Genomic DNA, 54,849 nt, shown 5'->3' on the forward strand with positions numbered 1-54,849 from the left:
TCCGGAGCAGGCCAAGGAGAGAGCAGCTACTTTACGCGCCGGTTTTATTGGGCTTTTTGACGGCGGTCAAATCAAGCTCCCCGGTGACGCAAAATTTCCTTCCGGAGATCGATATCCGGCATTTTTTTTGACACATTCCGCACGCTACATTGTGGGATAGACGGTGCGGCGCGCCAGAACTATCAAAGCGCATTGCGCTTTAAACCCATTATCCTGCATGTCGTTATCGGAAAACCGGTTTCCACTTTTCCGCGACGTGCTCAAATTGCGACAATCGTGTCGAATCGGTCAGGCGACAACCCAACCCGAGGCACAACCAAAGGAACGGAAAGTCATGCATTATCTGGTCGGATTAATTCTCATCGTTGCTTCGCTGTTCTCGACGGTGGCGATGGCGGACGATGCCGAAGGCAAGATCACCGGTATCAACAAGGACAGCGAAACCATAACGCTGGATGACGGCCAGACATACAAGCTGCCTGGCGAGTTCGATTACAGCGCGATCAACAAGGGCATGAAGGTCCTCATCATCTATGATGTGGTCGACAGCACGCGCTTCATCACCGACATTCAGGAAGCGCCGTAAGCCCGAAACCGTCCCCTTTAGAAAAATGAGCGGCTCATAAGCCGCTCTTTTCTTTTGGGCTGGAACCAGCCGCTTCTGACAACACGCGCCCATTCGGCACGACGGTTGTTCTCCGCCATCTGGACCATCCGTACCGTATCGTAGGGAACATTGCGCAGGGTTATCTGCCAGCCAGAGCCGGTCTGCTCGATGACAGCATAGGACGCATTGGGGTTCCCAGTCTGGACAATATGTGGAACCGGGTGATCGTCGTCGTAACCGGGACAACCCACGCTTCCCGGATTGACCAGCATTCGCCCGTCCCCAAGACGAACAACCCGCGGCGTGTGCGTATGGCCGCAAAGGATGATAGAGGCCGCTATGTTATCGGCCTCTGCCTCAATATCCTCTCGGCTCCGCAGAACGACATCGCCATTGGCGGTAACGTTCTCCATCCAGTAGGTGGTATCGCTCGATGGGGTTCCGTGGCAGATGAATATGCGTCCATCGGCCAGAGAGCGCGATGCAGGCATTGCGCGCAGCCATTCGATGTGCCGGTCATCAAGCTGTTCGCGTGCTACCCGATCCGAGGGGCCCATCTCCGCGAGCGACTTTTCCACAAGCCAGCGATCGTGATTGCCGCGAATGCAGATCATTTCTCGCGCCATCAGCATATCTGCTGTCTCACGCGCGGCTAAGGGACCGCTCAGATGATCGCCGAGATTGATGATCGTCTCGATTTGCAAAGCATCGATATCGGCCTGCACCGCAGCCAGCGCATCGCTGTTACCGTGAATATCCGATATGACCGCGAAACGTTCGAAGGGCATGAAACGCCTCCATCGCTGGCAAAATTCTGTTCGCGCACTATAGACTGATTTGCGGGATCAAACCCACTCGAGGTTGCCGTTTTCGAACTTCAGTATCTTGTCCTGTGGGATGGATAGATTTGCCGCAGCGTGGCCATCCATGTCGCCGTAAAGGTAAAACAGCGTGCGGATGCAGCCGCCATGCGTCACGCAGACGGTTGGCCACTCCACCGCCTCCACCCATCGCCCGATACGCCGCGAGAGACCCATATAGCTTTCAGCGGTTGCGCCGGGTGGCACAAAATTCCACTTGTCGCGGGCGCGCGCCTCCAGAAGATCTTCACGCTCCTTGGCAATGTCCTCCATCATGAAGCCCTGCCAGTCGCCGAAATTGACTTCCATCAGTTGAGGGTCGGTGCGGTAATCATAAGGGTCGAGCCCCATGCGCAACCGGATGCGTTCCATCGTCTCGCGGGTGCGACGCAGAGGACTTGCCACGAAGTCGAAGCCCGCGCCGTCGCCGATCAGCGACTTCAGCATATCGCCATTGCGATCCGCCTGTGTGCGGCCATGCGCGTTGATATCGATGTCGAGCTGTCCCTGAATGCGCTGCGAAACATTCCAGTCTGTCTCGCCGTGACGTGAAAAGTAGATGATTTCCCGAGCCACAGCTCCACCCCAATATGCCGTCAGTCAATGTCTGGATAGCTTTCCCGCACCGGGAAAGAAAAAGAAAAATCCCGAGAAGCGGTCAACATTTCGGGATTTCGTATTCGCTGCTTCAGTCTTTCACGACCGAAATGTCCGGAGCGTCAACCGCCTTCATGCCGATGACATGATAGCCGCTGTCCGCGTGGTGGACTTCGCCCGTCACCGAACGTGACAGGTCGGAAAGGAAATAAAGGCCGACATCGCCCACTTCCTCGATGGTGACGGTACGGCGCAGCGGCGCGTTGTACTCGTTCCACTTGAGGATATAACGGAAGTCGCCGATGCCTGAAGCGGCAAGCGTCTTGATCGGACCGGCCGAAATCGCATTGACGCGAATGTTCTGCGGTCCGAGATCAACCGCCAGATACTTGACGCTTGCTTCGAGAGCAGCCTTGGCCACGCCCATGACGTTATAGTTCGGCATGACCTTTTCGGCGCCGTAATAGGTCAGCGTCAGGATCGAACCGCCATCGGCCATCAGTTTTTCCGCCCGGCGCGAAATCGCCGTCAGGGAATAGACCGAAATCAGCATCGTATTGGTAAAATTGGCTTCCGACGTATCGACATAGCGGCCCGTCAGCTCATCCTTGTCGGAAAAGCCGATGGCGTGCACGACGAAGTCGAGCTTGCCCCACTTCTTTTCAAGCGTCTCGAAAACAGCGTCGATGCTGGCAGCATCCGCCACATCGCAATGTCCGGCAACGAATGCGCCAAGCTCTTCAGCCAGAGGCTCGACACGCTTCTTCAATGCATCGCCCTGATAGGTGAATGCGAGCTCTGCGCCTGCATCACGAGCGGCCTTCGCAATACCCCATGCGATGGAGCGGTTGTTGGCGACGCCCAGAATCAATCCACGCTTGCCCTGCAACAAACCTGACTGTGCGGTCATTAGGGGTCCTCATTGAAAACAATTAACTAGTTGCCCTATCGCACAGCCTCGGCTCTCCTTCAAGCAATTGCAGTGAAAAAGCCGGGCATTGTCACTTTACTGCCGCAAAGAGACAACACCCGGCTTCAAACGATTGAAGACCTGTTCAGGCTTGTTTGCGTTTTTGCAGGAATTCTTCGAGTTCCCTGTCGCCACCTTCCGGCAGCATGATCCGCACATGCACGTAAAGATCGCCACGTCCGGCTGCTTTGAGCGGAAGGCCCTTTTCCTTCAGGCGCAGAACGCGGTCCGAACTCGACCATGCCGGTATTTTCACCGCAATCCGGCCGTCGAGGGTCTCCACTTCCTGCTTGCCGCCAAGAACGGCATCGGAAAGCTCGACCGGGAGATCCACGTGCACGTCACGCCCCTCCAGGCGAAACCGGGGATGCACCTTGAAGTGAATCGTTACCAGCGCATCGCCAGCCGTTCCGCCCACCAATGCCTCGCCCTGCCCTTTCAGGCGAATGGTCTGACCGTCCTCGACATATTTCGGCAGCTTGATCTTGAGATGCTTGCCGTTCGGGAAAACCGCCTCGACCTTTTCAGCACCGGCGGCCTGTTCCAGCGTGATATCGATGGATGCCGAAAGATCGGCTCCCTTCGCGGGGCCGCGCTGCCGTGCGCCGCCTGCGCGGGCACCGCCACCGAAAGCTCCGCCGAAAAGATCGTTCAGGATATCTTCTGCACCACCGAAGCCGCCGCCCTGCTGAAAGCCGCCGGGACCGGAGCGAAATTCAAAATGGCTGTTGCCGCCGCCCTGCCGGAAGCCGGCGAACGGGTCGCCATGGGCGCCGCCGAAGCCCTGCCCGCCTGTAAAGCCCTGGAAAGCGGGCTTGCCCTCGGCATCGATCTCGCCGCGGTCGAATTGCCCGCGCTTGTCCTTGTCGCCCAGAATTTCGTAGGCCTGATTCAGTTCTGCAAAACGCTCCTGCGCCTTCGGATCATCCTTGTTCTGATCCGGGTGGTGCTTTTTGGCCAGTTTGCGAAAAGCCGATTTTATTTCTTCGGGCTTCGCCGTTTTGGCGACGCCCAGCACGCTATAGGGATCGCGCATATAGTTCCTCTTTCAGGAAATAATTGTGAGATAAACAAGATTCGTTGCCCACAATATGCGCATCTGACCGGCAAAGTTCCAGTCAGGGCAGGCTTTTCTTTTCAGATCGGCGCGAAAGAAGTTACCGTCCATTGACCGCCGCGCTCCATGCAGGTTTCACCGCGATAAATAGAAACACCGTCAAAAGCTTCACGCGATGTTTCGAACTCGCGGCAGAGCTGATTGTTCTTGTTGTTCTCGGCAATCGTGGTGATGGTGCCCTGGCTGCCCGTATCGGGATTGGCCCACGGAACGGGCTTCTTTCCCCATTGCGTGAAGTTGAGCGCGGAAACGACGTTCTTTATGGCGGATTGATCGGAAAGCTTGCCGGTATCGGTCTCGACCGGCTGCGATTGCTTCACGGATCCGGTGATCGTGGAAGAATCAGGAACAGCCTTTTCGATGCTCACCCCACCCATGGCGCAACCGGCAAGCGAGAAGAGGCATAGGCCGATCGCAGCCTCGCGCAGCACCTTGGCGCCACGGCACGGACTCCAGAAATTTACTTTATGGCGAAGCGTATCGACGGCCAACGCTATTCCCTTGTTCTACACGCTAAAGATGCAGGGATTATGGGTGAACTTGAGTTAACAAGCGGTGTGCCGGAAAGGTAAACAAATCGGAATCGGAGCACAACGCCCAACTCCATACTTTATGCGGCCGGCAAATGATGCCCCCAATTCTCTGCGTCCTTCAGGCCAGCTATCGCTCATCCAACAGCCAGCGACCTTCCGGAGAAAGAAGAACGCGGTGCGTTCACCGTCGTTGTACGGGTAGCATAACCGTTCCGGCCTCCCTGCTTTACCTTGTAGAGCGCAAGATCGGCCCGCGCAAAAACGTCAAGGTCACTCCTCTCATCACGCGGTTCTTCGCTCGCAATGCCGATGCTGACCGTCAAGATGAGTTTCCGCCCGTTGAAAACAAGCGGCGTATGGTTGACTGCGCCGACGATTTCACGGGCGATTTCCGTCGCCTCATGCTCATGCATCCCGGGCAGCAGAATCGAGAACTCATCGCCTCCAAAGCGCGCCAGCACACCGCGGCGATTGAGGATGTCGACCCCGACATCGGCGAAATGCACAAGCGCCTGATCGCCCAGCGCATGGCCATATGTGTCGTTCCAATGCTTGAAATTGTCGATATCGATCAGCATGACGGTATAGGCGACCCCGTCTTCACTGAATGCGAATTCGGCTCTCGCCAGCCTTTTCATGAAATGGCGGCGGTTCGGGAGCCCGGTGAGTTCGTCGGTCTCCGCGACCTTTGCCATATCGCCGTGCAGACGATTCATCGCCATGACGATGAAACCGAAGTTCCAGATCATGCCGCTATAGATCACGCAGACCAGCGCATAACTTTCGATGGAAAAATAAAGCGACTGGTCGAACTCTCCCGCCCATGCGGCGATGTTCAGCGACGTCTCGATGGCATGCCCGATGATACCCAGCAAAAAGGCGATGATGGCGATCCGGCCGCCGAGACCGAGGCTCTTTTGCCGCGCCAGATAGAATACCGTCATCGCCATGGGCACCGACTGGCCCACCGCATAGGCGATGTTCCGCCCCTGCCAGCTCGCATGAAACGCGGCCATGACGGCGAAACTTGCGAGCGATATTCCCACCGCCATCCGCCAGCCGCCTTTCTGGCCGTAGAAGTAGCGGGCGCCGATAAAGGCCAGGCAGAAGCCATAGATGATGATGGTGTTGCCGATAACGGCGGGCCAGAACGCACCTTCATTGCCTTGCAGCGAAAGAACAAAGCCTCCAACCAGCAGGAGCGTCGTCGAAAGCAGCCAGAGCCTGGCCGGTCTGAATTTGCGGTAAGAGAAGGCGATGGCGGTCCAGATGATGCAGACCGTCAGCGAATTTAAGAAAATTACGATGTAAAGCGTCAGGAAATCGAGTTTTGGCATAGCCCGACCTTGAACGGGCGCCCTACTAGAAGTTCCCCCTCAAGTAAAGCGCCCCTGCGACGACGCATCCCGGCAAGGCCATGGACAAAGAGGCGGTTATCGAAGAAGCTCCGTCCCGACCCGCACCATTGGGGTGTCTCCGGCGGGGATTCTCTTGCAGGATGATCCGCGCATTTCCGACAGGCTGTTGAAAATCCAAAATGACAAACGCAAGCGACGACTTCACCGAATCCTCCCAGCCGTTCAAGCTCTTTGCCGACTGGCTGGCCGACGCCAAACAAAGCGAACCGAACGATCCCAATGCGGTGGCGCTGGCGACGGTTGACCCGGATGGCCTGCCCAATGTGCGCATGGTGCTGCTGAAGGATTTTGACGAGCAGGGTTTCGTCTTCTACACCAATTATGAAAGCACCAAGGGCAAGGAAATCCTGTCGGCGGAAAAAGCCGCCATGTGCTTCCATTGGAAGACGTTGCGCCGTCAGGTGCGCGTGCGTGGGCCGGTGGAGAAAGTCAGCGACGCCGAAGCCGATGCCTATTACGCCTCGCGCCCGCGCGGCAGCCGCATCGGCGCATGGGCATCCAAGCAGTCACGTCCGCTGGAAAGCCGTTTCGCGCTGGAAAAGGCGGTTGCGGAATATACGGCGAAATATGCCATCGGCGATATTCCTCGCCCCTCCTACTGGTCGGGTTTCCGTATCCGCCCCGTCTCGATTGAATTCTGGCATGACCGTGCCTTCCGCCTGCATGACCGCGTGCTTTTCACACGGCCCTCGCCGGAGGGCGACTGGAACAAGGATCGACTCTATCCGTAACCTGATAACAAGAAGGCCACTGAAAACAGTGGCCTTTCTTGTTATACCAGCGGCTTGACCGCCACCCAGAGGCTTCCGAGAACAAGCCCCAGGAAAATCAGCCAGCCGACGATATTGTTGGACTTGAACAGTTTCAGGCATTGGTCGGGATTGTCGATATCGAGCACGATGATCTGGCGATAGAGATGCACGCCCGCAGCAAGCAATCCGGCAAGAGCTGGCATCGGCACCTGCGCTACGGCGAAAGCCGCCGCAAAGAAGCCGATCGCACCACCATAGAGCACCATCAGCGCCGTCTTGGTATGCTTGCCAAAAAGACGCGCCGTGGAACGCACGCCCACCAGCGCGTCATCTTCCTTGTCCTGATGCGCGTAGATCGTGTCATAGCCGATCGTCCACAGGATGGCGCCGATATAGAGCAGCACCGGTGCAAGGCTCAGCGAGCCTTCGACCGCAGCCCAGCCCATGAGCGCGCCCCATGAGAAAGCAAGACCGAGCACGAATTGCGGCCAGTCGGTGATGCGCTTCATGAAGGGATAGGCAGCGACGATCAGAAGCGAGAAAATACCAAGCCCGATGGAAAACCAGTTGAACTGCATAACGACCACGAGGCCGACGAGCGCCTGCAAAACCAGAAACAGCTTGGCCTGACCGCGTGTTACCTGTCCCGAGGGCAGAGGACGCGAGCGAGTACGGTCCACCTTGTCATCAATATCCTGATCGACCAGATCGTTATAAGTGCAGCCGGAACCGCGCATCGCGATGGCGCCGACCAGAAACAGAAACAGATGCCAGAACGACGGCAACACGGCCCATGCACCATCGCCGGGCTTGGCGCCCGCCCCTGCCACGAGCGCAGCCGACCACCAGCAGGGCCAGAGAAGGAGCTGCCAGCCGATGGGACGGTCCCAGCGGGCAAGCTGCGCGTAGGGCCACAGCCAATGCGGCAGGACACGATATACCCAATGGCCGGAAGGAGCATCCTTCACCCGTCCGCGCGCATCGCGGGACTGGATGCCAGAATTGACCTGTGGGTTAGTTTGCGGATGCTGCATGGTCGTCTGCTTTCTCGAAACTGAACGACTCTACCCGCTTTTTCTGGAAAAATCGCGAGCCTGCCCTTGCCCGCGTGTGCGATGGGCAATAGAGAGCCGGGTAGTTAAGTGTTTACTTACCTCAAGCGCAGGGAGCAAGGCATGAAAGTTCTGTTGATCGGTTCCGGTGGACGCGAGCACGCCCTGGCATGGAAACTTGCCGCCTCTCCACTGCTCGAAAAGCTCTATTGCGCACCCGGCAATCCGGGCATTGCGACAGTTGCGGAACTGGTCGACATCAGCGCCGATGACCACAAGGCGCTGATCGCCTTCGCCAAGGACAAGAAGATCGATCTCGTCGTCGTCGGGCCGGAAGCGCCGCTCGTGGCTGGCCTTTCCGACGAAATGCGCAGTGAGGGTATCCGCGTGTTCGGCCCCTCCAAGGCTGCGGCACAGCTTGAGGGCTCGAAGGGCTTCACCAAGGATCTCTGCGCGCGCTTCGATATTCCAACAGGCGCCTATGGTCGCTTCAACAATGCGCCCAAGGCCAAGGCCTATATCCGCCAGCAGGGTGCGCCGATCGTTGTGAAGGCCGACGGGCTTGCCGCGGGCAAGGGCGTGGTTGTAGCAATGACGCTCGATGAAGCGCTCGACGCGGTGGACGCGTGCTTCGAGGGCGCATTCGGCTCCGCCGGTGCCGAAGTGGTGGTCGAGGAATTTCTGGACGGCGAAGAAGCAAGCTTCTTCTGCATCTGCGATGGCAAGACGGCATTGCCGCTTGGCTCGGCGCAGGATCACAAGCGCGTCGGCGACGGTGACACCGGTCCGAATACAGGCGGCATGGGTGCCTATGCACCTGCCCCGGTCATGACCCCGGAAATCGTTGAACGCACGATGCGTGAACTGATCGAACCGACCATGCGCGGCATGGCGGAAATCGGCGCGCCTTTCTCCGGCATCCTGTTCCTCGGCCTTATGATCGGCAAGGACGGCCCAAAGCTGATCGAGTACAATACCCGTTTCGGTGATCCGGAATGCCAGGTACTGATGATGCGCCTCAACAGCGACCTTCTCGCGCTCATCAATGCTGCCGTGGACGGCAAGCTGGATGAAGTTTCGCTCGACTGGAAGGATCAGCCAGCGCTGACGGTGGTGATGGCTGCGGAAGGCTATCCCTCCAATGTGAAGAAGGGCAGCGTCATCCGTGATCTCGACAAGCTCGAAGGCATCGATGGCGTCAAGGTTTTCCATGCTGGAACGGCGCAGAAGGACGGCAACATTATTGCCAATGGCGGGCGCGTGCTGAATGTCACGGCCATCGCCGACACGGTCGCAGAAGCGCAAGCACGCGCATATGAAGCCGTGAAGCGCATCGACTGGCCGGAGGGCTTCTACCGCTCCGATATCGGCTGGCGTGCCGTGGAGCGTGAGAAGCGGTCCTGACGTCACCGACAGCCTGCAATTGACGCGCAGTAATTCTTCTTTTTTAAGCGCCTTCGTCGTCGCGACGGAGGGCTGTTGCCCGTGAATGGCCATCTGCTGTCCCATCACGATGACGTGCATCGAAAACATTGACGTTTACGTAATAAGCCGATAGCTCTTATGTCGGATGGTCGTTTTGGCGCCTGCCGGAATGCGAACAGCGCCGATGCAGGAGGCTTCTGAGGAGAAGCTAGTGGTCTGATTCCAACATTTGCATCCCTCGGTTCAAGCGCCGAGCAAATGTTGGAATCAAAAGGACCACTAGTAACTTTATGTATCTAGTGGATTTTTCGAATTCGACGTTTGAGACAACCTGTGTGTCAGTCGGGATTCAAACGTCGAATTCAATCCACTGGTAAATCATATTTGGAGGAAAGATGTATCGCGCGCCGGTTTCTGAAATTTCCCATACGCTGATGAAGGTTGCAGGGCTGGAAAAAGCCCTCGATGACAACCGCTTCCCTGAATTTTCCGCCGATCTTGCCGCCGCCATTCTGGAGGAAGCCGGCAAGTTTGCCGCAGAGCGCGTCGAACCTCTGCGCATCACCGGCGACAAGCACGGCGCGACCGTCAAGGACGGTGTTGTCACGACCGCGCCGGGCTGGAAAGAGCTTTACCGCGACTGGATCGAAGGCGGCTGGAACTCGCTGACCGGCACGCCGGAATATGGCGGCCAGGGCCTGCCGATGACGATGTCGGTGGCTGTCAGCGAAATGTGGAACTCCGGCACGCTGGCCTTCGCCATCGCCCCGACGCTGACCATGGGCGCGGTCGAAGCGCTCGAAAAGCATGCCTCGAAGGAATTGAAGGACGTCTATCTCGAAAAGCTCATCAGCGGCGAGTGGATGGGCACGATGAACCTGACCGAGCCGCAGGCTGGTTCCGATCTCGGCGCACTTCGCACCCGTGCCGAACGCGCCGGCGATGGCACTTACCGCATTTTCGGCCAGAAGATTTTCATCACCTATGGCGAGCATGACCTGACCGACAATATCGTGCATCTGGTGCTGGCGCGCCTGCCCGATGCCCCGGCTGGAACCAAGGGCATTTCGCTTTTCCTCGTGCCGAAATTCCTCGTCAACGCAGACGGTTCGCTCGGACGCCGCAACGATCTGTTCTGCTCCGGCCTTGAGCACAAGATGGGCATCCATGCCTCCCCAACCTGCACCATGATCTATGGCGATGGTTTCGTTAAAGGTGAGGAACAGGGTGCCGTCGGCTATCTGATCGGCGAGGAAAATCGCGGACTGGCGTGCATGTTCACTATGATGAACAATGCCCGCCTTCTGGTTGGCATTCAGGGCGTCGGCGTTGCCGAAGCGGCTTACCAGCAGGCGCTCAGCTATGCCAAGGAGCGCAAACAGGGCCGCGCCATCGGTGCTGATCCGAAGCAAGGCATGAGCCCGATCATCGAGCATCCCGATGTGAGCCGCATGTTGCTCACCATGAAGGCGCTGACGCAGATTGCCCGCTCCATCACCTATTCCTGCGCCCATGCCATCGACATGAGCCATGCGACGGATGGCGCAGACCAGCAGTTCTGGTCAGACCGCGCCGGGCTGCTGACGCCGCTCGCCAAGAGTTTTGCCACCGATGCAGGTGTGGATGTCGCTTCGCTGGGCGTGCAAATTCATGGCGGCATGGGCTTCATCGAAGAGACGGGCGCAGCACAGTTGCTGCGCGATGCCCGCATCACGCCGATCTATGAAGGCACCAACGGCATACAGGCCATCGACCTTGTGGTGCGCAAGCTGCCGCTTGGGCAAGGTGAACATATCAAGGGCTTCCTTGAAGAATTGCAGGCAGATGCCGACAAGGCCAGCGCATCCAATCGCCCGGAACTGGGCGAAACCGGCGCACGTCTTTCCACGGCGATCGCCCAGGCCCGCGAAGCCACCGAATGGCTGCAAAAGACAGTAGCGGACGGCCAGCTTGAGGCAGCCCTTGCCGGGGCCACGCCTTACCAGCGCCTCTTGTCGCTCGTTTCAGGCGGTGCCTATCTGGCGCGCGCGGCGCTTGCCGGTGACGACAGCGGACGTGCGGTCCTGAGCCGCTTCTTCGCGGAAAACATGCTCGCCGAAGTTTCCTCCCTGAAGGATACCGTCATAACCGGCGCCGCCAGCCTTGCCGCCGCCAAATCTGCGCTGGAGGCGTAAGCATGAGCGAACATATCCTGATCGAGCGCACAGGCGCGATCCAGATCATCCGTCTCAACCGGGCCGACAAGAAGAACGCCATCACGCGCGCCATGTATGCGACCATGGCAAAAGCGCTCAAGGATGGCGACGCCGATGACGCGGTGCGTGTGCATGTGTTTCTTGGCGTGCCGGGTGCGTTCTCGTCCGGCAACGACATGCAGGATTTCATGGTTGCGGCATCGGGCGGCGACCTTGGCAACGAGGTTTTGGATTTTCTGAACGCTCTTGCCAGCGCGAAAAAGCCAATCGTTTCCGGCGTCGACGGACTTGCCATCGGCATCGGCACGACCATCCACCTGCATTGTGACCTGACATTTGCAACACCGCACGCCTTGTTCCGCACGCCATTCGTCGATCTCGGCCTTGTGCCGGAAGCTGCGTCCAGCCTGCTCGCCCCGCCGCTGATGGGACACCAGAAGGCTTTTGCGTTGTTGGCGCTTGGCCATGGTTTCACCGCGGAAGCCGCACAGGAAGCCGGTATCGTCTATCGGGTCGTAGCCGATGATGCGCTGGAAGCGGAAGTGATGAAGGCGGCGGAAGAAATAGCCGCCAAGCCTCCGCAGGCCATGCAGATTGCCCGCGCGCTGATACGCATGCCCGCCGAAAAAGTTTCCGAGCGCATCGCGCGGGAGGCCAGACATTTTGCCGAACGGCTTACCTCGGATGAGGCCCGCGAGGCTGTCATGGCATTTCTGAGCCGGAAAAAATAAACCCGGATGTTTCTTTTACGGGCGCATCTTTTCGGAATGCGCCCCAAGAACATCCGGGGGCTTTTTGGAGGTCAGCCAAAGTTATTAGCTTGCCGCATTTGCCTCACGCAAAACCGCTTCGCACTTTTGCTGGAAATGCTCTGGCTTGCCGCATTTGCCTCACGCAAAACCGCTTCACACTTTTGCTGGAAATGCTCTATTTCAGTTCCGCGCAATGATTTCCTTGCCCGAGATCACCAGACGGACGCCAAGCGTGCCCGTCTTGCGGCGAGCGAGAAAACGCGGGCGGCGACGGCGCGGCTCCTGTCCCTGGCGGCGCGCCTGCGGCTGGCCGGTGCGAACAGCGCCGGTGCTTTCATAAAGCGGGCGGGCAACACCGTCTTCCTCAACCAGCATCATCGGCAGATTGAAGCTTGCGGCCCATGCGCGCCAGTCGGCGGCAACGTCGGTCAGGTCATGCGCGACAAGCAGGGGAACGGAAAGCTGCGGATCTTCGTGCATCAGCTCCAGCGTCACCGTGATTTCGCCGAACTCATCTTCCACCGCGCGGGCGGCGACGCCCAGAAATGCGTTGGCAGGAAGCGCGATCGACATCGGCAGGCCGCTTGAAGGCAGAACCTGCCGGATCACCGCGCCGCGCTCGTTGATGGTGAAGGTAACGTCGCTGCTGCCGTCGCGGGTCGCATAGGTCACGACCTGCGGAAAATGAAACGGATCGAGCCGCAATTCCCGTCCTGCCCAATCGGGCTTCAGTCCCTTGCTCATCATTTTCGACGCCTCTGTCTCTCTGTCTCATGTCCGGTTTCCCGGTTGGGCTTTTGCCCTTGTTGAGACAGAGAATAGGCGCGGTTTATTACCGACGGGCTTAATGAGTTAAGTTAACTTTTCCTTGGCTTCGGCTTTGGTTATCAGAATGCAACCATGTGTAAGAATTCGGAAATTCTTCTGAATAAGCGTTTACTAAAAGAAACGGGCGGTAAACACCGCCCGTCTTGTTTCCGTAATAATGCGGACCTTACAGAACCTTGCCGGGGTTCATGATGCCTGCCGGATCGAAGGCCGCCTTGATGCGGCGCATGAGGTCGAGCGCGACATCCTGCTTGAAGAAGGCGAGTTCCTCACGCTTGAGCTGGCCGATGCCGTGTTCCGCCGAGATCGACCCCGTATAGCTCGCAACAATCGTGTGAATACGATGATTCAGCTCGTGCCAGCGCGCCAGGAAGGCTTCCTTGTCGGCACCCACCGGCTGCGAAACATTGTAGTGCAAATTGCCATCACCGATATGGCCGAAACAGACGATGCGCGCGCCGGGGATCATTTCCAGCGTCGCGGCATTGGCCTCTTGGATGAAGGCGGGGATGGAAGCGACCGGCACGGAAATATCGTGCTTGATCGAGCCGCCCTCCGGCTTCTGCGCCCAGGACATTTCCTCGCGCATCTTCCAGAAGGATTGCGCCTGCGCCACGCTTTCACCGATGGCGGCATCCTGAATGATGTCGTTCTCGAAAGCTTCGGTGAGGATCGTTTCCAGCGTCGCACGCGCATCCTCTTCCGAGCGGGAAGAAGAAATATCGATCAGCACATACCAGTCATGCGGGCTTTCAAGCGGATCGCGCACGCCATCGACGTGACGCACGGTAAACTCCACGCCGACGCGCGGCATCAGTTCAAAACCGGTCAGCGATGGGCCAGCGTGTTCGGTGGCAAGCTGGAACAGTCGCAGCACGTCTTCCGGACTGCGCAGGCCCGCATAAGCCACGCCCTTGCCCTTCGGCTGGGGGAAGATTTTCAAAACCGCCGCCGTGATGACGCCAAGCGTGCCTTCCGAGCCCACGAATAGGTCTTTCAGGTCGTAGCCGGTATTGTCCTTCTTGACGTAGCGGAGATCATTCAAAACCTCGCCGGTCGGCAGCACGACTTCGAGGCCGAGGCAAAGCTCGCGCATATTGCCGTAGGCAAGCACTGCCGTGCCGCCAGCATTGGAGCCAAGATTGCCGCCAATCTGGCACGAGCCTTCCGCACCCAAGGACAGCGGAAACAGGCGACCGGCTTTTTCCACGGCGTCCTGAAGGTTTTTCAGAATCACGCCCGCTTCCAGCGTTACCAGATTGCCAACCGTATCAAGATTGCGGATGCGGTTCATGCGGCCCAGCGAAAGAATGATGGCCGTGCCGCTTTCATCGGGCTGCTGCCCGCCGACGAGACCGGTATTGCCGCCCTGCGGCACCACCGGTGTCTTCGTTTCGCTGGCAAGCTTCATGATGGCTGCGACTTCTTCCGTCGAGCCCGGACGGAGAACAAGCGGCGTGCGGCCATGATAGAGATCGCGCTGCTCGATGAGATAAGCGGCGAGATCTTCCGGCGCGGTCAGCGCATTCTTTTCGCCCACGATGGCGGAGAAACGTTCGATCAGAGCGGTGTCCAGCATAGTCTGTCTCTTGAATTCAAGGGAGGATTAACGCGGGGCCGCCGCGCGTTTCAAACGGTCGTTGATGGCCTCGCCGAGACCGTCAAAAGGGATGGGTTCGACAGCGATGGTGGCGGCACCTGTCGCGTCCAGCCTGCGCATGAAATCGAACAGATTGGCCGCTGCCTCACGCAAATTGCCATTGGCGCTCAGGTTCAAGATCGTTGCCGCGCCTTCTGCACCAGCCACGCGCTGCGGGCCGAAGGCAAGCAGCGCCTCACCCGGCCGCACCGAACCAACATCGAGCCGCATCGCCGCGTCAGGCGCATAATGCGATGCCATCATGCCCGGTGCCTGAATTGCGGAAGTGTGGTCGGCACGCACCAGCTTTTCGCCAATCACAGCCTCGATTTCTTCCGCAGCCAGCCCGCCCGGACGCAGCAGATGCACCCTGTTGCCGTCAACCTTGACGATGGTGGATTCAACCCCGACGCCACAAGGGCCTGCATCAAGGATCAGGTCCAGCCTGTTGCCGAGATCGCCCGCGACTGCGCTCGCGCTCGTCGGGCTGATGCGGCCTGAGGTGTTGGCGCTTGGCGCAGCCACCGGGCTGTCGAGCCCCTCGATGATATCGCGCACGCGGCCAAGCGGCATACGGATGGCGAGGGTTTGCAGCCCTGCGGTCACGAGAGGATGAATTGGCCGACCCGTATCCTGCCGGTCTTTCAGGGGCAGCACGATGGTGAGCGGCCCCGGCCAGAACATTTCGGCAAGCTTGCGTGACAGAGCGTCGAAAGTGACATAGCGCTCGGCCATGGCAATGCCGCTTACATGGGCAATCAGCGGATTGAACTGCGGGCGTCCCTTGGCCGCGAAGATACCGGCCACGCCCTCGCCGTTGGACGCATCTGCGGCAAGGCCATAGACTGTCTCGGTCGGAATGGCGACGAGACCGCCGCGCCGCAGCACTTCCACTGCGCGCAGGACCGCCTCATCATCGAATTTGACTATATCGGACACTGGTTTTCCGCCTCTCGGGCGTCCCAAGTTAAGCCTGTTCTGCCTACACAAGCTGAGGCCCCTGCGCAAGCAAGCTCGGCCTCCGTCCGGGCACAATCACGGGAAGACGATCATGATTGCGCATGAAAAATTGCGTTTTGTTAGGTTTTTCAGGGCATGGTGCGTTTATTCATGCGTGAGGTGAATAATGTTATCGCGATTTATCGCTATTTCGCTAATGGCCATCGGACTGCCCGCAATTGCGTTCGCCAACGGAAGTGAAGGCGCGCCGTCGACTTATCAGGTCGGCTCCATCGACTATATCGGCTATGACAGGATCGGGGCCAACGGCCTGCCAGTCTGTGGTCCCTGCGCGGAAAAGCAGGCCGCCGAACTCGACGCACAGAAGGCAATCGAGGCACGCCGCAAGCGCGCCCGCGCCTATATGGCCCGCATGCAAGGCCAGCCCGTCCCGGATGATCTGCTAGAGCCCGCCGCCACGCCAGCGGAGGATTTCGACCCCGCCAAACCGGTGCGGGTGGTTGGCGACGCCTGGGCAGCGGCATCGGGCGAAACCGATCTGGGTTCCCTCGAACTCAGACCCAGCCTGAAATAGACAAAAATGGTGCCAGCCCCTCGTCCCTCATCCTGATGAGGCTCGCAGGGCCGTCTCGAAGGATCGAGCGACGAAGCGCAAAATCGAAGGGCGCGACAGACGCTGTGCGTTTCCCTCGAACCCTTCGAGACGCCTCCCTTCGACAAGCTCAGGGAGGCTCCTCAGGATGAGGGAAAATGGAGCCGCACGTGGCTGATTATCAGCCAGCGATTTTCGAGAAATCCGCCACCTTGCCGGTAGCCGCACGAATCTGGTCGAGCAATGCCAGACGATTGGCGCGGACATTTTCGTCCTCGTCGTTCACCAGCACCTTTTCAAAGAATGTATCGACAGGACCGCGTAGCTTGGCAAGCGCCAGCATCGCGCCGTTGAAATCTTCACGGGAAATGGCAGCTTCGGCATCCTTCGAAGCCAGAGTGACGGCTTCAAACAGTGCCTTTTCTTCCGCCTCACGCAACAAAGCCGGGTCAACGTGGTCGGCGACCTTCGTACCCTTCTTTTCCTCGGCAGCGAGAATGTTGGCGGCGCGCTTGGTGCCTGCCAGCAGGTTCTTGCCGTCTTCCTCGTTGATGAAGACGATCAGCGCTTCCAGACGGCGGGCGACCAGCAGCAGATTGTCGGCTTCCGGCGACAGCACCGCGTCGATGGCGTCGTAACGCGCGCCTTCTTCCTTCAGATGCACCTTGAAACGGTCGTGGAAGAAGGAGAGAAGATCGGCCAGCACTGGTTCGGAAGATGCTTCCGCCTCGGCACGAGCCTGCTTTTCATAGCTGGCCAAGGCATTGTCCACATCCTGCTCGCCGTCAACATCGCCGGAATTTTCCGCAGCAAGCCTGGCTTCAAATTCGCGCAGCTTGCGCTGCACCTGACCCTCTTTCAGCGCGGCAAAGGCAGAACGGAAAAGCGGTAGCAGCGGGAATTTCCATTCCTGCGACAGCAGGAGACGGATCACGCCCAGTGCTGCACGGCGAAGCGCGTAAGGGTCCTTCGAACCCGTCGGCTTTTCATCGATGGCCCAGAAGCCAACCAGCGTGTCGAGCTTGTCGGCAAGCGCGACGGCAACCGAAACCGGGTTCTTCGGCACCACATCAGACGGGCCTTGCGGCTTGTAATGTTCTTCAATGGCTGCGGCGACGGCGTCACTTTCGCCCTGAAGCAACGCATATTTGCGGCCCATCGCGCCCTGAAGCTCAGGGAACTCGCCGACAACTTCCGTCTGGAGGTCGGCCTTGGCGAGCACGGCTGCACGAGTGGCAAGCTTTGGATCGGCACCAACCAGCGGCGCGATCTGGGCAGCGAGTTCGCGAATGCGTTCGACGCGTTGCCCTTGCGTGCCAAGCTTGGCATGGAAGGTCACATTCAGTGCATCCAGACGCGCCATGCGCTGATCGAGCGGCTTCTTCAGGTCGAGATCGAACTTCTGTGCCGAAGCGGCCAGCTTGTCGAGGTCGGGCAAATCGTGCTGGTCGGTGTGCCAGAAATAGAGCGCATCCGACAGGCGCGCGCGCACCACCTTGCCGTTGCCATAGGCGATTTCCGTGCCGCCGTCGCGGGCTGCGATGTTCGACACCAGAATGAATTTGTTGGAAAGGGCTTCCGTTTCGCCCTGCTTGCGGGTGACGAAGCATTTCTGGTTGGCGCGGATGGTCAGGCGGATGACTTCCGGCGGGATGGCCAGAAATTCTTCCTCGAACTCGCCCATCAGCACGACCGGCCATTCGACGAGACCAGACACCTCTTCCAGAAGTCCCTCGTCCTCGACCAGCTCAAGGCCGGAAGCGAAGGCGAGATTATGCGCGTCTTGCGAAATGATTTCCTTGCGGCGTTCGGCGTCGAGAACCACGAAAGCCTTTTCGAGCTTTTCGACATAATCCTCAAAACGGCGCACCTTGATTGCCTGACCGTCGCTCAGGAAACGATGACCGTAGGTCACATTGCCCGACTTGATGCCGTCGACATCGAAATCGATGACCACGGTTTCCTCTGTTTCAGGGCCGAAAGTGCAGAGGATCGACTGCAGCGGACGCACCCAACGAAGCGAACCCGGCTTGGCAGAAGCCGCACCCCAGCGCATGGATTTCGGCCATGGGAAATTGCGGATCGTATGCGGCACCAGCTCGGCGACAATTTCTTCCGCAGCGCGGCCCGGCTTCGTCAGATGGGCGACGTAGAAATCGCCCTTCTTCGGGTCGGAATGCACGTGCGCCTGCGATACATCCGTCAGGCCTGCCTTGCGCAGAAAGCCCTGAATGGCCTGCTCGGGTGCTGTGACCGACGGGCCCTTGATGTCCTCGTGCACGTCCTTGGAACGCACGGTAAGGCCACGAATATCAAGCGCCAGACGGCGCGGCGTCCAGTAGGCGGTCGCCGCTTCGTAAGTTAAACCAGCTTCCACCAGACCATCGGTAATCATCTTTTTCAGATCACCGGCAGCCTTGCGCTGCATGCGGGCGGGAATTTCCTCGGAAAAGAGTTCGAGCAGTAGATCAGGCATCACAGAGCCTCATTCTTGTAATTAAAGCCGCCTGCATCGGTGAGCAGAAATGCCTCGCCGCACTGACGTGCGAGATTGCGCACGCGCAAGATGTAGCTCTGGCGCTCGGTAACCGAGATCACGCCGCGCGCATCCATCAGATTGAAGACATGGGATGCCTTGATGCACTGATCGTAGGCCGGGAAAACGCTCTTGTGCATTTTATGATTGGCGTCAGGTGCCGGAGCACCGGCTTTCAGAATGGCTTCGCATTCGCGCTCCGCATCGATAAAATGCTGATGCAAAGCCTCGGTATTGGCCATTTCGAAATTGTAGCGGGAATATTCCTGCTCGGCTTGCAGGAACACTTCGCCATAGGTGACCTTCTCGTCGCCTTCGAGACCATTGAAGTTGAGGTCGTAAACATTGTCCACGCCCTGCACATACATGGCGAGGCGTTCGAGACCGTAGGTCAGCTCACCGGAAACCGGCGAGCATTCAATGCCGCAGACCTGCTGAAAGTAAGTGAACTGCGACACTTCCATGCCGTCGCACCAGCATTCCCAGCCGAGGCCCCACGCCCCAAGCGTCGGGCTTTCCCAGTCGTCCTCCACGAAGCGCACGTCATGCAGCGTCGGGTCGAGACCGATCGCGCGCAACGAACCGAGATAAAGATCCTGAAGGTTCGGCGGCGACGGCTTGATGATCACCTGATACTGGTAATAGTGCTGGAGACGGTTGGGATTTTCACCATAGCGGCCGTCCTTTGGGCGGCGCGACGGCTGCACATAGGCAGCCCTCCACGGCTTCGGCCCCAGCGAGCGCAGCGTCGTTGCCGGGTGGAACGTACCCGCGCCCACTTCCATGTCGTATGGCTGCAGAATGGCGCAACCGTGTTCCGCCCAATAGTTATGGAGCGTCAGGATCAAACCCTGAAAGGAACGGGTGGGATGCATATGTGCTGGCAACGTACTGGACACGGGGTCGGGCCTCGTAATTGAAATGATGGCCCGGTCTAATTTGTCAGCACCGCAGGGTCAAGCATGACATTTGATCGCTGAAAGCGCCAGACCGGCAAACATTGCGGCACCGGGCCAGACCGGACATATGCAATCGCCCAAACATAATAACGTTCTTTATGATTAAAACGGAAATTAAATATACAAAATAACATACTAATAGTTGCTTATTTAAAGCGCACATGAATCTTGATAAACGGCACTTTCAATTTTGGAATCAACAGGTTTTCATGTGACTTGGAATAAGCCAGTAGTAGTAAAATCGAATAATTTATTATATAATATTGCATCTGCACGCAATGCAGAATGGTTTCTGCTTAAGCACTGGCCCTTGTTTGAGCCTTCGGATTTAGACGAGGTATTGTTGTCATGCCTTTTGAGCTGGCCGGAGAATGCCGCAGCAGAGCAGCGCGCCAGAGTAAAATTCATCCGGGCTTGCGCCAATGCCGGCATTCTGGCTGCTGGTGTTGCGAATGGTGGCGACGTCCCTCAACACATCATCGCCACGAAAATGAGACCCGCTGCAAGCGGTCAGCCCGACATCTGTCTCCCGCCTTCCGCTGTGAAACGCACGCCTAAGAACAGGAAGCGATTTCGATCAAGACGCGCCTCGCAACGAAGAGTGAAAGCGCTGTGCACCGCCGCCTATGCGAGGGCGCAGCAATTCTCAATCCGCAGCAGGCTTGTCTTCGGCAGGCTTTTCCGTCTTGGCCGATGATTGGCCCGCGACATCGGGCAGCCCCTTCTTGAGCTTTTCCTCGATCTTGACCAGTTCTTCGGGTTCGGGCTTGCCTGCAATTGCATGGTTCCACTGGAACGTCGCTTCCAGAAGCCGCCCGACGCGCCAGTAAGCGTCACCCATGTGATCATTGATCGTCGGATCTTCTGGGCGAAGCTTGACCGCCTTTTCCAGTTCGATCACCGCTTCCGGATAGCGTCCGAGCATGTAGTATGCCCAGCCGAGCGAGTCGACGATATAACCGTCCTGCGGTCGCAGTTCGACCGCCTTCTTGATCATGCCCAGCGCTTCATCGAGATTCTCGCCGCGGTCGACCCAGGAATAACCGAGATAATTCAGGACCTGCGGCTGGTCGGGATAAAGCTCAAGCGCCTTGCGGAAATTTGGCTCCGCCTTGTCCCATTCCTTCAAGCGTTCATAGGCAATGCCGCGCTGATAAAAGACCGGCCAGTCCTTGCGTTCCGGCGTCTTTATCTGTTGGACGGCAGCATCATAAATTTTCGCCGCGTCGGCGAAATTCTTGTCCTGCGCATAGACGCCGCCGAGCGCCAGATAGGTGCGCATGTCGGTCTTGTCGCGTTCCAGCAGGATCTTGAGCTGCTTGATGGCTTCCGCCGACTGGCTGTTTTCGGCCAGATTGAGCGCACGCTGCATCTCGGCATCGCGGCGGTAAGGCGATTTTTCCGGCACGCGGCCATAATATTCGATGGCCTTTTCCGGCTGGCGTAATTTCGCGGAAATATCGCCCAACTGATAAAGCGTCGCATCATTATCCGGGCGCAGCGGCAGCGACATCTGCAGATACAGCTTGGCGAACGCTTCCGCGCCGCTGCGGTTGATCGCGGTTCCAAGCGTATAAAGCGCCTCGGCGGCCCCTTCCTGCGCGGTCTTGATCAGGCGTCCGTATTTCTCGCCAGCCTCGATCTTTTCGCGCATTTCCGTGATCGTCATGCGACCGTTCAGAAGCTCCTCGGCATCTTTCAAAATCTTGATCGCGCCTTCCTTGTCGCCCTGACGGAGCTTGAAGGAGGCATAGGCCATGACGATGCGCTCATATGTATCGGGCGCAGCACTTCCGCCCGGCCTGTCGTCGACTGCCTGCTGGTAGAAATCACGCGCTTCCTGCTTCTGGCCGGCAAGATCGGCTATCAGCGCGGAATTATAGGTGCGGAACAAGCCGTACCATTCCGGCCCCTGCATCTTCTGGATATCGGCGAGCGCCTGTTTCGGATTGCCCTGCCCGACCTTCACCCATGCGCTCATGAAGCCGGTCGAGAGACGATCCATATCGGATTGCAGGGACAGCATCAGAAGCGGACCGACCTTGCGATATTGCTTGCGATTGATCGCATCGATGGCCAGCGCCACGCGGGAAAACCGCTCTATGTCGGGAACATTCTTCAGTTCTTCCGCCAGAGGCAGCGCGTCGTTGAACCGGCCTTCGGTCAGCAAGACCAGCAGCAGGTCCTGCTTGATCTGCGCATTGCCCGGGTCGAAGGCCATGGCCTGACGGTAGAAATCCACGGCAGCGGCGAGATTGTTGTCGGATTCGGCTGTGCGGGCGGCAAGATATGCCCCGGCGAACGAACCGGCGCGGACAGGGGGCGATGCAGGATCGGTTGTCGCCTTGGCCAAAGCGCCGCTTGTCGGGATTGCAATTCCCGCCAGAAGCGAGAGCAGCAAACCATAAAGCGGGCGGTATTTCGATCCTTGCCGCATAAAGCCCTATCCTCTTCTCAAATTCCTGTGACAGATACCGGCAAGCAAACCACAAAAGCTCCGAAGTGCCGGGCACGCTGTCTCTTTGCCGGAAAAGGCACCCCAAGCATGGCCTTTTTGGGATGGCGGGGCAAGAAAAGCATCCGTGATAGAATGCTTTTCCCGAGTATTCTTGGCCTGCAAGGATGCGGGCCGGTCAGTTCACACGGCTGATGCAGAAATCGATGACTTCGATCAGCGCGTCCTTCTGCGGCGTCGCTTTCAAAGGCGCCAGGGCGTCGCGGGCGATCTCGCCGAAATGCCGCGCGCGCTGCACCGTGTCGGCAATCGCGCCGTGCTTCGTCATCAGGCCGATGGCCTTCTGCAAGGATGCGTCGTCGCTAGCGCCCTCTTCGATCGCGTGTTTCCAGAAAGCGCGCTCATCGTCGGTGCCGCGGCGATAGCTCAATATAACCGGAAGGGTAATCTTGCCTTCGCGGAAATCGTCGCCGGTATTCTTGCCGAGATCGGCTGCCGAACCGCCGTAATCGAGCGCGTCATCGACGAGCTGGAAGGCAAGGCCGAGATTGAGGCCGTAGTCGCGCAAGGCTGCGCGATCCGCCGGCCGCGCGCCAGCGATGATCGGGCCAACTTCACCGGCAGCCGAAAACAGCGCCGCAGTCTTGGCCTTGATGACCGCCAGATATTCGTCCTCGGTGGTTTCCATGTTCTTGGCGGCGGCAAGCTGCATCACTTCGCCTTCGGCGATCACCGAGGCCGAGGTCGCCAGAACGTCCAGCGCGTCGAGCGAGCCGACGTCGACCATCATCTTGAAGGCCTGCCCCAGAAGGAAATCGCCGACGAGAACGCTCGCCTGATTGCCCCAGATCATGCGCGCCGTGCTCTTGCCGCGACGCAGATCGCTTTCGTCGACCACATCGTCATGCAGAAGCGTTGCGGTGTGCATGAACTCCACGGCAGTGGCGAGACGCACATGGCCATCGCCTTCGTAGCCGAACATGCGGGCGGCTGCGAGCGTCATCATGGGACGCAGGCGCTTGCCGCCGGAGGAAATCAGATGATTGGCAACTTCCGGTATCATTTCGACATCGGACCCGGCGCGGGAAAGGATCATCTCGTTCACCCGCGCCATATCGGCTTTCGTCAGATCGACGAGCGGCTGAACCGATCCTTCCTGTTTCTTTTTACCGTCCAGATTCAGAACCAAACCCAATGCCATTTCTCCTAGCTGCCCGGCCACATTATTGAAACGGACCGGATTGCTCAAGTCGCAACTGGCCCCACAGCGCCCCCAAAGCGCTCCCGAGCGTTACTATTCCGACGCCTGTTCACCATTGAAGGAAGCTGTTGTCAATGCGGTGCATTCGCTACAAAGTGTTCACATGATCGAACTTATCCGTACGAATGATTCCGTTCTGCTGTCCTTTGCCGAAGCCTTGATGAAAGAGGCCGGGATCGCTTATTTCATCGCAGACACGAATATGAGCATCATTGAAGGTTCTCTCGGCGTTTTGCCGCGCCGCCTTCTGGTCAGCGATGACCAGGTTGAGGAAGCACGGCAAATCCTGATCGATGCCAAGATTGAACACGAACTGCGCGATCAATGAATCCCGAAACCGAAAATGACGCAGGAGAAACCCTCGATGTGTTCCATCGTGGGGCATTTCACCTTGTCCAGCCCGCATTGAAGGGCCATCGCTCCGGTGTGGATGCGATGATTCTGGCCAGTGCGGTTCCGAACGGCTTTGCCGGACGCGTTGCCGATCTTGGCAGTGGCGCGGGTGCTGCCGGGCTTGCCGTCGCCTCCCGCTGCGCTGGCGCCACCGTCACTCTTGTCGAGCGCTCCACTTTCATGGCCGGTTTTGCCCGCAAGAGCATCGACCATCCGCTGAATGCGGCTCTGGCAGGCCGCGTCAATGTAATCGAGGCCGATGTGGCCCTGAGAGGCAAGGCGCGCATCGCCGCCGGACTTGCCGACAACAGCTTCGATTTCGCCATCATGAACCCGCCCTTCAACGAAGCGCGGGATCGCAGCACGCCCGACCCCCTGAAGGCGGAAGCGCATGTCATGCCTGAAGGCATGTTCGAACAATGGGTGCGCACTGCGGCAGCAATCGTGAAACCCGGCGGCGGCATCGCCATCATCGCGCGGCCCGGTTCCATCTCTCCCATTCTCGAAGCCCTGTCGGGACGGTTCGGCGGCCTGAGAATCGTTCCGGTCCAGCCGCGCCCGGACGCGGCAGCAATCCGTATCGTCGTGACAGGAATACGAGGAAGCCGCGCCGGTCTCTCGCTGATGCCCGCACTTGTTCTGCACGGCAGCGAGGGACATGGCTTCACGCCGCGCGCCGATGGCATCAATAACGGGCTCGACGCCCTCCTTTAGAGCGGTTCCCGTTAGAGCGGGACAAGCCATCCATCCAGTGAACGATTTGCCTGCGCAGGCGCTTCGCATCTCTGCTGGAAAATGCACTAACTCCTCGGCTGCGCCAGCACGACCAGATTGCGGTCCGGGTCGCGCAATCTCAGAATCATCATATAATCCGCTGCTTCGATATTGCCGGGGCGAATCCCGTCGAATGAAAGCCGCGCATGTTCGGCGCGCACATCGCCGACGATCAATGTCAGCGTGCCGTGTCCGGCATTGGCCGGATTCTGGTAGAGCTGGAAGCCTGCGGAGGGGCCGTGATGCCATTCCGCCAGCCCCTGCATCGGCCGCGCATCCGGGTTACGGTCGAAGATCGTGGCAAACCATTCGGTACTGCGCTCGAGTTCGGAACAGCTTAATTGGGCGACAATAGTTGTGAGCACCATCGTGGTCTCCTCCCGGATCGGATAACACGGCAGCATTTCATAAGTTCCGGCGGCCCGGACCCGCCGATTTCGGACAATGAGGGGCGATTTTGATTGAAACCGTGGATTCCAGCCAATATCTCTAAACCGCAATTTTCGTTCTGCGGCTCCCCGCCGCCCTTTTCCGAAAAAGCGAAACAACAAACGACAGAGCAGGCAACGGGAACCAATGAATCACAGCTCAAACAACAGCCGCCCCGTATCAATCATGCGGCGCTTTCTGGATAGCGAATCTGCGGGTGGCATCAGCCTCATGGTGGCGGCAGCGCTCGCGCTCATCGTGGCGAACTCTCCGTTCGCGCACGTCTATTTCGAAGCGCTGCACCTCTATATCGGTCCGCTCAGCCTTTCTCACTGGATCAACGATGCCTTGATGGCGGTGTTCTTCCTTCTCGTGGGCCTGGAAATCAAACGCGAGTTTCTCGACGGACAGCTGGCAAGCTGGCCAAACCGCATGCTGCCCGGCATTGCCGCCGCTGGCGGCGTCATCCTGCCAGCCATCATCTTCTCCGCGCTCAACTGGCATGATCCCGTCAAGCTGCGCGGCTGGGCCGTGCCCTCCGCAACAGACATCGCCTTTGCGCTTGGCGTTCTGTCGCTTCTGGGATCGCGGGTTCCCTCGAGCCTCAAAGTGTTTCTGGCGACGCTTGCAATTCTGGATGATCTTGCGGCTGTCGTCATCATCGCCATTTTCTACACGGCCGAAATCTCCATGCCCTATCTCGGCGGAGCTTTTGCCACCGCCATCGTTCTGTTCATCATGAACCGGATGGGCGTGATGAAGCTTTTGCCCTACCTGATCGGCGGCGCGGTGCTGTGGTTCTTCGTGCTCAATTCCGGCGTTCATGCAACGGTCGCCGGCGTGGTGACGGCACTGATGATCCCGCTGAAACCCGCCCCCGGAAAGCCTGACGACATGTCGTCGCCGCTGCATGTGCTGGAACATGCACTGGCCAAGCCCGTCGCTTTCATCATCGTGCCGGTTTTCGGCTTCGCCAATGCGGGCATATCCTTTGCCGGCCTCGACGCTTCGGTCATGCGGGATACGCTTACGCTTGGCATCATGCTTGGCCTCTTCATCGGCAAGCAGCTTGGCGTCTTCGGGGCGGCCTGGCTCGCGATCAAGACCGGTCTTGCGCAAAAGCCGCTTGGCGCCACGTGGACGCAGCTTTACGGCGTGGCGATCCTGTGCGGAATCGGCTTCACGATGAGCATCTTTATCGGCCTCCTCTCCTTCCCTTCCGACCTCATGCAGGCGGAAACCAAGATCGGCGTGCTGGCGGGCTCGGGCCTGTCGGCGATCTGCGGCTATATCCTGCTGCGGCTGGTCACCAGGCCGAAGAGCGTCTGACGAAACAAATACCACCGCCCGGAAACAAATTTCCGGGCGGTTTTCTTTGTGTTTCCCATATTGCTCCCTACATTGCGGCTGAGAGATTTCAGTTCAGGAGTTTGCCTTGCCCGGTTTATTGACGCGTCTTGTTCCGCGCCGCTTCCGCCCGGTTTCCATCGAGATACCAGTCGTGCGACTGCATGGCGCCATCATGTCCGGAGGCTCGGCGTTCCGCCCGTCGCTTTCCATAGCGTCGACGGCAGCGATCCTAGAAAAGGCGTTCACCGACAAGGAAGCGCCCGCCGTCGCCATTTCGCTCAACTCGCCGGGCGGTTCGCCAGTGCAATCCCGCCTGATCTACCGGCGTATCCGTGATCTTGCCGCCGAACATCAGAAGAAGGTTTTCATCTTCGTCGAGGATGTCGCCGCCTCGGGCGGCTATATGATCGCGCTGGCCGGTGACGAGATCATCGCCGATCCGTCATCGATCGTCGGTTCTATCGGTGTCGTATCGGCCTCATTCGGCTTCCCCGAGCTTTTGAAGAAGATCGGCGTGGAACGCCGCGTCTATACGGCAGGCTCCAACAAGGTGACGCTCGATCCTTTCCAGCCGGAAAAGAAGGCAGACATCGAGCGGCTGAAATCCTTGCAGCTTGAAATCCACGAAACCTTTATCGACATGGTGAAGGAACGCCGCGGAGCCAAGCTTGCGGAAGACCAGGATCTGTTCACGGGGCTGTTCTGGACCGGCATCAAGGCACAACAGCTTGGCCTGATCGATGGGCTGGGCGATATGCGCAGCTTCCTGCGCAAGACCTATGGCGACAAGGTCAAGCTGAAGCTGGTTGAGCAGAAGCGCAGCCTTCTGGGGCGCAAGGTTCCCGGCGTTGACATGGCGCTCGGAAATCTTGAACCGGCTTCCATTGCCGCGCATCTTGGCGACGGCCTGCTTTCGGTAGCAGAGGAAAAGGCGCTTTGGGCGCGTTACGGGCTTTGAAGAATAGTGGGAAAAACAACGCTCCGGCGAAAAACACCGTCGATTTTCCCACCAATGCTTTGAATTCCTTCGTTTCACCATGATATGATGTCAGAAAGCGGGGCGGGCCGCTTCCCGCCCCTCCATGAACATTCGGGAACATCCGGCGTTTCGGCCTTCGCGATCCGGCAATCCGATGCGCAACCTTAAGGACTTGAGGCCATGCCCCAGCTCATTTTTCTGCTGCTGATCATCGCCGCCGCCTGGTACGGCTACCGCTCGTTCAAGCGCGAAGCCTCGCGCGTATCACAGCGTGTGCGTCAGGCGGAAAAGGAAGCGCAGAACCGGGCTCACGGCACGTTGGTGCAGGACCCCAAAACCGGCGAATATTACGTCAAGAAGGACTGACCTTTCCTTCACGAATAATTGCCGACGAAGCGATGCGATCGCCGTGTTTTCTCGTGTCACGGTCCACCAGCAGAAATGACCCTTTTTCCGAAAACCGAAACACATGCCCATGCCGGTTCCGCGCCTGCGGTGACGCGCCTGGCTCCCGCCAAGATCAACCTCGCGCTGCATGTGACGGGGCGTCGTGCTGACGGTTATCATCTGCTCGACATGCTGGTGGTCTTTGCCCGCTTTGGCGACATCGTCAGTATCGAACCTGCTGAAGTGGACAGCTTTACGGTCTGCGGTCCTTTTGCAACGGGCATACCGCTCGACGGCGGCAATCTGGTTCTCAAGGCGCGCGAGGCGCTGCGTCAGCAGACACAGCGGGCTTTGCCGCCCGTAGCCATACACCTCGAAAAGAACCTGCCGATTGCTTCCGGCATAGGCGGCGGATCGAGTGACGCAGCCGCCACCCTGCTCGCACTTGATGAGCTATGGGGCCTCAATCTCGGTTTCGAGAAACTGGCCGCGATCGGCCTCGATCTTGGCGCGGACCTGCCCATGTGCCTGCACGGCGCATCGAAGGGGACGCCGCTTGCCGCGCGCGGCATTGGCGAAAACCTGACTCCGGTTGCCGGTTTCCCCGCCTTGCCCATGCTGCTCGTCAATGACGGAACAGCGGTTGCGACCCCGGATGTCTTTCGCGCGCTTGAAAAGCGCGACCATCCGGCGCTGGCACTTGCCTCCCACGCGGATATCGGACCTCTTTGCGCTTATCTGCAGACGACCCGCAACGATCTCCTGTCCCCGGCATTGAAACTCGCACCACGGATCGGTGACAAGCTCGAACTTCTTCGCCAGAGCGGATCGCTTTACGCACAGATGTCCGGTTCCGGTGCGACCTGCTACGCGATCTACGAAGACATCGCCGCCACCGAACGGGCAGCCGAACACCTCTCAGCCGAAAGACCCGACTGGTTCGTCGTCGCGACCCAAAGCGTTCCCTCTCCCGAGAATAATTTCTGACCCCTATCGGATGTGAAACCTTCAAAATCGCCCGATTGTTCACTCTCATTGGACAATATATTGGGACAGACTGTTCGTGCTTTTTGAACAAAAGGTCTTCTACAACAGTTTTGTGAAGGCTGATATATAACGCAATTTATTGAATATATTATATAATTTAGAATTATCCGTTCTGATTTCAAAAAATTGGCTGCACGAATGTGTGATCAAGAAAACATTTTCGTGACTGGAACTTTTGCTCACTGTCACCCATTTCAGCTGCATCGGAACGACGAACAAACGCCGCTCCACTTTCCAAGGAGATAGGAAAATGAAGAAGATTGTTCTTGCTGCCGCTGCCCTTGCTCTTTCCGCCGGTGCCGCCTTTGCAGAAAACCCACGCGTTGGTGAACCTGCCGATCTTTACGCAAACGACCGCACCCCGGTCGCTTCCCAGAAGGTCGACTACACTGCTCCCGCTTCGATCGGCCAGTCCTCGTTCCAGGACGGTTCGGCTCATCGCTTCGGTGACGCATCGCCTTCGAGCTACCAGAACTAAGTCTTTCCCAGACTTGACGACTTGACGCAGGGCGTCGTCAGTGGCCTCCCAGCCGATGACGCCCGGTAAATTCCGGAGCTGGATATTCCTCCCAACCGTCCAGCTTCACCCAGTTATCTCCCCGATGGATGGCATGGTCGCCACCCGGGAGCCCCGGAAAGGCTTCTATGCCATCCGAAGGGGCGGTTTGTTTCAATGCATTTGTGCGAAGCCGAATGTGTCCATTTGACCGCAAAATACTTCAGAAGGATTATGAAAATGAAGAAGTTTGCTCTTGCTGCCGTTGCCGTTGCCCTTAGCGCCGGTGCTGCTTTCGCTGAAAACCCGCATGTCGGCGAACCGGCCGATCTTTATGCAAATGACCGCACGCCGGTTGCAACGCAGAGCCAGAAGCTCGACTACACGGCTCCTGCCTCGATCCAGAAGGCTCCGGTCTATGAGAACGGCTCGGCTCATCGCTTCGGCGACGCTTCCCCGTCCAGCTACGAGAACTAATCCAGACAGCATGTCTGTTGAAAAAGGCGAAGCTTCAGGCTTCGCCTTTTTGTTTGTTCAGGCTTCGTCGGGCGGCAGGATGGAATGTTTGAGCCGGACCGGCTTCAAGCGCTGCGGAAGCTGTTCGAACGACACGCCATCGAGCAGCAGCGGCTTTACGACATCCAGGCGAACCAGCAGTCCGGCATCAAGCGTCGCCTTGTGGCCGAAGACTTTGCGGACCGCCCCGAACCCGCCATCTTCCGGCAGCGAAAAACGCGCGGCACCACCGCCATGCTCCATATGTCGGCGCAGAACTTCCTCCCACCCCTCCTGCGGAATGGAACCGGGCGTCAGCAGCAGCACCCAGGGCGTGCGGATTTCATCGAACGCGGTCTCAATATCCATTTCCGCATGGAACGCACAGCCCGCACCCAGCGCGACCAGGGCGGTTTCATCCGACGAGCCCCTGTCGATGACCGACACGCGGCGCAGCAACCCCTCCACGACCGCCGGCACCAAAGCCGAAAGCGTGTGAGCCAGCGCTCTCTCGGAATTCAGGGTTTCTATGACGACTGACAACATGCGCGCTTCATATATCAAGAATGGGTGAGCGGAAAGCTGACACTTTTATGTTCTTGCTTTGTTCCAATTCTTGATATAGGAATAGATTCATCAGAACAGAGTCGCATGGCAGGCACGGCACGCACCGTAGAACAGCTCCCGATCTTGGAAGGACGCTGTCCCGGCTGGGTTTCGTCGTGATCCTACAAAACCAGATGTTTCCATGCAGGGAGACGAAGATGGAAGTGATCCAGCAGGCAGATATCATCAAGCAGGCCGACAGGGCTGCCTTCGGTAGCGGGCGCGCGGATCACGCCAATGCGGTGATCGGCGAGGCCGGATTGCGCATCGATCACGCCCGCAGGCGCGGACGCGGAGCGGGCATCAATCCGACCGGGCGCTTCGAGCCGACCACGCGCCACGACTTCGACGATGGCTGGACTACGCTCGAGGAGCTGCCGCCGTTCAAGACCGACGTGCAGATCGAAAAGCCGCGAACGATCATCACCCGCAATGATTCACCCGACATCAGTTTCGACCGCTCGATCAATCCCTATCGCGGCTGCGAGCATGGCTGCATCTATTGCTTTGCCCGCCCGACCCACAGCTACATGGGACTTTCTGCCGGTCTCGATTTCGAGTCTCGTCTCTTTGCCAAGCCGGATGCCCCGCGTCTTCTGGAGCGTGAGCTGGCCAAGCCCGGTTACCAGCCGAAGACCATCGCCATCGGCACCAATACAGACCCTTATCAGCCGGTCGAAAAGAAGTGGCGCATCATGCGCGAAATTCTTGAAGTGCTGGAGGCCGCCAATCATCCCGTCGGCATCGTGACGAAATCCGCCCTGGTCGTGCGGGATATCGATATCCTTGGCCGCATGGCCGAGAAAGGACTGGCAAAGGTCGCCTTGTCGGTCACGACGCTCGACGCCCATCTGTCGCGCACGATGGAACCGCGCGCCTCGACGCCGACGCTTCGGCTGCAGGCCATCCGCAAACTGGCCGATGCAGGCATTCCCGCCTCGGTCATGATGGGACCGGTCATCCCCGGCATCAACGATCACGAGATCGAACGCATTCTGGATGCCGCCTATGCGCAAGGTGCGCGGGAGGCAGGCTATGTTCTGCTGCGCCTGCCGCTCGAAGTCGCGCCCTTGTTCAAGGACTGGCTGCTGCGCAATTATCCGGATCGCTACCGCCACGTCATGTCGCTGGTGCGTTCCATGCGCGACGGCAAGGATTATGATGCCGAATGGGGCAAGCGCATGCGCGGCACGGGTCCATATGCATGGCAGATCGGCCGCCGTTTCGAAATCACCGCGCGCAAGCTCGGCTTCAATGCACGCCGCCTTCAGTTGCGCACCGATCTGTTCGAGCCGGTCGAAAAGGGAGGCAAGCAGCTTTCGCTGTTCTAGAGAATTTCGAGCAAAAGCGTGTGCCGGTTTTGCGTTTGATAAGGCGATAAAACAAATAGCCGGAGCGGTTCCCGCGTTTCTCTGTGAGGGAACCGCTGTGGAATAAACACCCAAAGGGGCAGCCTGTCCCCACGTCGCTTTTCAACCTGTTCGACCTGCCAGTTGCCTGTTCAATTTCCGTCTGATTGTCCTTCAGACGGAGGGGCTGCCTGCTTTCACGCCACCATCCTCAAGCAGGGCCCTTGCGGAGAATCGGAAGCAATGCGAGCATTGCCGCCAAATGAAACGCTCGGCTTCTGATTCTCCGCTCCTCTTTGACATCCCGATCGCGCCTGACTTCTCGGAAGAGAAAAGGCTGCTTTCGCGTGGTTTGAAACATATCGTCGGCATAGATGAGGCCGGGCGCGGCCCCCTTGCCGGGCCGGTGGTTGCCGCTGCCGTCGTGCTCGATATCGACAATCTCCCGGACGGGCTGGACGATTCCAAGCGGCTTACGGCTACGAGACGCGAAGCGCTCTACGAAATCATTCTGGCGAAGGCCATCACCGTTTCGGTTGCAAGCCTCAGCGCCCGCAGCATCGACGGAAGCGATATCAGGAAGGCCGCGCTGGAAGCCATGCGGCGCGCTTCCATCGGGCTGACCCTGCGTCCATGTCACGCGCTGATCGATGGCCGCGATGTGCCGCCGGGGCTTGCTTGCCCCGGTTCGGCGCTTGTCAAAGGGGATCAGCGCTCCATTTCGATCGCTGCGGCTTCCATCGTCGCCAAGGTAACGCGGGACCGCATGATGATCCGGGCCGGGGCAGCGCACCCACCCTACGGGTTGGAAATTCATGCGGGCTATGCCACTGAAAGGCACCGTGCCGCCATCGAGACGGCGGGGCCCGTGCCCGGCATCCACCGCTACACCTTCGCCCCCATCAAAGATCGCTTCGGCGTTTAAAGCGTCGCCAGCCTGGCAGCAAAGCCGAACAGCAGCGCCGCAAATCCCCAGCGCTGGACCGACTGTATGGCCGGATAACGTTTGAACAGGGTTCCGAGCGATGAGCCTGTGAAGGCATAGAGCGTGTCGAACAACAATCCGACCGTGGTCATGACGCCGCCCAGAACCGCGAATTGCAGCGCTATACTGCCATTTCCCGGATGGACGAACTGCGGCAACAGGACGGAACAGAACAGCAGCGCTTTTGGGTTGAGCAGATTGGTGAGAAGGCCCTTGCGGGCCGAAGCCAGATAGGACCGCCGTTCACGCACCCCGCCAACCGCATCCACTGTCGGCAGAGGATGGCGGATGATCCCTATGGCAAGCCAGACGAGATAACAGGCGCTGACGATCCGCACGCACTGGAACGCCACAGGAAAGGCATGCAGAAGCGCCGCCAGACCGAGCGCGGCAAGGGCCACATGGCACGTGCGCGCGATTGCGAGGCCAGCGGCGGTTGCCAGCGCATGGGCCCTGCCCTGCGCCGCGCCGGTCTGGAGCAGCAGAAGCATGTCCGGCCCAGGAATAAGAAATGCAGCAGCAAGTGCGCCCGCGTATAACCACATCTCGCTCATCATATCGCCTGTAAGGATCGTGCCAAATTGGCCGCGACGCAGAGGCTCATCGAAAATGATGCCGATTGCGAAGCAGTTTCATGTCGCAGAATATCCGGGGACGACAGCGTATGTCCTTGCGATTTGTGCCGCATTTCTTTCTCGTTTTGATATAATCAGCCAACTGACCCACTCAAGTTGCCGGATCATGCCAAAACTTAAGCTAGATGCCATCGACCGCAAGATACTCACGGCACTTCAGGAAGACGCCCGGCTCTCCAATGTCCAGCTGGCCGAGAAAATCGGCCTTTCGCCCTCTCCCTGCCTGCGCCGCGTCAGGATGCTCGAAAAGGCGGGCGTCATCCGGGGCTATCATGCAGCACTGGATCGCAATGCGGTCGGACTTGGCCTGACTGTCTTCGTCGGCATTCGCGTGGAGCGTCATCACGAGGAAACGGCCACCGCGTTCCGTACCTCCGTGCAGAACCTGCCCGAGGTGTTCTCCTGTCATCTCGTATCCGGGGAATCCGATTTTCTGTTGCAGGTCGTGGTGGCCGATCTCGCAGCCTATGAACGGTTTCTATCCGGCACGCTGCTGCGCCTTCCGGGCGTGATCGACATTCGGAGCAATTTTGCTATCCAGACGGTCAAATCGCAGGGAGAGCTGCCGCTTGCGCATCTGACCGAGAACGAAGACTGACTGCACTTCTGTCCATCGGAGCCTGTCATGCCAGACATCGTCAATGCGGTTCTCCCCGGGTCCCAAGGCATTCTTCTGGGCCGACGCAGCCCGGATCGTCGGGCCTACCCCAACCGGTGGAGTTTTCCGGGCGGGCATGTCGAAGCCGGGGAAGACCTTGATTGCGCCACTGCAACGAGAAATCCACGAGGAACTCGGACTCACGCTCCGCTCGTTTTCCTTTCTCACGACGATAGAGATCGCAAAACCGGCAGCTTCATTCCATCTCTATACCGTTACCACATAGGACGGTCAGCCTGCCATTCGCGACCGGGAGCACACCGAGCTGCGATGGTTCACGCCGCAGGAAGCAGAGGCATTGGATGACCTTGCGCTCGAAGAGTACCGCCTGTTGTTCCGCAGATTGGGCGGCACGGAAACCGGCCTCGGATCCGACCGGTTTTAAAAACCTTTTCTCGACGTAAAACAAAAACGCCGCCCTTTCGAGGCGGCGTTATTCTGAAAATTGTGCGAGCCGTGATCAGTTCAGGTTCGTCTTGACCTGAGACAAGGCATCCTTGAACAGGTTGCCTGCGACCTTTGCATCGACCTTTTCGGCAACGATCTTGCCGGCTGCGGCGACTGCGAGGTCGACTGCCGATGCGCGGACCGCGTTGATGGCATCGACTTCAGCCGTTGCGATCTTCTGCTCGGCAAGCTTGTTGCGACGTGCAACATATTCTTCCGTCGCGCGCTTGGCGTCTTCGAGAAGCGCCTTGGCTTCACGTTCGGCGGAAGCAACGATATCGCTTGCTTCCTTTTCGGCTTCCTTGCGCTTGCGATGATATTCGGCCAGCAGCTGCTGGGCTTCTTCGCGAAGCGTGCGTGCTTCTTCCAGCTCGTTCTTGATGCGGTCAGCGCGCTCGTCGAGCGACCGGCCGACGATGCCCGGAACCTTCAGATAGGCGAGGATCGCCAGAAAGATGATGAGGCCAATCAGTGCCCAGAATGTAGCGTCCATTGTCCTCTCCTCAGGCGTTGGCGGCCTTGACGGCTGCTGTTACCGATGCCTTGTCGGCCTTGGTGCCCAGAAGCTGCTCGACGATCTCTGCCGTGGTTTCCTCGGCAATGTTGCCGACGTCGTTCATGGCCTTGGCCTTGATCGCGGCGATGCGTTCTTCGGCTTCCTTGAGCTTGCCTTCGAGGGCTGCTTCGGCGGAAGCGCGTTCTGCGTCGGCTTCGCCCTTGCCCTTTTCGCGTGCGGCTTCTGCAATCGAAGCAGCCTTGGTGCGGGCCTGGGCCAGTTCCTGCTCATAGGCAGCGATAGCGTTGTCGGCATCCTGCTTGAGACGGGCTGCCTGCTCGAGATCCTGAGCGATGCGGTCGCGACGGGTTTCGATCACGCCGCCGATGCGCGGCAGAACCACGCGCGACATGAACAGATAGAAAAGCCCGAAGGTGATCGCCAGCCACAGGAGCTGCGAAGCGTAATGGGTGGAATCAAACGGCGGGAATACGCCGCTGCCGTGTCCGGCATCGTGAGCGACCCCGGTTTCGGTGTGCACAGCATCGGCTGCGCCGTGCTCGCCAGCAGCAGGTGCTGGTTGCGATTCGGTGGCGGTTTGGGCAAACGCCGTGGACACGAACATCCAGATTTCCCCTTTAATCCAGCACGATCCGATCCCGATGGAGAAAGACCATGCCTTACTCAGACGACATATGCAAAGGCCAGCCGCGCCTGCATCTTCCAGCGGAACATGACCTCAAGGACCATGTTCCAAAAGCTGCTTCGCGGCCAGCCCGTTTCTTGCGACCGTTGATTAGACGGCGAAGAGGAGCAGAAGCGCGATGAGCAGCGAGAAGATGCCCAGAGCTTCCGTAACGGCGAAACCGAACACCAGACGGCCGAACTGGCTGTCAGCAGCGGACGGGTTGCGCAGAGCGCCGGAGAGGTAGTTGCCGAAGATATTGCCGAGGCCGAGAGCCGTACCGGCCATACCGAAACAGGCGAGACCGGCGCCGATGTACTTTGCTGCTTCCGCTTCCATGTTAAGCTCCTTCTGGATTGAATATAAGCGCGGATTTCAGTTCTGGCGGTCGCCCGCCGGCTTGAACTCAGTGTCCCGGATGTACAGCGTCGTTGATGTACATGCAGGTGAGAACGGTAAACACGTAGGCCTGCAGGAAGGCTACGAGGAATTCGAGTGCGGTGATCGCAACCGTCATGATCAGCGGCAGGACAGCGCCGCCGATGCCGATCGGGCCGAGGGCTGCCAGCGAGACGACGAAGCCCGCAAAAACCTTGAGCGTGATGTGACCGGCAAGCATGTTCGCAAAGAGACGAACCGAGAGGCTGATCGGACGCGACAGGAACGAGATGATTTCAATGGCGACAACCAGCGGCACGATGATGCCGGGAACACCGCTCGGCACGAACAGCTTGAGGAAGCCGAAGCCGTGCTTGAAGAAACCGTAGATGATGACCGTGCCGATGACCAGAACGGCAAGGGCGAAGGTCACGATGATCTGGCTCGTAACCGTATAGAAATACGGAAAGAGACCGAGAAAGTTTGCGACCAGAACGAACATGAACAGCGAGAAGACGAAGGGGAAGAACTTCATGCCCTTCGACCCTGCTGAATCCCGCAGGCTGGTGGCCACGAATTCGTAGGCCATTTCCGAAACCGACTGAAGACGGGTCGGGATCAGGCCGCGGCCCGAAGACGTCAGATAAAGAAAGCCCGAAGCGACCACGACGGTTGCGACCATGAAGGCCGAAACATTCGTGAACGACAGGTCAACACCGCCTACGTCGATGGGAATCCACCGGGAAACCTGGAACTGATGGATCGGATCGTTCGCCACCTTAACCTCGTCTGTCTTCCCTGCCCGAAGGCAATTTGGCCTGCCCGAAGGCACTTCGCTTGCCCGAAGGCAAGGTTGCTTGCCCAAGGGCGTTTCAGTCTCGGACCAGAAGGCCCACTTGTTCACTTACACTTGAACGAACTTTACCGTGAAGCCCGTCAAGCCCTATTTCTTGTCGTTCTTTTCCGCGCTAGATTTGATGTTGCCCTGTTCGGCAACATATCCAGCGGAACGAAGCACGTTGAGGACGCCCGCACCGAAGCCCAGAAGGAGAAATACGATCAATCCCCAGGGCGACGTACCGGCGACACGATCGATGAACCAGCCTATCAGTGCACCGACCAGAACCCCTGCGATGAACTCGCTGGAAATCTTCATGGCCTGCGCAACCGAACTTGCAGTCGCCGATCGCTCATCCTCGGAAGCCGGCTGCTTGAACACACCTTTTTTGGCCAGTTCGGCCTCCAGGCGATTCAGGCGCTGATCCAGCTCCCCGGAACCGGGCTCATTCCTCGCATTCTTGATCGCACCGGATGGCTTTCCGGGTTCAGTCCCGCGCGCCATTGGCAGCTCCTTTTTTCAAGAAATACGAGGATTTCAATCCCATTTCCAAGTTGCGCGCAACATATTGACACGCCGTCCGCTAGTCAAGGCGGTGCAGGCATTGGTCCAGAAGGTTTTTTATCCAGTAATCTCAATTACTTAGATATTGGTGCGACTCATTTTCCGACCAAAGAACCAGATTGGCCACATTATTGGCCAAAAAAACGGAATCGATTTTGGAGGATCGCGCCATATTCGGGTCCGCTCCAAAGCCGGTTATATGCGCCTGTTCGGGCTTTTAGTCCGCTAACAAAAACGTGAGTTGAAACGCGCCGATCGCGTTGCTGCCGCGGACAGGATACTCAGCTCCACCCGCCGCCATAGGTCCGATAGAAAACGTGAAGGCCGATCTTGGTGACCTTCTTCATGGTCGGCGCCCAGAACGGACGAACATAGGTCGCGTGATAATGTGTGGCGGAGCCGACTTCCGGCAGCCATATCTGACCGGCGGAGACAGTCTTTGCCACCTGCTGGGCCATGCGCCATTGCGGCATTTCGGTTACGCGGTGTTTCTGGCCGTCGCAGGCAAACGAAAACTGGCAGGCATTGAGCCAGTCGCGGTTCTGATAGACCACGCCGCAGATGGTTCCCGGATAGGCGGGATTGCGCACGCGGTTGAGGACGACCTGGGCGACCGCGACCTGTCCCTTCACCGTTTCGCCCCGGGCTTCATAATAGACGGCTTCGGCAAGGCACTTCTGCTCGCTCTTGCTGAAGGCGGACGGCGGCAACGGCGTCGCGGCCCATTCATGATCCTGTTCGCTGATAGGCGGCACGAAGCGCCCTTCGTCCGGCTGGGGCTTCAGGATGCTTTCGAAAGGCGATGTCTTGCCGTAGTCCGGCGTCGCAGGCGCATAACCAAGGGCCAGCACATCCGGCTGGTCATTGGTAATGAGCTTGGCAAGCTGGGTCGGCATTTCGGCGCGCGGCTTCGGCGGCTGGACCGCATGGAACGCCATGGTGATGGCGACTTCCTTGCCTTCCAGCTTGCTGGAGAAAGCCATTTTCGCGTCCGTCTTTTCCGGCGGACGCGTGATCATGCTGATCTTTTCAAACATGCTGCCGGCGGTGAAGGCCTTGGCCGGCGCCTTGGGCTTCACAGAGACGAGACGGCCCGTCTTGTCGGCGCGATGGATGCGGTTTTCATCGGGGTTCGGATCATCCGGGCCGAGCTTTGCCGTCTTGCGCCCGCCCGACAGCGCAACGCGGCCTATGCCCGGCACCTCGATGCCGTTGTTGGCAATGCTGCCCGTCACGGTCGTTGCATCGACGAAGGGCATTTCGGCCTGATGGACGGAGCCGACCGGCGCCTTGGCGACGAAAGCAGTCCAGCGGTGCGTTCCCATGTCGGCGGAAGGCACGAGGCTTGCCATGTCCTGAAAGGCAATCGCATTGGAATTGAAGAGATAGGTAATGGCAGCCAGAACCAGCGGCACCATACGGTGCGGTTTATGGACTGTCTGACGGGGCTTTGCGCGAACGGCGTAATAGCGCCCCTCCTCCGGGCAATAGCCCGTGACAGGGTAATGCCACACCGGCTCGGCAACGGCCTTCCTTCGACCAAACAGCGCTCGTAAAGATACAAGACGCACCGCACACTCCACTCACACTGACTGAACCATGCCGGTGATAACGGAGTATTAACCTTGTCCTGTGGGTTGGGGACACGCTTGCAGCTCTGGCGAATACAGTCATTATCAGCAGCGCGTTAACCATGAACGAATATGGTTAATGCGGGGTTTAAGCGAATTCCGCTTTACAGATTGCGGACAGCTACGGTGAGGAGGTGCATCATGGATAAGGTCACGGGCGGCTGCCTGTGCGGCAAAGTCCGCTTCGAAGCGGTGGGACAGCCATACCGGGTCGGCATCTGCCATTGCCTCGATTGTCGCAAGCATCATGGCGCGCTGTTTCATGCCTCGGCGATATTTCCCGAGACTGCGGTTACGGTCGAGGGAGAAACCGGCGACTATGCGGGACGGCATTTCTGCCCGCGCTGCGGGTCGTCCGTTTTCGGCCACAGCGGCGATGAGATCGAAATCAACCTCGGTTCGCTCGATGCGCCGGATCAGTTCAAGCCGACCTATGAACTCTGGACCATCCGCCGCGAAAGCTGGCTGCCGCCTTTCCCGGACATGCATGGCTATGAGCGCGACCGCGATGGGTCGAGCCGGTTCGAGGAGGGAATTTATGGAGACGCTTGAAAATCGGAATTATCGCGCTGGCTTTTTTCTGAGGGGAATGATGAACACACGCTTTTCGCCTGCCTGTGCCGCAGTTCTGCTTGCTGTTGCGTTGGCTCTTCCGGCAGGGAGTGCCTTTGCCAAATCCGCCTGCGCTGGCGTGACGACCACGCTCACCAAACAGCAGAAAACAGACTACAGGTCGCTCATCGCACAAAGTCTCGGCAAGAAAGTCAAACCGGCTTCCATCAACATCGAGAGCTTCATGCAATATGGCAACTGGTCTGTCGTCTATGCGGATGTTCCGGTGGCTGATCCCGGCTATTTCTTCTTCGATCTTTCCGGCAAGTCGCCCAAACTGAGGGACGTCTGGGGCGGGATGGCTGAAAGAGACGAGATGCCCGATCTGGTCAAATGGGCTGAAAAGCTTGGTGCCAACAAGGAAATTTCTGCCTGTTTTGCCGATACGGCAACTGCTCCTTAAGTTATGCAGTGACTTCACAGACCATGTTCGACTTGTGAAAGCCCCAATCATCTGTGAAAAGCGGGCAGATACTGACCTGTTCAAAGCGAGCACCATGTTCACGAAAACTCTCTTCGCCGTGGTGCTCATCGCCATCGCATTATTCGGCTATACGAAGGTCATGGCCAGGATAAGCCTGTCCGAGCCTCCGCTTGCCACCCCGTCCGAACAACAGGCCGATGCGATCAGGGTTGAAAAGGCTAACCGCCAGATGACCCTGTTGCGCGACGGCAGAACAATCGGCACCTATCGCATATCGCTCGGCAGCAACGGCGATGGCGGTCACAAACAGCGCGAAGGCGATGAAAAGACGCCGGAAGGGCATTACGTCATCGACTGGCGCAATCCGCGCTCAATGGCGCATCTGAGCCTGCATATTTCCTATCCCAACGAAAACGACAAACAGGCAGCAGCGGCTGCCGGTCATGCACCGGGTGGCAATATCATGATCCACGGCCTGCCGAATGGCTGGGGCTGGCTGGCATCGGCACACCGGCTCTGGGACTGGACCGATGGCTGCATTGCCGTCACCGATGCGGAAATGCGTGACATATGGGCAAGGGTTCCGACCGAACGCCGATAGAAATTCTGCCCTGACGGCCAGTGACCCATCGCTAGCCTTCCAGACTGCCTCTAGCATTTCCTGTTTTCACTGAATCACTGGAAATGCTCGGTTTGTTTTTACGCGCATCTTATCCGAAAACCGTTTCACACTTTTCGGGATGCGCTATCTGTTTGTTTTATCGCATGTTTCCCGAAACCGGTTCGCATTTTCGGGAGACATGCTCTAGCTCTTCACCGACCAGCGTTCGATATCCGTACTCTGCCCGATCAGTGCGAGGCCGTTGGCAATGGAATCGAACTGGTTCGAGCTTGTCACCTCGGCATCGGGAAAGCGGCTTTCAAACACGGTGCGGATAACCGGCACGAAAGACGTGCCGCCAGTGAGGAAAACCCGGTCGATAGACGAGGTTTCCAGCTCCGCTTTTTCGACCGCCTGCTGCACCGAGTTTTCGATCTGGCGCACATCGTCCGCGATCCAGTTTTCGAAATCATTGCGGGTAATGTCGGAACGGATTTCAAAATCATCCGCCTTGAAGTGCAGTTCCGACATGCGCTGCGATGAAAGCCGCACTTTCAGGTCCGATACGGCGCGATAGATCTCGTAGCCGTAATCGTTCTCGATCAGGTTGATGAAATGTTCGAGCGGCTTGGGGTCAACCGCTTGCCGGGCCAGTTCGTCCAGATCGCGAATGGTGGCCGGAGAGTTCATCAGGAACAGCGTGTTCCAGCGCGCAAAATTTGCATAATAATGGTTCGGCACAGTCAGCCTCTTGCCGAAGGACTGATATTCCGTCCCTTTTCCAAGCAGCGGCGACACGGCATTGTCGATAATGCGGTAATCGAACGTGTCGCCGGCAATACCGACACCCGTCTGGCTGAGCGGCGTGAAACTCAGGCCTTGCCTGCCCACGTCGAACCGCACGATGGAAAAGTCGCTGGTGCCGCCACCAAAGTCGGCCACCAGAACGGTGGACGCGGCCGTCAGTTCCTGCGCATAAAAATAAGCGGCGGCGACAGGCTCATAGACATAATGAATGTCGGTGAAGCCGAATGCCCGGAACGCCTTTTCATAGCGCTGCATGGCCAGCGCTTCATCGGGCGAAGCGCCTGCAAAGATCACCGGCCTGCCGATGACCACGCGATTGCCCTTTGGCGGCAGGCGGTCGCCCAGCCGCGCGGCAACCGTTTCGAGGAAAGTGGTCAGAATATCCTCGAACTTGAAGCGCTTGCCGAAAACCGGCGTGTCGGTGAAGGATTTCGATGCCGCGAATGTCTTGAAGGATTGCAGCATGCGCGTGGAGTGCGGCGCGTTGACGAATACGTCCATCGCCCATGGCCCACTTTCGACGGTGCGCTCGCCGGTTTCACGATCCTGCCAGAAGCAGAGAACCGAACGGTAGCCGGTAATATCAACCCCATCCTTCGGCACACTGAGAACCGCCGTCGTGCCATCGGCTGCGGCAACGGAAAGAACCGTGTTGGTCGTGCCAAAATCGATGCCCAATGTCACGCCGTCAAATGGGCTCTGGTCAGCCTTCGTCATCACTGCACCTTTTTTGGAGGAAATCGGGGAGCGGGCGGATTAGCAGCCGTCGCAGCCAAGCTCAACCCGAAAGTGTGGATTTGGCGCAGACTAGAGCATGTCTCCCGAAAGTGGGAACCGGTTTCGGGTCAAAGACATGCGATAAAACAAACAGAGCATTTCCAATGATTCATCAGAAACAGGTAATGCTCTAAAAAAAAGAGGCGGCCTCAATCGAGCAGAAGGCGCTCCTTCCAGAAAATGAAAGCACCCATGTCTTTTCAACTAAATTATGAGATTCCGACGCTGGACTTATTCAGCCAGATTTGATATCATATATAGATAAACATAATATTTTTCATTGGATCATTATACGCGCTATACGCAAACTATTATTATCTGAAGGCCTTCAGGTATTTCATGGTGCTATTCCTGTTTGCATCCGGCATATTGAATATGCTGCCAATCCTTTTTGCAGAACCCGCAACCGCAGCGGAGTCCCACGCCAGCGGCTTTGTGCTGCTTCTATCATGGCTGCCAGCAATTATATGGGTCCCCTACCTTCTCTATTCCGCAAGACCGAAGCGAACCTATGTTTACGATAAGTCTAATAATCCATGGCTATCGAAATGACGGCAAGCCTGACGCGGCTGCAGACGACAACAAAAAGCCCGGATCGCTCCGGGCTTTTTTTTTACTTCTTCTTTTTGGCGCGGCCTGCAAAGGGATTGTCCGAGGTACGCAAGGAAAGCCTGATCGGCACGCCCGGCATGTCGAAGGTTTCGCGCAGGCCGTTGATGAGATAGCGCACATAGGATTGCGGCATCGCATCGGGGCGCGAGCAGGACACGACGAAGCCCGGCGGGCGGGTCTTTACCTGCGTCATATACTTGACCTTGAGGCGGCGGCCCGAAACTGCCGGCGGCGGCTGATGCGCGATGACGCCTGCCAGCCAGCGGTTGAGACGTCCGGTCGAAACACGGCGGTTCCAGATTTCGTGGGTCTTGACGACATTCTCCATGAGCTTGTCGATGCCCTGCCCGCGCTCGCCGGAAATCGGCACAGCACGCAGCCCACGCACCTGCGGCAACAGGCGGGCCGTCTTTTCGTAAAGATCGGCCAGAACCATCTGGCGGTCTTCGATCAGATCCCATTTGTTGAATGCGATGATCGGCGCACGGCCCTCACGGATGATGAGATCGGCGATCTGCAGATCCTGCTTCTCGAACGGGATGGTCGCATCCAGGACGATGATCACCACTTCCGCAAAACGGATCGCGCGCAGGCCGTCGGCGACCGACAGCTTTTCGAGCTTTTCCTGCACGCGCGACTTGCGGCGCAGGCCAGCCGTATCGAACAGCTTGATCTTGCGGTCGCGCCATTCCCAATCGACCGAGATCGAGTCACGCGTGATGCCTGCTTCCGGTCCGGTCAGCAGGCGGTCTTCGCCCAGCATCGTGTTGATGAGCGTGGACTTGCCGGCATTCGGGCGTCCGACGATGGCGATGCGCATCGGCTTGGTCGCATCATAGGCCGGGATTTCTTCTTCATCCGGGTCTTCGATGTCGTCGCCGATCAATTCACCGACAACCTTCGGCGTGAAAACCTCGTCCTCGGCTTCCTCTTCCTTCTCGTCGGCAAAGACGCGCTCTTCGCCCAGAAGCTCGACAATCGCGTCACGCAGGTCGGGCATGCCCTGACCGTGCTCGGCAGAGATCGGGCATGGTTCGCCGAGGCCAAGCTGGAAAGCGTCATACATGCCGGATTGCGCGCCGCGCGCTTCCGCCTTGTTGGCAACCAGCACGACCGGCTTGCCGGAACGGCGAACCACTTCGGCAAAGGTGCTGTCGGTCGGCGTCAGGCCGTTCTTGGCATCAACGACGAAAAGGATGACGTCGGCTTCCTGAATGGCAGCTTCGGTCTGGGCGCGCATCCGCGCTTCCAGGCTGTCATTGGCAGCTTCTTCAAGACCCGCCGTATCGATAACCTGAAACTTCAGATCGTAGAGCTTGGCATCGTGGATGCGCCGGTCGCGCGTGACACCCGGCAGGTCATCGACCAGCGCCAGCTTGCGGCCGACGAGGCGATTGAACAGCGTGGACTTGCCGACATTGGGACGCCCGACGATGGCGACTGTAAAACCCATGGAAGAAGATAACTCCAAAACTTGCGAATTTATGTGCTTTGCGCGTCAGGCACCTTGACGCCTGCGCTACGCATCAGATCGAGCATCGTGTTGGACCGCTGGCGGATGTTGGCCGGGGCCAGACTGTCATTGGCGATCTGCTGGAACAGCTTGACCGCATCGTCGAAACGTTCGGCCTTCCATGCGGCCAGGCCCAGGGCTTCCCGCGCGCTGGAGCGCATCGGATTGCCGTCAGCGGAAAGCGTTTCCACGCGCTTGGCCACATCGTCATAGGAACCGCTGTCGACCAGCAGATAACCGGCGCGCAGGCGCGCGACATCGCGCAGCGGCCCAGGCACGGCATTGTCGGCAGCAACGTCGTCGAAAGCCTTCACGGCACCGGCGGCATCACCCTTGTCGGCGATGACCGATGCGGCGCGAAGACGCGCCAGCACCGGATAGGAGCCGTAGCCGGTCTTTTCCAGATCGGCGAGCGCAGCGAGCGCCTCGTCGTTCTTGCCTTCCGAGGCGAGATCCAGCGCGGCCAGGAACTTGTCGCCGGAAGCGGAAGCCTTGCTGTCGGTCCAGTGCTGATATCCCACCCAGCCAGCCGTCCCCAGAACGATGGCCACGGCGGCGCCGATCACCAGCGGACCGAAATTCCGCCAGACCTGCTTTGCCCGTTCCGAACGGATTTCCTCGTTTACCTCGCGAATGAAACTGTCGTCTGCCATGGACCTGCCACTAAAGCCAAATTGATGTTCGATATTTATGCGTTCTGGCGCTTTTAGTCGGAATTCGCGCCAGATGTAAGACCCGTATGCGAAATAAGCCAACACATGCGTTACAAAGTGCATTCCGGTCCGACAATCGCCTTATTCGAGAACTAGCCACGGAATTTCCGGAACTGTTTCCCCTCCCCCTCTTTTAGTGGTCCATGCGCTTTCTGTCCCCCCGCCCTTTTCTGCTTTCAGCCCTTGCTCTTTCCACCTGCACCGCGCAGGCGGAACCGGTGCCCGCAAAGCCGCAATATGTGCTGATCTCCTTCGACGGGGCCCATGACAATGCGCTGTGGACCCGCTCGCGCGAACTGGCGAAGAAGAACAACGCCCACTTCACCTATTTCCTGTCCTGCGTCTTCCTGATGACCAGACAGGACCGGCGCGACTATCAGCCGCCGCACAAGCGGGCGGGTTCGTCCAATGTCGGCTTTGCGCTCAGCCGCGATGAAGTCGTCGCGCGTCTTGGCAATATCTGGCAGGCGCATCTGGAAGGAAACGAGATTGCCAGCCATGGCTGCGGTCATTTCGACGGCACCGACTGGTCGACCGCCGACTGGGACAAGGAGATCAGGGAATTTCGCCGCATCACCGCCGACGCCTACAGGAATAACGGCATCGACGGCGAGCCGGAAGGCTGGCGCGACCTCGCGCTGAAGGGCATAAACGGCTTCCGCGCGCCCTATCTCGCCGCGTCGAAACCGGTGCAGGACGCGCTGAAGGCAAACGGCTTTCGCTATCAGGCATCGTCCGTCACCCGCGGCCCGGAAGCGCCGATCCTCGCCGGTCAGTTCGCTTCATTCGGATTGCCGCTTGTCCCGGAAGGCTCGTCGCAGCGTCCCATCGTGGCGATGGACTATAATCTCTATGTCCGCCACTCGAAGGGCAAGGAAGCGCCGCAGCAATCGGCAGCTTTCGAGGAGCGGGCCTACAAGGCTTTCCGGGCGGCATTCGACAAGCAATATGCGGGCGAGCGCATTCCGCTTCAGCTCGGCTTTCATTTCGTGCTGATGAATGACGGCGCCTACTGGCGCGCCATGGAACGGCTGGTGGCGGAAGTCTGCACCAGGCCGGATGTCAAATGCACGACCTATGGCGATTATCTGGACAGTCTCGACAGGGAGACGGTCCACGCAGGCCAGAACCGATCCTGACTTCAGGCCGAAGGCACTGTTTCCAGATCTCCGCGATCCGCCGATGGCAACGGCTCGTCATGGATAGTCGCCTCGAAAGCCCTCAGGCGCTTGTAGATCGACAACAGCTCGATGATCGTCGTCCACGACTTGACGAGATACTGGAACGATTCCTGTACCTGCGAAAATACATTGATGATCTGGTTCATCAGGCCAAGCGTCAGCTTTCCAGCCACGATGGACGGTATGAGGATCAGGGTCGCGAAAATATTGTCGGCCTGTAGATAGAAAATGCGGGCCACGTTGAAATATACATAGTGGAAATAGAGCCGGAAATAATTGTGCCGGACGTTGCGGAACAATTCGGCCATTGTGACTGGACCGGCGCGATCGTCATGATCTTCACCATAGACCAGTTCCTTGCGGTAAGCCGCTTCCACGCGCTGGTTGTTGAACTCCAGTCCCGGCAGCTTGATGCCGACCAGCGCCAGCAGACCGGTCCCGAAGGCAGCCCAGAAAACAGCCGCCCATACAAGCGCATGCGGTATTGTGCCGATAATCGGCAACTCGGTGATTTTCTCGGAAAAGCTGAACAGGACCGGCAGAAAGGCGATCAGCGTCAGAATAGCTTTCACCAAATTGACACCGAGCTGTTCGAGCGTCGTTGAAAAGCGCATCGTATCTTCCTGCACACGCTGTGCAGCGCCTTCGATGGAACGCAGTTTCGGCCAGTACATGACATAATAGTCATTCATCGCCGTGCGCCATCGGAAGATATAATGGCTGACGAAGAAGAGGCTCAAAACGCTGACCGTGACGCCAATAAAGGCAATCTTGGCAAAAGTGACCAGCCCCCAGTAGAAATCGGACGCGCTGACGGCGCCCGGTGTTGTCAGCGCCTTCTGTATCATGTCGTAGAACGGCCCATACCAGGCATTGACCGCCACGCTGACCTGCACGCCGAAATAGGTGGTGAACAGGATCAGCGCCGATCCGAGTATCGACCAGCGCTGCCAGGGATGCGGTGAAAACCACGCCCAGAACAGATAGAAGGCGAATGTCATCACCGCGAAATAGATATAGAACCAGAGAAACGGCGCCGACCAGAAGATGCTTGCACCGATAATCGGCGCGGCGTCGGGCGCCAGCGGCGGCAGGCCGAACACTGCGCCCAGCCGTTCACCTCCCTCGTACCAGCCGATTATCGCCAGCAGGCACCAGATTACGACGGACCAGAAGAACAGTTTCGGACGAGGGAAAAACGACACAAACACCGGGTTACATCCAACTCCTGAGGAATTATCCTCATAAGAAGCCGGTCCTTGTGCGTTTACCAGTTAAATTCCTGTAAGGTTTTCAACCCGCTGTCCGGGCGGCGCGTCCTGCCACGATGCCAAGCACCGCGACGACCACCAGCGAGAGCGCTGCGGCCAGACTTGCCGAAGTGAACGAACCGGACCGCTGCGCCATGAAACCTGCCACCAGCGGGCCGACGATCTGGCCGATGCTGAAGCAGACCGTCATCCGCGCCAGAGCGCGTTTCGGTGAAGACGGGGCGAGCGTGCGGGCAATCTGCAATCCAAACGCCGTCAATGCCATGAAGGTCATGCCCAAAAGCGCACCGCCCACCAATGGACCGAGTGGCGGCGCCAGAACCACGCTGGCCGCGACGCCCACCGCCTCAAGGGTGGCCGTCAGGGCAAATGCGTTGAAGAGACCGAACTTACGGGCTGCGGGAGCCCACAGCCAGATGGAGGGCGCTGCCATCAGGCCGGTCACCACCCACACAGCCGCTTCCATCAGCGGACCGCCATCGGTCGCGCGCACGATTGCAATGAGGAATGTGGCCGTGATCACATAACCGAAGCCGAAGATGCCATAGGCCAATGCCAGCGCATTGAAGGCGAGGCTTTTGGGGAGCGGCGGTTCGCGCGTGCCGCTGTTTCCGCCGACCGGACCTTCCCGGACGAAAGCCGCGACCAGAACGGCCATCACAATGGTGAGAACGGCAGCGCCGATCCAGTCGGCCCGCCAGTCGAGCCCGGAAAGGCGGATCAGCGCCACCAGAACGGCAGAAAGCGCAATGCCACTGCCGACGCCGCCGAAATGCAGGGCTCCAAGCCCTGCCCTTTCCGCCGCCGTGACATGACTGAGCACGATTGCCGTGCACAGGATCATCGTCACCGCGCTGATGAAACCGGCCGCAAAGCGGATGATGGAAAACAGCCAGACGCCGTCAAAAAGCGCCATGGCTGCGCAGAGCAAACCGCTGATTATCAGGCCCGCGATCACGCTTGCCCGTTCGATGCCCGCGGACCAGCCATAACCGGCCACGACCGCCCCCAGCAGATAGCCGATATAGTTTGCCGACGCGATGCACCCCGCATCGGCGGCAGTGAAGCCGATATCGGCCATCATCCCCGGCAGGATCGGCGTATAGATGAAACGCCCGATCCCCATGGCGGCAGCCATGGCAAGAAAACCGCCGAAAGCATAGCGAACGGCGGTGCGATGGTGTGAAGATGCGGGCTTGGTCATTTGCAGGGAGGTCTCGGTCATTGGCGGCAAAATAAGCTTCATTCATCCAAGGACAATTGAATTTTTCTGATCGGATCGATCACACGGATTGACACTGAAACCGCTCCCGATCTCCGAAACCCGACGACAGAGTTGGATTTGAACTCTGCCGGAGCAGAACTACAATAGATCTATTGCACTCTCTTGATGGAGGATCAGGATGAACGGGTCGAAATTCTGTCTGTGGGCGACCTTGACGTTCGCCACCGCAGGAGCCGTTCAGGCACAGGAACTGAAGACCATGGATGATGTGGGCAGCGCGCTGAACGCATGCTGGACCGCGCCTACGGGCAGCAAGAATTCGGCCGTGACCCTCAGCTTCAGCTTCAAGCGCAACGGCAGCCTGATGGGGCCGCCCCGCCCCACTGCGATCAACGTTCAGGGGGATGACAAGGCGAAAAAGGCATTCGTGAACGCTGCTATCGACGCGGTTGTAAAATGCACGCCGCTGAAACTTGCGCCCTCGCTGGCAGAGGGTATCGGCGGGAATGTCTTCACCATGCAGTTTCATTCGGCGGATTGATCATACCTCTGATTCAAATAAGGCCTTGCGAATCGCATAAGTGCGTGCTTATGTGACGGCATGAATGAGAACGATATATTCAACGATGTTTTCAGGGCGCTTGCCGATCCGACCCGTCGCATGATCTTCGAGAAGCTGGCATCCGGCAGCATGAATGCCAGCGCGCTGCGGGAAGGGATGGAGATCAGCCAGCCCGCCATGTCGCAGCATCTGGCGGTGTTGCGCGGCGCGGGACTGGTGCGTGAGGAACGTGAGGGGCGCTTCGTCAATTATGAAGTCGATCCGAACGGACTGACCCTCATCGCCAACTGGCTTGCCAAATACCGCGCCTACTGGCCGGAACGTATCGACGCTCTCAAAACCTTGCTGAAGGATATGGACCAATGACCGACCGGCAGGAAGAACACCGCGAAAAAGCGATAGAGCTGGAATATGAGCTGGATGCCGCGCCGCAGAAAGTCTGGCGCGCGATCAGCATTCCGGAATTTCGCGAAAGCTGGCTTCCATCCGAGGCACTGGCCGATCCGGAACCTGCGTCCTGCAAGCCCGGCGAGGAGATCAGCTACCGGATGCGGGAAAGCGAGCCGCCCTTTCTGGAAAGCATGGTGACGTTCCGCATCGTGCCGGGCATTTCCGGCGGCACCTGTCTGCGCGTCATCCAAGAATTGAACGACGCGCGGGTGAAACATGCCGCACCGGTTGCAGCCAACAGCAACCGGATGCCGGTCATGCGCGCCGCCTGAAGCATCCACATCCTGATTTTGGAAGAGAGGAGTTCGCCATGCGCGAAACGATGCAACTCGTCCCTATGGTCGTTGAACAGTCGAGCCGCGGCGAAAGGTCGTTCGATATCTATTCGCGCCTGCTGCGCGAGCGGATCATCTTTCTCAATGGCGAAGTGAACGACACCGTATCCGCGCTGATCTGCGCGCAATTGCTGTTTCTGGAAGCGGAAAATTCCAAGCAGCCAATCAATCTCTATATCAATTCGCCGGGCGGCGTCGTGACCAGCGGCCTCGCGATCTATGACACGATGCGCTATGTCCGCGCGCCGGTGCACACGCTCTGCATGGGGACGGCCCGTTCCATGGGTTCCTTCCTGCTGATGGCGGGGGAGCCCGGCCATCGCGCCGCCCTTCCCAATGCGAACCTGCTTGTTCACCAGCCTTCCGGCGGCTTTCAGGGGCAGGCATCGGACATTTTCATCCATGCCGAGGAAGCCCAGCGGACCAAGCGGCTGATGACGCGTCTTTACGCCGAACATTGCGGCCGCACCTATGAAGAGGTAGAACGCGCGCTTGACCGCGATAATTTCATGACTGCGGAAGCGGGTCTCGAATGGGGATTGATCGACCGCATTCTGGAACGGCGGGAAGTTGCGGCGGCCTGAGAAGCAGGGCCTTCTGTCGCCAGCAGCGTTGTATATGTCCGCCGGGAACAGTATCAACACCGGATGGATAGAAATCACGCAGCAATCCCCGAAGGAGCGGCAAAGGCCCTGATCGTCCTGCAGGAATGCCTGGGCTCATCCTTGCAGGCCGTATATCTGCATGGCTCCGCCGTGAATGGAGGCCTTCGCCCCAACAGCGACGTTGACCTGCTGGCGGTCTGCGACCGGAATCCGGCACCTGAAACCAGTGCGCTTCTCGTTGATCGGCTCATGCAGATATCGGGCCGGCACCCGGTCGTCCCGGGAATGCCCCGATGCCTGGAGGTGATGCTCTTTCTGCGGCAGGACCTCGCCGCTTCTCGCTATCCTGCGCGGTGCGCCTTCATCTATGGAGAATGGCTGCGTGACGAATTCGAGGCCGGGATCGTGCCGCAGGCCCATAACGACCCCGAATATACACTGGTGCTCGCGCAAGCCGGCCAAGAAGCAATAAGCCTCGTCGGCCCCACGCGTGAGCATCTTCTGCCATCCGTGCCGCATGGAGATGTGCGGCAGGCGATTGCCGATGCCCTGCCTGCCCTCATCGGCAACCTTGCAGGCGACGAGCGCAATGTCCTGCTGACGCTGGCGCGGATGTGGTACACGCTCGAAACCGGAACCTTCGTGCCGAAGGACGCCGCCGCCGAATGGGCGCTGCCCCTTGTTTCCCCCGAAACCGCAGCAGCCCTTGCGCTCGCGCAGGCGGCCTATCGGGGCGCGGCTGTTGACGACTGGCAAAGCCATCCCCTGCTCGCAGGGCAGGCGGCTGAGGAACTGGCACATCAGGTGCGGCTGCTTTTCTGAAAATCTTCAGGCCGCGGCTTCATCCTTTTGCCGCTGCGCAGGCACCGGAACGCTGTCGGGAATATCCGAATGCAGGAAGTGCAGAAGCGTGTCCTGAACCGACGACAGCCGGTGCGCGCAATCGCGCCAGCCGAACGGAATATCCTTCGGCATGGACGGAATCCGGCGCGGCTCCTGCCCTTCCTCCAACTCGCAATTGGCAATGACTACCTGCAAGGCTTCCATCAGCCATGGCGGCGGCGGCGCCTCCTTCTTGCGCAGCGCATTGCCCAGCGCTTCACCGAACAGCAGCGCCGATGCGTAAAGTCGGATGCCGCGCCGATCATAACGGCCCGCCATTTCCGTGACCTCGCGCGCCACCAGCCGCCCGCGCAGCGACCAGCGCGCATTGCTGCGGGCCAGTGCGATGCCATCGCCCAATGCGATCACCGCCCGGTGGGCCGAGGTAAACTGGTTGATCGCACTTTGCGCCCGCACCGGGTCCTGCTTTTCCAGCGCCACGGCCGATTGTTTCAGGCCCTTTGCCAGCCGGTCGAGCAGGCCCCGAGCAGCCTTGTCGATCAGAAGCAACGGGCTCGGTGTCATCAAAATCTGGCTGAACAGCAAGCCCACGCCCGCCCCGACCAGAACATCGACCAGCCGCGTCACGCCCGCGACCTGCGGCCCCATGGCGAGAACCAGAATCGCCGAAACGCCCGACTGAATGGCGATTGCAGGCGCCATGCCGAAAGAGGTTGCCAGCACCATGGCAACGAAAGTCACGATGCTGGTGTGGAAGACCGGAACAGTTTCGGGCAAAAGCAGCGAAAGCTCCCCGACCAGCACGCCTGTCGTGACGCCGACGACCACGCCGATCGCCTGCTTGCCGTGGTTGGGCAGGTTCGGCGCCAGACAGATCACCGCCGTCACCATGGCGAAAACGGGTTTCGGCTGGTCCAGAAGCAGCTGGCAGATCAGCCATGCGACGCCGCCTGCAAAGGAAGCGATCAGGGAATCGCGCCAGCTCGCAGACCATTGCTGAACGATCTTCTTGGCGCGCTGCCGCATCGATTTCTCCATCTGCTTACCGGCAGCTATCTATGGCAGCATTTTCCCGCCTCAAGGCTTGAAGAAGTTTTCGTACTGGTCCGGCTTGAAACCGACCGTCAGCTCTCCATCCCTGTCGAGAACCGGGCGCTTGACCATGGAAGGCTGCGCCAGCATCAGTGCCCGCGCCCTGCCCGCGTCAACGTTCTGGCGTTCTTCCTCCGGCAGTTTGCGAAACGTCGTTCCGGCGCGGTTGAGCAGCTGCTCCCACGGAACGCTTTTCAGAAAGCGGTCGAGCGTTTCGCCGTCCAGCCCTTCCTTCTTGTAATCGTGGAACGCAAAGTCGATGCCATGGTCTTCAAGCCAGGTGCGCGCCTTCTTCATGGTGTCGCAGTTCTTGATACCGTAGATGGTCACGCTCATATCCGACTCCTTTGATCGCTCAGAGCGTGGTGTTTTCAAGTTGAACCATTATCCCGCTCCAAACTTTTTGTTTGAGCATGTTTTTATCCGAAAACCGTTTCCCACTTTTCGGAATCATGCTCCAGCCGCGATCAAAGGCGATCGAAACGCCGGTTTCAACCTCTATCTGGAATCGTGAAAGATTATGCCCAGCGTATGCCGCTTGCCGGAACGGATGCGGCTGACGCCATGCCGCATCTTGACGCGATAATCGCCGCGCGTCCCCTGCATCGGACGGTCATTGACCGCGAAGACCACGCCGTCGCCCTGCCGGAGCGGAACGACCTCGGCCCGGCTCTGCATGCGCGGGCGCTGTTCGGTCAGGACGAATTCACCGCCCGTAAAATCCTTCTCCGGCTCGGACAGCAAAATCGCCACCTGCAACGGAAAGGCGATATCGCCGTAAATATCCTGATGCAGGCAATTATAGTCGCCCTCGACATATTGCAGGATGAGCGGTGTGGGACGCGTCTGCCCTGCCGCGTGGCACCGCTCCAGGAAGGCATCATGGGTGGGCGGAAACCGGACATCCGATCCCAGTCTTTCGCTCCACCGATTGGCGATGGGAGCCAACTGAAAATAGAGCTTCTGGCGCAGATTCCAAATTAAGGCAGGAATGGGATTTGCGTAATATTTGTATTCTCCGCGCCCAAAACCGTGTTTTCGCATCGAAATCACCGTTCGAAATGCGGCCAAGGTGTGATAACCTGCGGCAATCTCGTGGCAATCCTGTGGCGAAATTATGTTTTCGAGAATTGTGGCACCGAACTGGTCGAGTTCGGCGCCGATTTTTTGCCAGTCATAGGCGGGAATATTCTGGCCCTGCATGGGTTCATTTTTATTCATGCCTGGCCCTCCCGCTTCAGGAGATCGCGCTTGCGCTCGACACCCCAGCGATAGCCGGAAAGGCCGCCATCGTTGCGCACCACGCGGTGGCACGGAACCGCGACCGCGATCTTGTTCGCCGCGCAGGCCTGCGCCACCGCACGCACCGATTTCGGTGCGCCGATGCGCTCGGCAATTTCTGTATAACTTACTGTTTTACCGACCGGAATTTCTCGCAAAGCCTGCCAGACGCGTTGCTGGAACGCGGTTCCCTGCAGATCAAGCGGCAGGTCGAGCCCGATGCGCGGCGCTTCGACGAAACCGACCACCTCGGCGACCATATCCTCGAAATCGCGGTCCGCACCGATGAGATTGGCCTGCGGAAAACGCTTTTCCAGGTCACGGATCAGTTCTTCCGGGTCGTCACCCATCAAAATGGCGCAGACGCCCTTGTCGCTCGCCGCCACCAGCACCGCGCCCAGCGTCGACTGGCCGATGGCAAAACGGATATCCGCATTCTTGCCGCCCTGCTTGTAAGCCTTTGGAGTCATTCCCAAAATCCCATCCGAAGCCTCATAGAAGCGGCTGCTGGAATTGTAACCGGCATCATAGATGGCGTCGGTTACGCGGATTTCCGGCGCATCGAGCGCCGCCCGCATCTTCCTCGCGCGATGCGCATCCGCATAGGCTTTCGGGGTCAGTCCCGTGAACTCCTTGAATATGCGATGGAAATGGGCCGGGCTTGCCTTTACCGAAGCCGCTATTTCTTCAAGGGATGGCACTTCTTCCGCCGTTTCGATGAAACGGCAGGCAGAGGCCACCATCTCGGCATAGCGGGTGCTGTTCTGCGTCGCCAGCGTTTCGGACAGATGCGGCTTGCAGCGCATGCATGGCCG

At 58.6% G+C, this 54,849-nt stretch carries 59 protein-coding genes and 1 pseudogene (1 of these 60 only partly in view); 28 read left to right on the forward strand and 32 right to left on the reverse strand.

The annotated features are described in order from the left end of the window. Positions 1–334 precede the first annotated feature (334 nt). A complete protein-coding gene (locus ACS5UA_RS03730; protein ID WP_006470661.1) occupies positions 335–586 on the forward strand; it encodes a DUF1344 domain-containing protein in 252 nt (83 codons plus the stop codon). A 17-nt stretch (positions 587–603) separates the two neighbouring features. Here the strand turns inward: ACS5UA_RS03730 and ACS5UA_RS03735 are convergent, their stop codons facing one another. The 6 genes from ACS5UA_RS03735 to ACS5UA_RS03760 form a co-directional block, all read right to left on the reverse strand. Then, positions 604–1,395, reverse strand: coding sequence for a metallophosphoesterase family protein (locus ACS5UA_RS03735; protein WP_443101173.1), 792 nt, complete (start codon positions 1,393–1,395; stop codon positions 604–606). 57 nt (positions 1,396–1,452) lie between these two features. Next, positions 1,453–2,043, reverse strand: a complete 591-nt coding sequence (locus tag ACS5UA_RS03740) for a histidine phosphatase family protein (RefSeq protein ID WP_128006047.1) — start codon at positions 2,041–2,043, stop codon at positions 1,453–1,455. A gap of 112 nt (positions 2,044–2,155) precedes the next feature. Next, complete coding sequence (gene fabI, locus ACS5UA_RS03745; protein ID WP_006466187.1) at positions 2,156–2,974, reverse strand: enoyl-ACP reductase FabI; 819 nt, start codon at positions 2,972–2,974, stop codon at positions 2,156–2,158. 145 nt (positions 2,975–3,119) lie between these two features. After that, positions 3,120–4,070 carry a DnaJ C-terminal domain-containing protein gene (locus ACS5UA_RS03750; protein ID WP_025089671.1) on the reverse strand — a complete coding sequence of 317 codons (951 nt, stop codon included), beginning with the start codon at positions 4,068–4,070 and terminating at the stop codon, positions 3,120–3,122. A 101-nt stretch (positions 4,071–4,171) separates the two neighbouring features. Then, positions 4,172–4,582, reverse strand: a complete 411-nt coding sequence (locus tag ACS5UA_RS03755) for an RT0821/Lpp0805 family surface protein (RefSeq protein ID WP_244634795.1) — start codon at positions 4,580–4,582, stop codon at positions 4,172–4,174. Positions 4,583–4,818: 236 nt separating this feature from the next. Next, entirely contained in the window at positions 4,819–6,021 is a 1,203-nt protein-coding gene (locus tag ACS5UA_RS03760; RefSeq protein WP_443101175.1) for a GGDEF domain-containing protein, read from the reverse strand. A 200-nt stretch (positions 6,022–6,221) separates the two neighbouring features. On the opposite strand from ACS5UA_RS03760, the gene pdxH reads away from it, so the two are divergent. Further along, a complete protein-coding gene (pdxH, locus tag ACS5UA_RS03765; protein ID WP_006466183.1) occupies positions 6,222–6,833 on the forward strand; it encodes a pyridoxamine 5'-phosphate oxidase in 612 nt (203 codons plus the stop codon). Positions 6,834–6,874: 41 nt separating this feature from the next. Here pdxH and ubiA read toward each other — a convergent pair whose 3' ends face one another. Beyond that, on the reverse strand, positions 6,875–7,888 hold the full coding sequence (gene ubiA / locus ACS5UA_RS03770) for a 4-hydroxybenzoate octaprenyltransferase (protein ID WP_443101176.1): 1,014 nt from the start codon (positions 7,886–7,888) through the stop codon (positions 6,875–6,877). A gap of 141 nt (positions 7,889–8,029) precedes the next feature. Between ubiA and purD the strand changes: the two genes are divergently transcribed. From purD to ACS5UA_RS03785, 3 genes are all read left to right on the forward strand, one after another. Then, a complete protein-coding gene (gene purD, locus ACS5UA_RS03775) occupies positions 8,030–9,310 on the forward strand; it encodes a phosphoribosylamine--glycine ligase (protein ID WP_443101177.1) in 1,281 nt (426 codons plus the stop codon). A 416-nt stretch (positions 9,311–9,726) separates the two neighbouring features. Then, positions 9,727–11,505, forward strand: coding sequence for an acyl-CoA dehydrogenase (locus ACS5UA_RS03780; RefSeq protein WP_176055906.1), 1,779 nt, complete (start codon positions 9,727–9,729; stop codon positions 11,503–11,505). Positions 11,506–11,507: 2 nt separating this feature from the next. Beyond that, positions 11,508–12,257 carry a crotonase/enoyl-CoA hydratase family protein gene (locus ACS5UA_RS03785; RefSeq protein WP_006470653.1) on the forward strand — a complete coding sequence of 250 codons (750 nt, stop codon included), beginning with the start codon at positions 11,508–11,510 and terminating at the stop codon, positions 12,255–12,257. Positions 12,258–12,458: 201 nt separating this feature from the next. Here ACS5UA_RS03785 and ACS5UA_RS03790 read toward each other — a convergent pair whose 3' ends face one another. The 3 genes from ACS5UA_RS03790 to ACS5UA_RS03800 all read right to left on the reverse strand — a co-directional run bounded on the left by ACS5UA_RS03790 (position 12,459) and on the right by ACS5UA_RS03800 (position 15,684). After that, positions 12,459–13,025: a DUF6101 family protein gene (locus ACS5UA_RS03790; RefSeq protein WP_006470652.1), complete on the reverse strand. Its 567-nt coding sequence runs from the start codon at positions 13,023–13,025 to the stop codon at positions 12,459–12,461. Positions 13,026–13,272: 247 nt separating this feature from the next. Continuing rightward, positions 13,273–14,685, reverse strand: a complete 1,413-nt coding sequence (locus tag ACS5UA_RS03795) for an FAD-binding oxidoreductase (RefSeq protein WP_443101178.1) — start codon at positions 14,683–14,685, stop codon at positions 13,273–13,275. Between the two features lie 27 nt (positions 14,686–14,712). Next, on the reverse strand, positions 14,713–15,684 hold the full coding sequence (locus tag ACS5UA_RS03800) for an L-threonylcarbamoyladenylate synthase (protein ID WP_443101179.1): 972 nt from the start codon (positions 15,682–15,684) through the stop codon (positions 14,713–14,715). Between the two features lie 187 nt (positions 15,685–15,871). Here ACS5UA_RS03800 and ACS5UA_RS03805 point away from each other — a divergent pair, with 187 nt between their 5' ends. Next, positions 15,872–16,279, forward strand: coding sequence for a hypothetical protein (locus ACS5UA_RS03805; RefSeq protein ID WP_443101180.1), 408 nt, complete (start codon positions 15,872–15,874; stop codon positions 16,277–16,279). 199 nt (positions 16,280–16,478) lie between these two features. Here the strand turns inward: ACS5UA_RS03805 and glyS are convergent, their stop codons facing one another. The 4 genes from glyS to ACS5UA_RS03825 form a co-directional block, all read right to left on the reverse strand. Next, positions 16,479–18,773: a glycine--tRNA ligase subunit beta gene (gene glyS, locus ACS5UA_RS03810; RefSeq protein ID WP_443101181.1), complete on the reverse strand. Its 2,295-nt coding sequence runs from the start codon at positions 18,771–18,773 to the stop codon at positions 16,479–16,481. After that, complete coding sequence (locus tag ACS5UA_RS03815) at positions 18,773–19,708, reverse strand: glycine--tRNA ligase subunit alpha (RefSeq protein ID WP_006470647.1); 936 nt, start codon at positions 19,706–19,708, stop codon at positions 18,773–18,775. Before ACS5UA_RS03815 ends, glyS begins: the two co-directional genes overlap by 1 nt. Before the next feature lie 730 nt (positions 19,709–20,438). Further along, the gene (locus tag ACS5UA_RS03820) at positions 20,439–22,229 is read right to left on the reverse strand and encodes a tetratricopeptide repeat protein (RefSeq protein ID WP_006470646.1); all 1,791 of its coding nucleotides are present in this window, start codon (positions 22,227–22,229) and stop codon (positions 20,439–20,441) included. 196 nt (positions 22,230–22,425) lie between these two features. Continuing rightward, the gene (locus ACS5UA_RS03825) at positions 22,426–23,442 is read right to left on the reverse strand and encodes a polyprenyl synthetase family protein (protein WP_006470645.1); all 1,017 of its coding nucleotides are present in this window, start codon (positions 23,440–23,442) and stop codon (positions 22,426–22,428) included. Between the two features lie 169 nt (positions 23,443–23,611). On the opposite strand from ACS5UA_RS03825, the gene ACS5UA_RS03830 reads away from it, so the two are divergent. Together ACS5UA_RS03830 and ACS5UA_RS03835 are read left to right on the forward strand one after the other, a co-directional pair. Further along, the gene (locus tag ACS5UA_RS03830; RefSeq protein WP_025089683.1) at positions 23,612–23,836 is read left to right on the forward strand and encodes a putative signal transducing protein; all 225 of its coding nucleotides are present in this window, start codon (positions 23,612–23,614) and stop codon (positions 23,834–23,836) included. Next, complete coding sequence (locus tag ACS5UA_RS03835; protein WP_443101182.1) at positions 23,833–24,615, forward strand: tRNA1(Val) (adenine(37)-N6)-methyltransferase; 783 nt, start codon at positions 23,833–23,835, stop codon at positions 24,613–24,615. Before ACS5UA_RS03830 ends, ACS5UA_RS03835 begins: the two co-directional genes overlap by 4 nt. Positions 24,616–24,701: 86 nt before the next feature. On the opposite strand, the gene ACS5UA_RS03840 is transcribed toward ACS5UA_RS03835, so the two are convergent. After that, entirely contained in the window at positions 24,702–25,043 is a 342-nt protein-coding gene (locus tag ACS5UA_RS03840) for a VOC family protein (protein ID WP_121991197.1), read from the reverse strand. A gap of 208 nt (positions 25,044–25,251) precedes the next feature. Here ACS5UA_RS03840 and nhaA point away from each other — a divergent pair, with 208 nt between their 5' ends. The 6 genes from nhaA (at position 25,252) to ACS5UA_RS03870 (ending at position 29,840) form a co-directional block, all read left to right on the forward strand. Further along, positions 25,252–26,433 carry a Na+/H+ antiporter NhaA gene (gene nhaA / locus ACS5UA_RS03845; RefSeq protein ID WP_151658518.1) on the forward strand — a complete coding sequence of 394 codons (1,182 nt, stop codon included), beginning with the start codon at positions 25,252–25,254 and terminating at the stop codon, positions 26,431–26,433. 106 nt (positions 26,434–26,539) lie between these two features. Beyond that, positions 26,540–27,412 (forward strand): S49 family peptidase, encoded by an 873-nt coding sequence (locus ACS5UA_RS03850; RefSeq protein ID WP_113368631.1) that lies wholly within the window; start codon positions 26,540–26,542, stop codon positions 27,410–27,412. A 201-nt stretch (positions 27,413–27,613) separates the two neighbouring features. After that, complete coding sequence (locus tag ACS5UA_RS03855) at positions 27,614–27,799, forward strand: membrane protein (RefSeq protein WP_006466164.1); 186 nt, start codon at positions 27,614–27,616, stop codon at positions 27,797–27,799. A gap of 75 nt (positions 27,800–27,874) precedes the next feature. Continuing rightward, positions 27,875–28,807: a 4-(cytidine 5'-diphospho)-2-C-methyl-D-erythritol kinase gene (locus tag ACS5UA_RS03860; protein WP_443101183.1), complete on the forward strand. Its 933-nt coding sequence runs from the start codon at positions 27,875–27,877 to the stop codon at positions 28,805–28,807. A gap of 310 nt (positions 28,808–29,117) precedes the next feature. Beyond that, the gene (locus ACS5UA_RS03865; protein ID WP_105541146.1) at positions 29,118–29,345 is read left to right on the forward strand and encodes a hypothetical protein; all 228 of its coding nucleotides are present in this window, start codon (positions 29,118–29,120) and stop codon (positions 29,343–29,345) included. 258 nt (positions 29,346–29,603) lie between these two features. Further along, a complete protein-coding gene (locus tag ACS5UA_RS03870) occupies positions 29,604–29,840 on the forward strand; it encodes a hypothetical protein (RefSeq protein ID WP_006473369.1) in 237 nt (78 codons plus the stop codon). A 57-nt stretch (positions 29,841–29,897) separates the two neighbouring features. On the opposite strand, the gene ACS5UA_RS03875 is transcribed toward ACS5UA_RS03870, so the two are convergent. Then, positions 29,898–30,404 (reverse strand): glycosyl transferase, encoded by a 507-nt coding sequence (locus ACS5UA_RS03875; protein WP_443101184.1) that lies wholly within the window; start codon positions 30,402–30,404, stop codon positions 29,898–29,900. Positions 30,405–30,622: 218 nt separating this feature from the next. Here ACS5UA_RS03875 and ACS5UA_RS03880 point away from each other — a divergent pair, with 218 nt between their 5' ends. Both ACS5UA_RS03880 and ACS5UA_RS03885 read left to right on the forward strand, forming a co-directional pair. Next, the gene (locus tag ACS5UA_RS03880; protein WP_025089688.1) at positions 30,623–31,795 is read left to right on the forward strand and encodes a PA0069 family radical SAM protein; all 1,173 of its coding nucleotides are present in this window, start codon (positions 30,623–30,625) and stop codon (positions 31,793–31,795) included. 280 nt (positions 31,796–32,075) lie between these two features. Then, entirely contained in the window at positions 32,076–32,738 is a 663-nt protein-coding gene (locus tag ACS5UA_RS03885) for a ribonuclease HII (protein WP_151566776.1), read from the forward strand. Here ACS5UA_RS03885 and ACS5UA_RS03890 read toward each other — a convergent pair. After that, positions 32,735–33,352, reverse strand: coding sequence for a LysE family translocator (locus tag ACS5UA_RS03890; protein ID WP_443101185.1), 618 nt, complete (start codon positions 33,350–33,352; stop codon positions 32,735–32,737). The genes ACS5UA_RS03885 and ACS5UA_RS03890 overlap by 4 nt on opposite strands. Before the next feature lie 187 nt (positions 33,353–33,539). Here ACS5UA_RS03890 and ACS5UA_RS03895 point away from each other — a divergent pair, with 187 nt between their 5' ends. Then, a complete protein-coding gene (locus tag ACS5UA_RS03895) occupies positions 33,540–34,031 on the forward strand; it encodes an Lrp/AsnC family transcriptional regulator (RefSeq protein ID WP_031346473.1) in 492 nt (163 codons plus the stop codon). 27 nt (positions 34,032–34,058) lie between these two features. Next, on the forward strand, positions 34,059–34,397 hold the full coding sequence (locus ACS5UA_RS03900) for an NUDIX domain-containing protein (RefSeq protein WP_443101186.1): 339 nt from the start codon (positions 34,059–34,061) through the stop codon (positions 34,395–34,397). A 154-nt stretch (positions 34,398–34,551) separates the two neighbouring features. Here the strand turns inward: ACS5UA_RS03900 and ACS5UA_RS03905 are convergent, their stop codons facing one another. From ACS5UA_RS03905 to ACS5UA_RS03930, 6 genes are all read right to left on the reverse strand, one after another. Further along, complete coding sequence (locus ACS5UA_RS03905) at positions 34,552–35,031, reverse strand: F0F1 ATP synthase subunit B (RefSeq protein WP_443101187.1); 480 nt, start codon at positions 35,029–35,031, stop codon at positions 34,552–34,554. Between the two features lie 10 nt (positions 35,032–35,041). Beyond that, on the reverse strand, positions 35,042–35,659 hold the full coding sequence (locus ACS5UA_RS03910) for a F0F1 ATP synthase subunit B (RefSeq protein ID WP_006472927.1): 618 nt from the start codon (positions 35,657–35,659) through the stop codon (positions 35,042–35,044). Between the two features lie 171 nt (positions 35,660–35,830). Then, the gene (locus ACS5UA_RS03915) at positions 35,831–36,058 is read right to left on the reverse strand and encodes a F0F1 ATP synthase subunit C (RefSeq protein ID WP_006466154.1); all 228 of its coding nucleotides are present in this window, start codon (positions 36,056–36,058) and stop codon (positions 35,831–35,833) included. A gap of 67 nt (positions 36,059–36,125) precedes the next feature. Beyond that, complete coding sequence (locus ACS5UA_RS03920; protein WP_006472926.1) at positions 36,126–36,875, reverse strand: F0F1 ATP synthase subunit A; 750 nt, start codon at positions 36,873–36,875, stop codon at positions 36,126–36,128. Between the two features lie 165 nt (positions 36,876–37,040). Continuing rightward, positions 37,041–37,439, reverse strand: coding sequence for an AtpZ/AtpI family protein (locus tag ACS5UA_RS03925; RefSeq protein WP_006472925.1), 399 nt, complete (start codon positions 37,437–37,439; stop codon positions 37,041–37,043). A gap of 341 nt (positions 37,440–37,780) precedes the next feature. Then, on the reverse strand, positions 37,781–39,070 hold the full coding sequence (locus ACS5UA_RS03930; protein WP_006472924.1) for a cell wall hydrolase: 1,290 nt from the start codon (positions 39,068–39,070) through the stop codon (positions 37,781–37,783). A gap of 201 nt (positions 39,071–39,271) precedes the next feature. Here ACS5UA_RS03930 and ACS5UA_RS03935 point away from each other — a divergent pair, with 201 nt between their 5' ends. From ACS5UA_RS03935 to ACS5UA_RS03945, 3 genes and pseudogenes are all read left to right on the forward strand, one after another. Next, positions 39,272–39,682, forward strand: a complete 411-nt coding sequence (locus ACS5UA_RS03935; protein WP_443101188.1) for a GFA family protein — start codon at positions 39,272–39,274, stop codon at positions 39,680–39,682. Between the two features lie 40 nt (positions 39,683–39,722). Beyond that, on the forward strand, positions 39,723–40,145 hold the full coding sequence (locus tag ACS5UA_RS03940; protein WP_443101189.1) for a hypothetical protein: 423 nt from the start codon (positions 39,723–39,725) through the stop codon (positions 40,143–40,145). A gap of 94 nt (positions 40,146–40,239) precedes the next feature. After that, a pseudogene (locus tag ACS5UA_RS03945) lies at positions 40,240–40,781 on the forward strand (L,D-transpeptidase family protein). A 190-nt stretch (positions 40,782–40,971) separates the two neighbouring features. On the opposite strand, the gene ACS5UA_RS03950 reads toward ACS5UA_RS03945, so the two are convergent. Then, positions 40,972–42,291 (reverse strand): Hsp70 family protein, encoded by a 1,320-nt coding sequence (locus ACS5UA_RS03950; RefSeq protein WP_063881929.1) that lies wholly within the window; start codon positions 42,289–42,291, stop codon positions 40,972–40,974. A gap of 330 nt (positions 42,292–42,621) precedes the next feature. Here ACS5UA_RS03950 and ACS5UA_RS03955 point away from each other — a divergent pair, with 330 nt between their 5' ends. Continuing rightward, complete coding sequence (locus ACS5UA_RS03955) at positions 42,622–42,903, forward strand: DUF2569 family protein (protein WP_443101221.1); 282 nt, start codon at positions 42,622–42,624, stop codon at positions 42,901–42,903. 61 nt (positions 42,904–42,964) lie between these two features. On the opposite strand, the gene der is transcribed toward ACS5UA_RS03955, so the two are convergent. Then, positions 42,965–44,416, reverse strand: coding sequence for a ribosome biogenesis GTPase Der (gene der, locus ACS5UA_RS03960; RefSeq protein ID WP_006472920.1), 1,452 nt, complete (start codon positions 44,414–44,416; stop codon positions 42,965–42,967). 29 nt (positions 44,417–44,445) lie between these two features. After that, positions 44,446–45,129 (reverse strand): tetratricopeptide repeat protein, encoded by a 684-nt coding sequence (locus ACS5UA_RS03965; protein ID WP_128006042.1) that lies wholly within the window; start codon positions 45,127–45,129, stop codon positions 44,446–44,448. Between the two features lie 203 nt (positions 45,130–45,332). On the opposite strand from ACS5UA_RS03965, the gene ACS5UA_RS03970 reads away from it, so the two are divergent. Further along, positions 45,333–46,328: a polysaccharide deacetylase family protein gene (locus ACS5UA_RS03970; RefSeq protein ID WP_443101191.1), complete on the forward strand. Its 996-nt coding sequence runs from the start codon at positions 45,333–45,335 to the stop codon at positions 46,326–46,328. A 2-nt stretch (positions 46,329–46,330) separates the two neighbouring features. Here the strand turns inward: ACS5UA_RS03970 and sbmA are convergent, their stop codons facing one another. Further along, on the reverse strand, positions 46,331–47,581 hold the full coding sequence (gene sbmA / locus ACS5UA_RS03975; protein ID WP_443101192.1) for a peptide antibiotic transporter SbmA: 1,251 nt from the start codon (positions 47,579–47,581) through the stop codon (positions 46,331–46,333). Between the two features lie 82 nt (positions 47,582–47,663). Beyond that, entirely contained in the window at positions 47,664–48,845 is a 1,182-nt protein-coding gene (locus ACS5UA_RS03980; protein ID WP_443101193.1) for a YbfB/YjiJ family MFS transporter, read from the reverse strand. A gap of 199 nt (positions 48,846–49,044) precedes the next feature. On the opposite strand from ACS5UA_RS03980, the gene ACS5UA_RS03985 reads away from it, so the two are divergent. The 5 genes from ACS5UA_RS03985 to ant(9)-Ic all read left to right on the forward strand — a co-directional run bounded on the left by ACS5UA_RS03985 (position 49,045) and on the right by ant(9)-Ic (position 51,640). Beyond that, entirely contained in the window at positions 49,045–49,407 is a 363-nt protein-coding gene (locus tag ACS5UA_RS03985; protein WP_443101194.1) for a hypothetical protein, read from the forward strand. Between the two features lie 60 nt (positions 49,408–49,467). After that, positions 49,468–49,794, forward strand: coding sequence for an ArsR/SmtB family transcription factor (locus ACS5UA_RS03990; protein WP_021586180.1), 327 nt, complete (start codon positions 49,468–49,470; stop codon positions 49,792–49,794). Beyond that, positions 49,791–50,150 carry an SRPBCC family protein gene (locus ACS5UA_RS03995; RefSeq protein WP_443101195.1) on the forward strand — a complete coding sequence of 120 codons (360 nt, stop codon included), beginning with the start codon at positions 49,791–49,793 and terminating at the stop codon, positions 50,148–50,150. Before ACS5UA_RS03990 ends, ACS5UA_RS03995 begins: the two co-directional genes overlap by 4 nt. A 38-nt stretch (positions 50,151–50,188) precedes the next feature. After that, positions 50,189–50,797: an ATP-dependent Clp protease proteolytic subunit gene (locus ACS5UA_RS04000; protein WP_006472915.1), complete on the forward strand. Its 609-nt coding sequence runs from the start codon at positions 50,189–50,191 to the stop codon at positions 50,795–50,797. A gap of 63 nt (positions 50,798–50,860) precedes the next feature. After that, positions 50,861–51,640 (forward strand): aminoglycoside nucleotidyltransferase ANT(9)-Ic, encoded by a 780-nt coding sequence (gene ant(9)-Ic / locus ACS5UA_RS04005; RefSeq protein ID WP_443101196.1) that lies wholly within the window; start codon positions 50,861–50,863, stop codon positions 51,638–51,640. 6 nt (positions 51,641–51,646) lie between these two features. On the opposite strand, the gene ACS5UA_RS04010 is transcribed toward ant(9)-Ic, so the two are convergent. The 4 genes from ACS5UA_RS04010 to ada all read right to left on the reverse strand — a co-directional run. Beyond that, the gene (locus ACS5UA_RS04010; RefSeq protein ID WP_025089698.1) at positions 51,647–52,687 is read right to left on the reverse strand and encodes an FUSC family protein; all 1,041 of its coding nucleotides are present in this window, start codon (positions 52,685–52,687) and stop codon (positions 51,647–51,649) included. 51 nt (positions 52,688–52,738) lie between these two features. Further along, positions 52,739–53,089 carry an ArsC family reductase gene (locus ACS5UA_RS04015; protein WP_021586185.1) on the reverse strand — a complete coding sequence of 117 codons (351 nt, stop codon included), beginning with the start codon at positions 53,087–53,089 and terminating at the stop codon, positions 52,739–52,741. Between the two features lie 162 nt (positions 53,090–53,251). Continuing rightward, positions 53,252–53,974 carry a 2OG-Fe(II) oxygenase gene (locus tag ACS5UA_RS04020; RefSeq protein WP_021586186.1) on the reverse strand — a complete coding sequence of 241 codons (723 nt, stop codon included), beginning with the start codon at positions 53,972–53,974 and terminating at the stop codon, positions 53,252–53,254. After that, positions 53,971–54,849 carry the 3' portion of a bifunctional DNA-binding transcriptional regulator/O6-methylguanine-DNA methyltransferase Ada gene (gene ada / locus ACS5UA_RS04025; RefSeq protein ID WP_021586187.1) on the reverse strand. It continues 207 nt past the right edge of the window, so the window shows 879 of its 1,086 coding nt (coding positions 208–1,086); its start codon lies off the right edge, out of view — the gene reads right to left on this strand; it ends in the stop codon at positions 53,971–53,973. Before ada ends, ACS5UA_RS04020 begins: the two co-directional genes overlap by 4 nt.

Origin of the sequence: Brucella sp. RRSP16, assembly GCF_052246815.1 — a bacterium.
In the GTDB taxonomy this organism is placed as follows: Bacteria; Pseudomonadota; Alphaproteobacteria; order Rhizobiales; family Rhizobiaceae; genus Brucella; species Brucella intermedia.

What these genes read in the sequence shown, in the direction of transcription:
- ACS5UA_RS03855 (WP_006466164.1), top strand. Translation starts at nt 27,614, where the DNA reads ATGCCCCAGCTCATTTTTCTGCTGCTGATCATCGCCGCCGCCTGGTAC.
- ACS5UA_RS04000 (WP_006472915.1), top strand. Translation starts at nt 50,189, where the DNA reads ATGCGCGAAACGATGCAACTCGTCCCTATGGTCGTTGAACAGTCGAGC.
- ACS5UA_RS03835 (WP_443101182.1), top strand. Translation starts at nt 23,833, where the DNA reads ATGAATCCCGAAACCGAAAATGACGCAGGAGAAACCCTCGATGTGTTC.
- ACS5UA_RS03870 (WP_006473369.1), top strand. Translation starts at nt 29,604, where the DNA reads ATGAAGAAGTTTGCTCTTGCTGCCGTTGCCGTTGCCCTTAGCGCCGGT.
- ACS5UA_RS03830 (WP_025089683.1), top strand. Translation starts at nt 23,612, where the DNA reads ATGATCGAACTTATCCGTACGAATGATTCCGTTCTGCTGTCCTTTGCC.
- ACS5UA_RS03735 (WP_443101173.1), bottom strand. Translation starts at nt 1,395, where the DNA reads ATGCCCTTCGAACGTTTCGCGGTCATATCGGATATTCACGGTAACAGC.
- ACS5UA_RS03885 (WP_151566776.1), top strand. Translation starts at nt 32,076, where the DNA reads ATGAAACGCTCGGCTTCTGATTCTCCGCTCCTCTTTGACATCCCGATC.
- ACS5UA_RS03935 (WP_443101188.1), top strand. Translation starts at nt 39,272, where the DNA reads ATGGATAAGGTCACGGGCGGCTGCCTGTGCGGCAAAGTCCGCTTCGAA.
- ACS5UA_RS03895 (WP_031346473.1), top strand. Translation starts at nt 33,540, where the DNA reads ATGCCAAAACTTAAGCTAGATGCCATCGACCGCAAGATACTCACGGCA.
- ACS5UA_RS03980 (WP_443101193.1), bottom strand. Translation starts at nt 48,845, where the DNA reads ATGACCAAGCCCGCATCTTCACACCATCGCACCGCCGTTCGCTATGCT.
- ACS5UA_RS03985 (WP_443101194.1), top strand. Translation starts at nt 49,045, where the DNA reads ATGAACGGGTCGAAATTCTGTCTGTGGGCGACCTTGACGTTCGCCACC.
- ACS5UA_RS03795 (WP_443101178.1), bottom strand. Translation starts at nt 14,685, where the DNA reads ATGCTGGACACCGCTCTGATCGAACGTTTCTCCGCCATCGTGGGCGAA.
- ACS5UA_RS03880 (WP_025089688.1), top strand. Translation starts at nt 30,623, where the DNA reads ATGGAAGTGATCCAGCAGGCAGATATCATCAAGCAGGCCGACAGGGCT.
- der (WP_006472920.1), bottom strand. Translation starts at nt 44,416, where the DNA reads ATGGGTTTTACAGTCGCCATCGTCGGGCGTCCCAATGTCGGCAAGTCC.
- ACS5UA_RS03785 (WP_006470653.1), top strand. Translation starts at nt 11,508, where the DNA reads ATGAGCGAACATATCCTGATCGAGCGCACAGGCGCGATCCAGATCATC.
- ACS5UA_RS03865 (WP_105541146.1), top strand. Translation starts at nt 29,118, where the DNA reads ATGAAGAAGATTGTTCTTGCTGCCGCTGCCCTTGCTCTTTCCGCCGGT.
- ACS5UA_RS03940 (WP_443101189.1), top strand. Translation starts at nt 39,723, where the DNA reads ATGAACACACGCTTTTCGCCTGCCTGTGCCGCAGTTCTGCTTGCTGTT.
- ACS5UA_RS03925 (WP_006472925.1), bottom strand. Translation starts at nt 37,439, where the DNA reads ATGGCGCGCGGGACTGAACCCGGAAAGCCATCCGGTGCGATCAAGAAT.
- ACS5UA_RS03950 (WP_063881929.1), bottom strand. Translation starts at nt 42,291, where the DNA reads ATGACGAAGGCTGACCAGAGCCCATTTGACGGCGTGACATTGGGCATC.
- ACS5UA_RS03970 (WP_443101191.1), top strand. Translation starts at nt 45,333, where the DNA reads ATGCGCTTTCTGTCCCCCCGCCCTTTTCTGCTTTCAGCCCTTGCTCTT.
- ACS5UA_RS03875 (WP_443101184.1), bottom strand. Translation starts at nt 30,404, where the DNA reads ATGTTGTCAGTCGTCATAGAAACCCTGAATTCCGAGAGAGCGCTGGCT.
- ACS5UA_RS03805 (WP_443101180.1), top strand. Translation starts at nt 15,872, where the DNA reads ATGTTATCGCGATTTATCGCTATTTCGCTAATGGCCATCGGACTGCCC.
- ubiA (WP_443101176.1), bottom strand. Translation starts at nt 7,888, where the DNA reads ATGCAGCATCCGCAAACTAACCCACAGGTCAATTCTGGCATCCAGTCC.
- ACS5UA_RS03790 (WP_006470652.1), bottom strand. Translation starts at nt 13,025, where the DNA reads ATGATGAGCAAGGGACTGAAGCCCGATTGGGCAGGACGGGAATTGCGG.
- ACS5UA_RS03995 (WP_443101195.1), top strand. Translation starts at nt 49,791, where the DNA reads ATGACCGACCGGCAGGAAGAACACCGCGAAAAAGCGATAGAGCTGGAA.
- ACS5UA_RS03910 (WP_006472927.1), bottom strand. Translation starts at nt 35,659, where the DNA reads ATGTTCGTGTCCACGGCGTTTGCCCAAACCGCCACCGAATCGCAACCA.
- ACS5UA_RS03780 (WP_176055906.1), top strand. Translation starts at nt 9,727, where the DNA reads ATGTATCGCGCGCCGGTTTCTGAAATTTCCCATACGCTGATGAAGGTT.
- glyS (WP_443101181.1), bottom strand. Translation starts at nt 18,773, where the DNA reads ATGCCTGATCTACTGCTCGAACTCTTTTCCGAGGAAATTCCCGCCCGC.
- ACS5UA_RS03860 (WP_443101183.1), top strand. Translation starts at nt 27,875, where the DNA reads ATGACCCTTTTTCCGAAAACCGAAACACATGCCCATGCCGGTTCCGCG.
- ACS5UA_RS03760 (WP_443101175.1), bottom strand. Translation starts at nt 6,021, where the DNA reads ATGCCAAAACTCGATTTCCTGACGCTTTACATCGTAATTTTCTTAAAT.
- ACS5UA_RS03900 (WP_443101186.1), top strand. Translation starts at nt 34,059, where the DNA reads ATGCCAGACATCGTCAATGCGGTTCTCCCCGGGTCCCAAGGCATTCTT.
- ACS5UA_RS03905 (WP_443101187.1), bottom strand. Translation starts at nt 35,031, where the DNA reads ATGGACGCTACATTCTGGGCACTGATTGGCCTCATCATCTTTCTGGCG.
- ACS5UA_RS03990 (WP_021586180.1), top strand. Translation starts at nt 49,468, where the DNA reads ATGAATGAGAACGATATATTCAACGATGTTTTCAGGGCGCTTGCCGAT.
- ACS5UA_RS03965 (WP_128006042.1), bottom strand. Translation starts at nt 45,129, where the DNA reads ATGGCAGACGACAGTTTCATTCGCGAGGTAAACGAGGAAATCCGTTCG.
- ACS5UA_RS04010 (WP_025089698.1), bottom strand. Translation starts at nt 52,687, where the DNA reads ATGCGGCAGCGCGCCAAGAAGATCGTTCAGCAATGGTCTGCGAGCTGG.
- pdxH (WP_006466183.1), top strand. Translation starts at nt 6,222, where the DNA reads ATGACAAACGCAAGCGACGACTTCACCGAATCCTCCCAGCCGTTCAAG.
- nhaA (WP_151658518.1), top strand. Translation starts at nt 25,252, where the DNA reads ATGAATCACAGCTCAAACAACAGCCGCCCCGTATCAATCATGCGGCGC.
- ACS5UA_RS04015 (WP_021586185.1), bottom strand. Translation starts at nt 53,089, where the DNA reads ATGAGCGTGACCATCTACGGTATCAAGAACTGCGACACCATGAAGAAG.
- ACS5UA_RS03750 (WP_025089671.1), bottom strand. Translation starts at nt 4,070, where the DNA reads ATGCGCGATCCCTATAGCGTGCTGGGCGTCGCCAAAACGGCGAAGCCC.
- purD (WP_443101177.1), top strand. Translation starts at nt 8,030, where the DNA reads ATGAAAGTTCTGTTGATCGGTTCCGGTGGACGCGAGCACGCCCTGGCA.
- ACS5UA_RS03840 (WP_121991197.1), bottom strand. Translation starts at nt 25,043, where the DNA reads ATGGTGCTCACAACTATTGTCGCCCAATTAAGCTGTTCCGAACTCGAG.
- ACS5UA_RS03730 (WP_006470661.1), top strand. Translation starts at nt 335, where the DNA reads ATGCATTATCTGGTCGGATTAATTCTCATCGTTGCTTCGCTGTTCTCG.
- ACS5UA_RS03915 (WP_006466154.1), bottom strand. Translation starts at nt 36,058, where the DNA reads ATGGAAGCGGAAGCAGCAAAGTACATCGGCGCCGGTCTCGCCTGTTTC.
- ACS5UA_RS03890 (WP_443101185.1), bottom strand. Translation starts at nt 33,352, where the DNA reads ATGAGCGAGATGTGGTTATACGCGGGCGCACTTGCTGCTGCATTTCTT.
- ACS5UA_RS03820 (WP_006470646.1), bottom strand. Translation starts at nt 22,229, where the DNA reads ATGCGGCAAGGATCGAAATACCGCCCGCTTTATGGTTTGCTGCTCTCG.
- ACS5UA_RS04020 (WP_021586186.1), bottom strand. Translation starts at nt 53,974, where the DNA reads ATGAATAAAAATGAACCCATGCAGGGCCAGAATATTCCCGCCTATGAC.
- fabI (WP_006466187.1), bottom strand. Translation starts at nt 2,974, where the DNA reads ATGACCGCACAGTCAGGTTTGTTGCAGGGCAAGCGTGGATTGATTCTG.
- ACS5UA_RS03815 (WP_006470647.1), bottom strand. Translation starts at nt 19,708, where the DNA reads ATGCATCCCACCCGTTCCTTTCAGGGTTTGATCCTGACGCTCCATAAC.